Consider the following 56,209-nt stretch of genomic DNA (forward strand, 5'->3'; position numbering starts at 1 on the left):
CAGGGCGTCCCCCTGTACAAAACACCGTCCAGCCGACGCCAGCGGCGGAACATGGGCGGAGTGCTCGCCCGGATCGATCTCGCTATGCGGGAGTTCCAGCATCCGGCTTCCAACCACGAGCTGATGTGGGACATGAAGCATGCCCACCGCCTGCGTCCCCTGCTGGTGCATATCGAGGACCTGCAACGGCGCGCTCTGGTGGAGCGCTTTGTCGACCGGTTCGAGCAGTTCGTGCTGCCCGCCATTCCGAACCTGCGCACGCAGGTCATCCACAACGACCTGAACCCGCACAACGTGCTCGTGGCAGACAGCGATCATGACCATGTGACCGGCGTGATCGACTTCGGCGATGCGGTGCTGGCCCCTCTGGTGAACGATCCTGCGGTCGCTACGGCCTATCGGAATATGAACGTCGGGCATCCGCTTGAAACTGTCTCCGACTTCATTGCTGGATACCATACCGTGCTTCCGCTTGAGGACGCCGAGTTCGAGATCCTGTTCGACCTCGTGGCGACCCGCATGATTCTGACGGTGCTGATCACCAGCTGGCGCGCCGACATCCAGCCGGAGAACCGCGAATACATCCTGCGCAACGCGCCGTCAGCCTGGGCTGGGTTGGAGCGCTTTGCCGCCTTGGACCGCGCGGAAGCGCATGCCTATCTTCGCCAAAACAGCCGCCCGGAGTGACCGATGTCCATGATCAACGCCTATGATCCTTCCAGGGCGACCGATGTGGCCGCGCGCGAGCAGGAGATGATCGCCCGCCGCCAGCGCCTGCTCGGGCCAGCCTACCGGCTGTTCTATGCCAACCCGGTCCATGTGGTGCGCGGGGAGGGCGTGTGGCTCTATGACCCCGATGGGCAGGCTTACCTCGACGTCTACAACAACGTGGCGTCTGTCGGCCATTGCCACCCGCACGTCGTGGCCGCACTGTCCAAGCATGCGTCCACCCTCAATACTCATACTCGCTACCTGCACGACATGGTTCTCGATTATGCCGAGAAGCTTCTCGGGTATTTCCCGATCGAGAACCCACAGGTGATGTTCACTTGCACGGGCAGCGAGGCGAACGACTTGGCCTTGCGCGTGGCGAAAACGCACACAGGCGGCACCGGTATCATCATCACCGACTTCGCCTACCACGGCGTCACGAGCGTCATTGCAGAGATATCGCCCTCGCTTGGTGCTGGGATGCGGCTCGGCGATCACGTGCGTACCGTGCCAGCACCGGACTATTATCGGTCGAACGGGCAGGACGTGGGCGCAACCTTCGCGCAGCATGTTCGCACCGCTATCGAGGACATGAGGTCCCATGGCATTAGGCCCGCGGCGCTGATCGTCGACACGATCTTCTCAAGCGACGGCGTGTTCTCGGATCCGGCAGGCTTCCTGAAGCCTGCGGTCGAGGAAATTCGTAAGGCCGGCGGGATTTTCATCGCGGACGAGGTCCAGCCCGGTTTCGGCCGCACAGGTGAGGCCATGTGGGGGTTCCAGCGCCATGGGATCGCGCCCGATATCGTGACCCTCGGAAAGCCCATGGGCAACGGTCATCCTGTAGCCGGCATGGTAGCGAAGCCTGAGGTTTTGGACGAGTTCGGTAAGCGCGCGCGCTACTTCAACACATTCGGCGGCAACCCCGTTTCCTCGGCCGTCGGCATCGCTGTGCTGGAGGTCATCGAGCGGGAGGGCTTAGTGGAGAATGCCCGCAACGTGGGCAGCTATCTCCGAAAAGGCCTGCAGGATTTGGCGAACCGCTACTCCATCATCGGCGATGTGCGCGGGGCCGGTCTGTTCGTCGGCGTAGAGTTGGTGCGGGACCGTGCCACCAAGGAGCCCGCGCCGCGGGAGACGGCGGCCCTGGTGAACGGCCTGCGCGAGCGGCGAGTGCTCATCAGCGCGACGGGACGTGCGGCGAACGGCCTGAAGATCCGACCGCCGCTGGTCTTCTCGAAAGCGAACGCCGACCACTTCCTCTCCGCCATGGAAGAGACCCTGGCTGAGATCGTCTCTCGGTCCTAAACAGCCTGACAAACAGCAAGCGACCGGCGCTGCCGCCGGTCGTGAGATTAGATCGGCCCGTTCTTCAACAACTGTTCGCGGCTCAAGCGGAAGGCGGCCGCGCGGCGATGCCCTTCGAGACCTTCGCTCTCGCTCTGGCGGCAGGCTGGCGGCGCAACGGCCGCAACGCCGCGCTCGTCAAGCCACTGGTGCGTGCAGACCTTCACGTAGGAGCCGACCCACAAGCCACCCGTATAGCGGCCGGCACCCATAGTCGGCAGCGTGTGGTTGGTGCCACTGCACTTGTCCGAATAAACCACGCTGGAGAGCGGCCCGATGAAAAGCGAGCCGTAGTTACGCAGCTTCTTGGCAGTCGCATGCGGATCGCGCGTGTGCACCTGCAGATGCTCGGCTGCGATGAAGTCCGAATAAGCGATCATCGCCTCCTCGTCGGCGCAGACGGCGATCTCCCCGTAGTCGCGCCAAGCTGGGCCAGCGACGTTTGCAGTGGACAGGTTCTGCAACTGGCGCTCGACTTCCGCGAGAGTGGCCTCGGCCAATTCCCGGCTCGTGGTGATAAGGCCCACGCGGGTGCGGATGTCGTGCTCGGCCTGCGCCAGAAGGTCCACCGCGATCATCTCCGGATCGCCCGTCTCGTCCGACACCACGAATATTTCACTCGGGCCGGCAAGCTGGTCGATGCCAACAGGGCCGAACACTTGGCGCTTCGCCTCGTTGACGAAGGCATTGCCGGGGCCCACGATCTTGTCAACGGCCGGCACAGTCTGCGTGCCATACGCCATCGCGGCGATTGCCTGCGCGCCGCCAATCCGAAAGATTCGGTCGGCCCCCGAGAGATGGCAGCCGGCGATCATAGCCGGGTGGGCTGTCGGTGGAAGGCAGGCGATTACCTCTTCGCAGCCAGCAACCTTCGCGGGCACGATGGTCATGATCGGAGCAGACAGAAGGGGATAGCGCCCGCCAGGCACGTAGGCGCCGACGGTTTCGATCGGGATCACGCGGTGCCCCAGGTTGAGGCCGGGCAGGGCTTCGATCTCAAGGGGTAAAATGGTGTCGAGCTGAGCCTGTGCGAAGGCGCGGACACGCTCAATGGCGAACTCCGTATCCTGCCGGGTCTGCGGATCGAGGTTGCGCAAGGCCTCGGCGCACTCTTCGTCGGTGACTTCAAAGGCGGCCACATCGACTTTATCAAACGCGCTGCCGTATTCCCGTACAGCGACGTCCCCGCGCGTCCGCACGTTGTTAACGATATCACGAACGGTGGCTTCGATCTCGCGATTGTCCGTGTCCGCGTCGCGCTTTGGGGCTTTAAGATGTGTAACCTTTTCAGTAAGAGGCGACATCGGGCGTAACATTGTTTGTTCCTTTTAGCGAGGCTCAACTCTCAATGATGTGGTGGAGCTTCTCAATTGGCCTTGGCCCTCTTGTTCATTATTCTCACCATGCTTAACATGGCGAGAACTATGAGCAGCTCGGGACTGGGCCAAACCTCATCAGGTTCGGACGGGGAGGTCCTCAAGCCAGGAAGAGGTAGGCATGCCGAAGATTGGGACCCGGCTCAGGGAACTTCGCCGCCGGCGGAATCTCGGGGTCCGTGAAGTGGCCCTGAGGTCCGGCATCTCACATTCGTCGATATCGCTCATCGAGCGGGACTGTATGAGCCCCTCGATCGATACTCTTAGCGCCATTCTGGATGCTCTCGGCACCACGCTGACGGGTTTCTTCTCAGACCTGAACTCCACCGTGCCCCAATCGCCGTTCTATGAGGCGAACGAATGGGTCGAAATCGGCAAGGCGCAGACGATCTCATATCGCATGCTGGGCGTGAACCATCCCAATCGGCAGATCCTGATGCTGCACGAAACCTATGCGGTCGGGGCCGACACGGGAGAGCCTTTCTCTCACTCGGCGCAGGAAGCCGGCACAGTGCTACGCGGTGCTGTCGAGGTCACGGTGGGCGACGAGTGCCGTGTGCTCAAGACGGGAGATGGTTACTACTTCGACAGCCGGATGCCTCACCGCTTCCGCAACGTTGCCAACGAGCCGAGTACTGTTCTTAGCGCCGTTACTCCGCCGACCTACTGAACCAAAAGCTGACGGGTTCAGCCAGATTTTCGTCTAATATTTTCACCGCTACGGAACCAAGACGCTTCCACCTTCGACCGAGGATGTGCTTGCCTGCCGGAGGAACTAATAACCAGAGAGGGATCTAATCATGACACTCACCAAGAAACTGACACTCGTCGGCTGCCTCACAGCCCTCGTTACAGGCGTGGCCGTCACGTCGGCTCAGGCTCGCGATCTCACTATCGTGTCCTGGGGCGGCAACTACCAGGACGCGCAGAAGAAGATTTATTTCGAGCCTTTTGCCAAAAAGACCGGTAAGCCGGTTCTCGACGAGAGCTGGGATGGGGGCATCGGCGTGATCGCTGCCAAGATCAAAGCCGGCGTACCGAACTGGGACGTGGTTCAGGTCGAGTCCGAGGAGCTCGCGCTTGGTTGCGCAGACGGCTATTACGAAAAGCTCGATTGGAGCAAGCTCGGTGGCAAGGACGCCTACCTTCCGGCCGCTGTTAGCGATTGCGGCGTGGGCGCTATCGTATGGACGACCGCCCTTAGCTATGACGCGAACCGCCTGAAGGAAGCGCCGCAATCCTGGGCTGACTTCTGGGACACCAAGAAGTTCCCCGGCAAGCGCGGCTTCCGCCGTGGCCCGAAATACGCTCTTGAGTTTTCCCTGATGGCTGACGGCGTGTCTCCCGCCGATGTATATAAGGTGCTGAACACGCCGGAGGGCATTGATCGCGCGTTCAAGAAGCTCGATGAGTTGAAGCCGAACATTGTATGGTGGGAATCGGGCGCTCAGCCGCTGCAGCTCCTGGCCTCCGGCGAGGTAGTCATGACCACCGCCTACAACGGTCGCATCTCGGGCATCAACAAGACCGAAGGCAAAAACTTCAAGGTCGTGTGGCCGGGTAGCCTCTACGCCATCGACAGCTGGGTAATCATGAAGGGTAGCCCGAACAAGGACGCCGCGATGGATTTCATCGCCTTCGCGAACGTGCCTGAGAACCAAGTGAAGCTGCCAGAATACATCGCTTACGGCCTTCCGAACAAAGCGGCCGCAGCCGCCGTGCCGGCAAACCTGCAGAAGGACCTGCCGACCGCGCCTGAGAACCTGGCTGGCGCGGTGCCGCTCGACGCCGACTTTTGGGTCGACAACATCGAGGAGCTCAACAAGCGCTTCAATGCTTGGCTCGCAAAGTAACGGCGACGCAATCCGCACAAACAGGAGCGGGTGATATGCCAGTTTTAGAGGCTCGGTGCCGCGCCCGATACATCACACTGCTCCTGGCGCGGCCAGTCCGCCATTGAATTGAGGCGCGGGCGAAAGCCCGCGCCTCTTCTGCAGAGAAAAGGCTTTTGCCATTATAGCCGAGCTGGGGGCGCAGGATGCAGCACCCGCTAAGGCTTCATCTGCGACAATCACAATCCAGGGCATAGCAAAATGCGACCTTTCATTCGGTTCGAGTCGGTCTCGAAAGCCTTCGGCAGTCTCACCGTGGTGAATGCGCTCGATCTCGCCATCGAGAAGGGCGAGTTCGTTAGCCTTCTGGGCCCGTCTGGCTCCGGCAAAACCACGATCCTGATGATGCTGGCGGGATTCGAACGACCGACACAGGGCGCAATCTATCTCGACGGTAAGCGCATCGATCACCTGCCGCCTTATCGTCGGCAGATGGGCGTCGTATTTCAAAACTACGCCCTTTTTCCGCACATGAGCGTTGCCGAGAATGTTGCCTTCCCGCTTGAGATGCAGCGCGTGCCGCGCGCCGAGATCACCGAGCGGGTCGAGCGTGCGCTCGACATGGTGAAGCTCAAGCAGTTGAAGGACCGGCGGCCCTCGCAGCTCTCTGGCGGCCAGCAGCAGCGCATTGCGCTCACGCGCGCCCTCGTGTTCGAGCCGAGCGTGATCCTCATGGACGAGCCGCTCGGCGCGCTCGACAAGCAGCTGCGGGAGCACATGCAGCTCGAGATTCGTGAACTGCACAAGCGCCTTGGCCTCACCATCGTCTTCGTGACCCACGACCAATCTGAGGCACTCACGATGTCGGACCGTATTGCGGTGTTCAACGCTGGGCGGATCGAGCAGATCGACGTTCCTCAAGTAATCTACGACACGCCGCGCACACGTTTCGTGGCGGAATTCATTGGCGAGACCAACCTGATTGAGGCCAAGGTCGCGAGCGTCGACAATCAGGTCGCCCGTCTCTCCCTCGGCGCCGGCCTCAGCGCGCGTGCGCATGCTGGGAATGGTCTCTCGGCCGGGCAGACGGCATCCTTCTCACTGCGTCCCGAGCGGATCCGTCTCGGGGCATCACCAGAGGGGAGCAACGCACTCGATATGACCATTACCGACTGCATCTATCACGGCGATCACATGAGGGTTCAACTCACCCGTGACGAGTTCAGCTTGGTGGCGCGATGCGAGCGGCTGGCAGGCAACTGGACTGTCGGCGCTCCCGTCGTCGCCTCGTTCGATCCCAGCGATTGTACGGTGCTCACGCAATGAAAGCAGGTGTTCTTCGCGAGCGCTCTGGTGCCCTGCTGCTGGTCTTACCAGTCCTCGTCTTCATGGCGGTTTTCTTCCTGTGGCCCCTCTGGGCAATGGTCACCGCCGCTTTCGTCGATGACGCAGTCAGCAAGGTTCTGCCGCGAACGGCGGCCAGTATCGTTTCCTGGAATGGCCAGGGTGTGCCCTCGGAAGCAGCCCACAAGGCACTGGTGCAGGATCTCAGGGCCGCCACGGACGAGCAGGCTCTGGGCGAGGCGGTGCGCCGGCTTAATAGCGCAGCATCGGGCTTTCGCACTCTGCTCGGGCGGACGATCCCCGCGGTCAAAGCCGCGTCCGATCCTGCGCAGGTGGATCTTCTCGCGATTGATCCACGCTGGAAGGACACGCGCTTCTGGATGGCACTCAAGGAGGCGATGCCGCCCTATACAGATCGCAACATCCTCGCCGCAGTTGACATGAAGCGCGATGCCTCGGGCAGCATCGTGCTCGAGGCTGCGGACGCCTCGGCGCACCGCCTCATCATGCTGCGCACCCTTCTGGTCGCGGCCATGGTGACAATCGCCTGCGCTGTCATCGGGCTTCCCTACGCGATGCTCGCAGCCTCATTGACCGGGTGGAAGCGGTCTGTTCTCCTGCTTGCGGTTGTCCTGCCGCTCTGGACATCGCTCCTCGTGCGCACGGCCGCCTGGTTCATCCTTCTGCAGAACGAAGGCCTCATTAACCGTGCGCTGCAGGCTATCGGGCTCATCGATTCTCCACTGCCATTGATCTTCAATCGGCTCGGCGTGGTGATCGCCATGACCCACGTGCTTCTGCCCTTCATGGTGCTGCCGATCTACAGCGTAATCCTTGGTATCCCACGTAACCTCATGTCTGCTGCGCAGTCGATGGGGGCAGGGCCGGTTCGGGCGTTCTGGCGCGTGCTGTTGCCCCTGAGTCTACCAGGTCTTCTCTCCGGCTCGCTGCTCGTCTTCATGGTTGCCATAGGCTATTACATCACTCCGGCGCTGCTCGGCGGAGCGAATGATCAGATGATCAGTTCCGTGATTGCGTTCTACGCAACCGGCACCGCCAACTGGGGGCTAGCAGGCGCTCTCGGCCTGATGCTCCTCGGGGTAACCACTGTGCTCTACACCATCTACGGGCGCTTCTCGACGTCCCCACAAGTGCCAGGAGCTTGATGGTATGTTTCGGGCGATTCAAATCACTTTCGGAATAGCGATCGTCGTCTTCTTGTTGATGCCAATCTTCGCCATCCTGCCGCTGGCGTTCACGTCCAGCGTGTTTCTCAACTATCCCATCCCTGCCTACTCAATGCGCTGGATGCACGAGCTCACCACAGCCGATGTATGGCGAACTTCAATCGTCAACAGCCTGATCATCGGCAGCGGTGCGACAGTGTTTGCGACCGTGCTCGGCACGTTGGCGTCCCTCGGGATGCGCAGTGGGACCCTACCGATGGTTGGCCTGCTGCGAACCTTGTTCCTGCTACCAATGGTGGTGCCGGCCGTTGTCCTCGGTGTCGGCATGCAGATCTTCCTCGTTCGGCTTGGGCTTGCGAGTACCTATCTCGGCGTCATCATCGCACATGCTGTTTTGTGCATTCCCTTTGTGATCGTCAGCGTCTCGGCGGCCCTCCAGGGAATCGACCCCTCCATCGAGCGCGCGGCGAGCAGCCTTGGGGCCCCACCCGTCACGGTGTTCCGGCGCGTGACCCTCCCGTTGGCTATTCCGGGTGTGGTGTCGGGCGCGATCTTCGCCTTCGCAACTTCCCTCGACGAGGTTGTGCTGACCCTGTTCGTGGCGGGCCCGAACCAGAGGACGTTAGCGCGGCAGATGTTCTCGAGCATCCGCGAGAATATCAACCCGACAGTCGCCGCGGCAGCGCTTCTCCTCATCATCGGTACGCTCTGCCTCGGCGGACTCGCTACTCTGCTGCGATGGCGTCAGAAGCGAAGCGCTCTCGAAACAGCGCCATCAGCAATATGACTAAGCCCTCTTCATAGCTGAGGGACATGGCTAAAGCCTCGGTTCACATCCCGTCAACCGAGGTTCAGAAACCAAAGGATTAATGATCATGCGTGGCCTCCCTAATTCAATTCAAGCCCGTGATGTGGAATACGTGCTCCATCCCGTCACCAATGCCAGGAAGCACGAGGAGATCGGGCCTATCGTGATTGATCGCGGCGAGGGGATCTACGTCTACGACGATCAGGGAAATCGTTATCTTGAGGCTTTGGCCGGCCTATGGAGTGTGGCTGTCGGCTTCGGAGAGAAGCGCCTCGTTGAAGCTGCGGCGCGGCAGATGGCGAAGCTGCCCTATTATCATACCTTCTCCCACAAGACTAACGAGCCTTCGGTTCTGCTGGCGGAGCGTCTGGTGAGGATGACGCCGGATCGCCTCAAACGCGCCTTCTTCACGAACTCGGGATCGGAAGCGAACGACAGTGTCATCAAGATGGTGTGGTACTACAACAATGCACGGGGGCTGCACCAGAAGAAGAAGTTCATCTCCCGCACCAATGCGTATCATGGGATTACTCTTGCCTCAGGCAGTCTGACAGGTCTTCCTGCCAACCAACGAGATTTCGATCTTCCATTCGTCCCCGTGCGACACGTCACCTGCCCGCACCACTACCGTTTTGCTGAACCGGGCGAGAGCGAAGAAGCGTTTGCCGATCGTCTTGCCGCCGAGCTGGAAGCGGTCATTCTGGAGGAGGGCCCCGAGACGGTGGCTGCATTCATCGGTGAGCCGCTGATGGGCGCGGGTGGTGTCCTGCCGCCTCCCGCAACCTATTGGGACAAGATCCAAGCTGTTTGCCGCAAGTACGACGTTCTGATCGTTGCTGATGAAGTAATCAACGGCTTCGGTCGCCTCGGGACTATGTTCGCTTGTGACTATTACGGAATCGATCCCGACATTATGGTATTGTCGAAACAGATCACGTCATCCTATCAGCCTCTCGCGGCTGTGATGATCAGCCAGGAGCTCTATGACGGCATTGCTGACAACTCCCGTAAGATCGGCACGTTCGGTCATGGCTTCACTGCATCCGGTCATCCGGTTCCTGCGGCGGTTGCACTCGAGAATCTCGACATCATCGAAGAGAAGAACCTGGTCGAGAATGCGCGGCGCGTGGGCGAGGTGATGCAGGTCGAACTTCGCAAGCTGGCAGGTCACCCCCTTGTTGGTGAGGTGCGCGGCGTCGGGTTGATCGCAGCTGTTGAGCTGGTGGCGGACAAGGCGACAAAGGCAAAGTTCGATCCCGTCGGCAAGGTCGGTGCGCACGTCTTTTCACGCGCTCATGGGAATGGATTGATTATCCGAGCCATTGGTGATGTCATCGCGTTCTGCCCGCCGCTGATCATCAATGAAGAGCAGGTCCACGACATGGTGAAGCGCTTCAAGCTCACGCTCGATGAAACGGCTCAGGAGTTGCTGAATAGGGATGTAGCATCCATGTAACCGCAAGACATGCCGTCTGTTACGTACCGCCGATGAGGGCTTATGGGAGGAGAGTAGAACTCATCTCCTGTGAGCTCCCGCTGGCCGAAGGGATTCGGATGCTGCCGGTTTCATGCTCATGACCGGCAACATCGGCTTGTTTCTCCAGAGTGCGACGTCCGTTGATGGCAGATTTCGTTGAAAAAGTCGGTGCTCGGATCGGCTGCATCAGCAACGAGACCTTGTTTGCTGAGGTTAGAGCTGCCTGAGGTGAGCGCCTTCACCCCTCCTCAGGCTGGGAGCATCACCTGAGGTCCTGTTGGAGCGACTAATTTAGCAAGCTTTCTGAGTTTCTGGGCAGTGGCTGCCAGCAGGAACTCATTCTGAGCCCCGCATGGACCGCGCAGCCGCAGACGTCCCGTCTTCAGGATCCGCTTGAGATGAGCAAACAGCATCTCGATGCGCTTGCGGCCTTGGCGCGACCTCTCATCGGCCGGCGTGCCGGCCAATGCACGGGCGACCTCCCGGGCATGCTCGTAGATGCTGCGCGGGATCTTGCGCGCCGGCGTGTTGGGACAGCACTGTTCCTTCGGCGGACAGGGACCACAGTCAAAGGTGCTGCCCAGGTAAATGCGGGTGGTGCCCTCGTCACGATCCGGCCGCACTTTACGATGCTGGCGCGCAACCTGCTCTATACCGGCGTCACCCGTGGCAGACGACTCGTGGTGCTGTTTGGCCAGAAGAAAGCTATTGGGATCGCCGTCAGGGGCGGGCAGATGAAGAGGCGCTGGACGAAACTACGCGAGTGGCTCGCCGCAGCCTGAAAGGCCAAAACAAGCGCGTTCTGAATGGGACATTAATCACGTGTCCGAAGTTTATTGATTGCTGCGGCAAGGTCTCCCTGATAGCGCTGGCGCAGAACGGCAATCACGTTCTCCGCAGACCGCTTTCCGATCCTGCTGACAAAGAAGCGGCGGAGCCTGCCCTCCTGATGCCGGCAACGGCGTAAAGCAGTGCTGGCAAGGGCGTCTGACGGGACCCGAGATTGGAGCCGCTGCCGTACATAGGACGCGGCACAAGCTTGCCATCGGTCATTCAGGGGTCTTGCTTCGCTATAGATGGCTAGAGCATCAAACTCGTCTGCCTGGGCAGGAAGCTGAATAAAGATAGGAGCTATCAGGATACCCGCAACAATCCCGCCGAGCCAGCAAGGCGTTGATCGTCTGGTCGCCAAAGAACGACTTTGGCACGATGGTTCCTCCGGTCGTCCTGCTCCCACGATCATGATCACACCCTTTCATGTGAGATCGTCGGCAAGGGGTATTAAGGAACCGTTGCACTGCGTGGAGGTCTGAAGGAGTGTGGCCTCGACTGGGACAATCGGTTCTGCCTGACGATGCACCGGCAACATAGTAGCGATTGACGTGGCAGGCCTGTCATCAGGTCAGGAGCGAAGTAACCAAATCAATCCACCGGTGACTGCCTTGATTCTGCCTCATCTACAGGTAGCCTGAACGGATAAGCTGAGAGGCCGATTTTACCAGATGAAGAAGCTCACCCTTGTCGTTAACGAACGGGAGTTGAGTACCATCCGTGCCGCCCTTCTCCTCCTCCAGGAGCATGTTGATGCCCTTCCGGAGGACCTCGCTGAAATGCTCACCGCACATGGAAGGCCTATGACCGCGTCCGAGATCGAGCATCTCAGCCTTCATCTTGATGAGGCGGCAAGCCCGATCCGCGACTATGCCAGTCGGGAGTTGTCGGAAGTGACAAAGGTTGCTGCCGTTGAACGCCCTCGCGCAGCGGCGATCCGAGGCTCTATCTGAACAAATCAAACGCCATTCAATGCCGTGCCATTATCATGTTATAAGGCTGAGCACGATAGCGCGGCATCCAAGCATGAGCCGCTTCCAAGGACACCGTTGATCGATCTGACGGGGTCTCCTATGAAGAAGGCGCGTAAGTTCTACTAAAGCTCAAGCGGCGACCGCTGGTATTTGATCCGTGATTCTTCAGGGGTTTTGTTCATCCATCACGAAGCCGATGCGGCCTCGGGCGGGCATGTGGAACATGAGGACCTTGCGGCCCTCCTGAGCCGAGGCAATGGTCCAGAACAGCAGGAATTGCTGCGCCTGATCGGAACACTGGTCGAGGAACACCCCGCTCACGCGTGACGCTCTGACGGGTTTGATCAGCCTTTGGCGAGCGTCACCGCGACCGTGAGCCCTTCCGGTTCTTGGGACTGCTCACGCTTCCTGTGGTTGCGACATCATCCGTATTGGCTGCGAGCTTGCCACCAGACCTGACTGCATCCATGTTCCATGCAATGTTCTCACTGGGGAGCAGATGCTGGACAAGCTTGCGCGTTGCACGGGAAAGGTGCTTGCCTGCCTGGGCCAGAGGCTTGAAGTCAGTGAGCTTGTGAGATGCTCCGGGTTTACCTGTAAAGACGCGCAGCCCATCCGGAAACATCACCATATCGCCGGGACGCAAGGTGCTGTCAGCCAGAAGTGCCGGAACAGGATTGGCAATCTCTCCCATAGGTTTGGGCTCAATGGGCTTCTTGACCTCCAGTTGCTCCACGACAACAGGCCTCGGGCGCGGGCGGGCTTTTTGGCGGGGCTGCTCAAACCCAGGATCAGGCGGATAGCCGACCGATTGCGGCGGCGGCGCTGGTGGCGTGGGTTGGGAGAAGGCTCCGAACAGACCGAAGATGCCTTGAGCCTGGGCTGGCACAGCACTGATCGCAAACGGAAAAGCCAGAGCTATTGTCAGGAGACTGAAAGGCTTGATCAGTCTGATAAGCCTCATCCCGAGCTTCGGCATCCCCGCCTCCTATGATGCCGGGAGAAACGCGGCCAAGCTGTTCCCGTTCCTACTACTTTGTTGCAACCGAGAGATAAACATAAGTTAGCAAAACGTGGCTGTTCGTCAGGAACGCTACTCGGCCCTCCTCGTTGATGGCCTAACGCCAGAAAGAGAGTGAATGGGTAGGAACGCCGATGGGACATAGAGCATCCGGCGACTGGCCGGAAGGATACATGATCGTTGTTCCTCATTCCTGGAGAGACGATCATCTCTGGCTGGACATCCAGATTGAAACCCAGGAGCGGATCGGAACGGCCCTGCGCGAAATGTATGCCGACCTCGAACGGCTTTCCTTGTCGCCAAATCTGATACTTCTTGTCCGTCAGATTGAAGCGGGCCGTAGTGCTTCTGAAGCTCATGGTTGAAGACAGACTGCGGAACGAGATCATTGCAGCCATTCCGAAGCTGCGAGCCTTTGCGATATCCCTGACAGGTCACTCTGAACGCGCTGACGATCTGGTACAGGACACCATCGTGCGGGCGTGGGGCGCTATCGACCAATTTGAGCGAGGGACGAATCTCAACGCATGGCTCTTCACGATCCTGCGCAATCACTTTCATTCCGAGTACCGCAAACGCAAACGCGAGGTGGAGGATGCTGATGGGTCCTATGCCGCTCGACTCAGAACATACCCCGATCAGCATAGCCGTCTCGACTTCGAGGACTTCCGAGCAGCGTTAGCAACGCTCCCCCTGGAGCAGCGAGAGGCTCTGCTCCTGGTTGGGGCGCAAGGCATGTCCTATGAAGAAGCGGCTGAGGTGTGCCAAGTGGCAGTGGGGACCGTGAAAAGCCGTGTAAACCGTGCTCGGACGAGGCTGGCGTCCCTCTTAGACTTGTCAGGTGAGGCTGACTTGGGGCCTGATGATCTGACCAAGGCGGCTCTGGCGATGAGGTGAACGGCTTATTTCAATTCCATAGGAAATGGCCAAGTTTGGCTGTTCAGGTTAGGTTCAAGGCAGTTCGCCAAGGCTGAACCATGCCCATCCAAAATACCAGTAAGCCGCTTGTCCTGATTTTGGAGGACGAAGCCTTGATTGCGCTCAACCTCCAAGACGAGTTGCAGGACGCCGGATACAAGGTTGCTGGTCCATTCACGACTTGCGCGACGGCTCTCGAATGGCTTCAGACCACCACGCCAGATACTGCCATTCTGGACGCAGCCCTGAAGGATGGTCCCTGCCGCGAGATTGCCCTGGAGTTAAGCCGCCGTGAGGTCCCTTTCCTGATCTATTCAGGTCATCACGAGGACCGCCAGTTTCTGGCTGATTTTGATCATGTGACCTGGATTGAGAAGCCTGTCCCGCCCTCGGTGCTGGTCCAAGCCTGCCGACAGCTTTTGGTCGGCTGCGACTAAATTGTCTGGGGAGATCAGCCACTTCGCTCGAACTAACATAGATCAAGCACGTTCTCACGAGTGGTGTCACTGGTAATCTCCTCGTGTTGAACGACAAGTTGCTTCCCGCCTGGACTGAGACTGACCGGCTCGCAACTCTGCGCAGCTACGGGGTTCTCGACACGCCGCCAGAGCCTGTGTTCGACGATCTGGTGCAGCTTGCGGCCCGTACATGTCAGACGCCCGTTGCTCTGATCAGCCTCATCGATGAGCGCAGGCAGTGGTTCAAGGCCGAGATGGGGCTCGGGGTTCGTGAAACCTCGCTCGACCGCTCGATCTGCCTCAGTGCCATGTTACTGCCGGGGCTGACCATCGTTCCCGACCTGACTCAAGACCCTCGCTTTGCCCGTAACCCGCTGGTAACCGGGGAGCCGCATCTGCGCTTCTATGCCGGGGCGGTGCTGCGCACCCCTGACGGAGTGCCTTTGGGAGCGCTTTGCGTCCTTGATCATGTTCCGCGTCATCTGAACGAGGATCAAGCGGACACCCTGGCCCTGCTTGCGCGGCAGGTCATGTCGCAACTAGAACTGCGCCGTGTCATTGCCGAGCGGGACGAGAAGTTGGAGACGAGCCACCAGATTGAGGAGCGGCAGTCGCTGCTTGTGAGAGAACTTCATCATCGCGTGAAGAACACGCTGACCACCGTTCAGGCGCTCGTCGGAGCCACGGGTCGGTCCACCGGCAGTTTTGACGAGTTCTACCGCTCGTTCTCGGACCGGATCACCTCGCTGGCGAGAACCCACAATCTCCTGACCGAGGATTACTGGCAAACTGCGCCCCTGCGGGAGATTGCCCTCAATGAGCTAAAGCCGTTTGCCGACAGCCGCGTGCCACGCTTTCTGCTGCTTGGTCCATCGGTCGAGTTATCGGCCGATCTCGCAGTGCCAATTGGAATGGCACTTCACGAACTGACCGCGAATGCTGTCCGCTATGGGGCTCTCTCAAATCAGACGGGGCATGTTCGGGTTCAGTGGAACGTGGATGAGGTCGAGGGGACAAGGAGGCTCCACCTGGAGTGGATGGAATTCGGTGGTCCTCCCGTGAGTGCACCTCAGGACCGGGGGTTTGGCTCGACCCTGCTACAGCGGGTCGTACCCATGCAATGCAATGCCGAGGTGGAGATTTCGTACAATCGAGAGGGCCTTCGATACCGGATGGATGTGCCTCTGATCGAACAACGGCTGGTCCCGACTTACTGAGCAGCTTCGCTCTCGCGCTAGGATGAGGCGCAAGGTTCCCGTGGAAAATGCTCCTGACAACTTGATCCTATGTGCCAAGGTCGTAGATTGAGAACAATACGGGAACATAGATCAGCAAAGCACGAGTCGCACCTTACGGAGAGATGAGATGATTGGCGAAGTGAACTTTCACAGCAGGCCGCAATGGCACACGTGGGCCGAGTACAGCGTCATTGCTGCCTCAATCATTGCGGCCTTTGTTGTCTTGGTAAGTGCTTAGAGCCCAAGTGAGGTCCCAGCCCAATGGGTTGCTGGTCGGCGCAGGTTACTGCTTTGGCTTTGCACTCGATCTATTCGGGCCAGAGCAGCTTCGATCTTCGGAGGCAGGGGCTGTCGGATGATGTCAGCATAAAAGCTGCGGAGGTCCTCGCCAATGATGCGCAGAAGGTCTTCGTCGGATACCGGTGAAACTCTTCTGCCACCCGCGCCGCTGCTTCCCATCACCGCCTCCAAATCACCGCCTAAGTAGATGTACCGAGGCGTTGAGACGACGTTAAACATCTTTTTCAGGAGGCTGTGGATAACGGGCAGAATGGTACGTTTTCTCGCCGTCATCACTTGCTTGCCATCAGCAGAACCTGATTGACCATTCGTGGGTTGGGTCATTCCGGCTAACGCGACTCATACTCAAGCGAGACACTGGTCGCTATAGCGATGGTAAGTTCCTCACCGCCTACTCGTTGCGGTGAGGTGCGTATCCTCGACCTGTTCGGCCATAATCCGGCACGTCTGGTTTGCGGTTTTGTCTCCCACTATGAATCAGCCATGCAAGGGCGTATCCGGCAATTCCCGCCATAAGCAGCGCAAGCAACGGGTGTCCCGTCACCTGCTGGGTCACGGCTCGTTGGCCCTCGCGAATGTACCGCTCTGCCTCCGGATAGCGTTCTCGTGCTTGCCGCGCGTAATGCTCGCCTCGGCTGTACATGTCGTGGGCGGCACCAGACGCTTGATCGACCACGTCTTGCAAAGCTTCCCGCACATGATCCAGAACCTCCTCGGTTGATCCTTGCTCCGAGTGAACTCGCTGGTCATCCGCTGCTGAGGACGTAGCATCTTGATCAGGTGCAGGGCCTTTGGTGATGGTCACGGAGACCGGATCGCTCGTTGGGAAGGTCTCCTCAACTGCATGGTCGAGCCTTGCATCAAGGTTCTCTTGGGAGTTCTCAGCCAGTCTGTTGTCGGAGGGACGCTCCGTAGGCTTGTCCTCCTGCCGATCAGGAGTGGATCGACTGCTACCACCGTGTGCGTTGACCATACGGGTCCTCCAAGGCGCTCAGAGCAGGTTTGTCGTCAACCTGCACCATTCGTAACGCCAAGGCTGTTAGCCCCGTTCCTGGGTACCTAAACTTATGAGAAGAGCTTGGCGGACGGGTTAAGCTCTTCTACTTCAAATTCGCCAAGTGTCGTGAGCCTTAGGCATGAAAGAACCCTCGGCTTGTAGCTGCTTGGAAGAACTACTTGTTTATATTCCAAATATCAGTAGAGAGTTTCCAATCATTTCCGACTTTCTCCCAGACCACCACATACTTGCCGGTAATCTCCTGCGGCTGTGATGCTTTTGTCCGGAACGAGAAGGTGCCAATCTCAAGGGCTCTGTCGCTCCCAAGCGGCTTCACCTCAACAGTGGCCAGCTTGCCATTGCCAAGCTGCTCCGCAGCACCCTTCCAGAACGCCTCAATGGCAGTCCTGCCCTTCATCATCTCGGCCCCAGGCGGCAGGATGACGGCCTCCTCGGTGTACAGGGCGGCAACTCCTGCCGCATCGCCCGCATTGAAGGCTTGGGCAAACTTGTCGTTCAGGCTCTGAATGGTTGCCTTGTCCTGTGCCACGGCGGGGACTGAGAGGCATAGACAGGTGGCGGTAACAATGGCGTGGATACGCATGGCTTCCTCCCTCGATCAAGCATGAACTCCACACACCAGGGCTTTTATTGTACAACCGTTGCCAGGACAGGGCATTATCCTGCTGCGGCAAGCTGACATATACGAAAGAGTTATCCTCTCTGTCGGCTTTCAGACAGACGCAGGGTGCATTGTTCAGTATTCCCCGGCGCGTCTTCAGCAAACCTCCTGACTGCACGGGCTGACACCCGCCTGAGTTCTCATTTTGAGCTGGGTGAGAGCCGCTGCATGACTAAAGAATGCTGAATTAGGACTGTTTAGGGATGAACCGTTTCTTCAGAATGGGCATGGGCTGAGCTTAAGCACCTGAGCAAGGGTGCGGCTCAGCCCAATTCATTGGGGCCACAATGCAGAACCACCAGCAAGTCTCCTCTGCACTGGACCGCCTGATCATTGGTGCGGAGCAGCCGTTCGATCTTCGCGCCCTGTGGCAGAGCACGTCACGGACCCTGTCCAATCTCGACTTTGAGCACCAGCATGAGATGCAGCGGGTTGAGCGCGGCAGGACTGACCCTGCGCTGAAGAGACAGATCATCGACAATCTGAAGCGGCGGCACCGCGAGCGGCGTCAGCCCTACGTAACCCTGATTGCCGAACTCCAAAGCCACCTCGCGTCAGCGACGCCGCACGATCTTCAGGCAACGGGCTGACAGCACTTTCGCTTTCTCGGCTCATTTATAGGTCCGGACCGGAACCTTGAAGTGCCTGAAGCGGCGCTTTCTGTTGCCTGCTGTCTGGTATTGCTCGTTAGCGTTGAGGCAACGTTCAGAGGTTACGTCGCCTAAGTCGAGCTTGTTCACATAGATGTGATTGGAAGAACAGCATAGGACTTTTAGCTGAGAACGGTTTGTCGGGATTCGGACAGACAGACTTTCCGCTCCTTGTTTACTTTTGATTAACTCGGAAGGCTAAACAGGGGGCAGTGATGACTGCGCAGACGCTCACGCTTGTTCACAACAACCCGTCTGTCATTGTTCCGCCTTCTCGCAGTCTTTCGCCAGCCATTCCAACCGCTCTGATCTGCGACAACCCCCTTCTGCGCTCAGGACTTCTGCACATCCTGCGGGTTACGCTCTTTGCAGTTGCCGAGGCCGCATCTGTCACTGGTCCAAAGAGCCTTCAGTATTGTGCTCTCAACACGGCTCTGGTGATCATCGAAGCCAGCCAGAACACCGGTCGTGTGCTGGAGGTAATCAGGCAGGTAAGAGAGCAGTCTCCAGAGACCCGGATCGTTGCTCTGGCGGATCAGTTCGACCTCAGCTTCGTGCGGACGGCCCATAAGGCAGGCGTGAACGGCTTCTGCCTCACCGCCAGTGGCCCTGAGGTGCTAATCAACTCACTGGAACTGGTCATGCTCGGGGAGAGCATTCTGCCCGTCAAGGCGGTGCGATCCCTCATGGAGAGGGCTCTCCCAGCCGGCAATCAACCGGTTCAGGGTGATTGCGTGGCAGAGTCGAAGCTGTCTGAACTGACGGCCTGCAAGCTCTCGGCGCGGGAGGCGGAAATCCTGGGCTGCTTGACGAAAGGAGAGCCGAACAAGGTTATCGCCCGCAAGCTCGACATCACCGAGGCGACCATCAAAGTCCACGTCAAGGCTATCCTGCGCAAGATCGGAGCGTCCAATCGCACCCAGGCTGCGATGTGGGCTTCTCAGCGCCTGCCGAGAACAGGGGTGTCTGACCTGAATGTCTGAGACATCAGTGATGAAGATTGCCGTTGGGGATCAGGTGCGTGTCCACTTCCACCCACCTTACCCAACGCGGAGCTTCTGCGAGGGTACGGTCAGTCGGGTTGATGTCACCACTTGTGAAGGGCGCTTCTTCGTGGTCGATGTCATGCATGAGGTCATTCTCGACCGGGAGCACCCAATCAGGCGTGGTTTCCAGGATTTCGTCCGCTATGAATGTCCGACTGACTTTCCAGGCCGGATTGAGGTCCTCTCGACCGCAGAACAGAGCATGGCCAGCGAGCCGCTGCCGACGGCACCGGAAGCACAAAAAGTAATCGGCCAGGAGGCGGATGACCCTCTTTCGGCTGAACTCGATGTCCGCTCCGGACCCGAGATCGAGCAAATACCTGAAGCAGGGATAAGGTCGGAGGAAACTCCGGTCGATGTCGAGCCAGAGCCTGCCAATAAGCAGGGTGGTCTGCTCGCCACTTTATTTAGGCGGAAGAAATAGCCGCCTGACGCCCATCTAACTGACAGCCCTGACTTACCATCTCTTCGTTGCCTCTCAATCGCCGCGCCGTGACGATCTTCAGGCAGGGATGCAGGCTCAAGCTCAGAACAGGATCGGCACAACATTGCGCGAGATATATGCCGCGTTATCGAGCCAGTAGACTGCTCATAGCACCCAGGGCAGTCGCCCGATCAGGAGCGTAAGCTCCCGGAATCAAGCTGCCCGAGTGCGCTTGGTAATGTGTGCTCGGTACGCCGCGGCCGACTTAATGGTCACCGTCCCAGCTTCGGTCAGCTTCACGATCTCGGCCTTGGCTCGTCGTGCCGACTGTGCGGTGTAAGACGGCTTCAACGTGACCTGAACGCGGCTTGCGATGTGCCTCCGATAGGCACCGGCCTGTCGTGGATTCATGGTCTTCTTCGCGACAAGCTGAGCCAGTTGCTCGTAGGCTCGCTGGGCTTCTGCGGGTGTATAGCTCTGCTTCTTCTCAAACATAGGAATATCCTTTCTGTGATAGAGCGGCCCGTATGGATACAAGCATCCGCTATTTCCGGGAGGGCTCCTATTTAAGGTAGGGAGGCTATCGTTACAGCTTCAATGGGAGAGCCTGATGCCTATGAAGTATGTTATGCTCCGACTTGACGGCGGCGAGTTGCTACCGCTGCTCTTTCCCGAATTCATGCAGCACTCCCACATGGCTCAGTCTGCACCAGCCACAGTGGTGAGCGCGGGTCACGTCCATCTGGAGGAAGGGAAGATCATTGCTCGTGGGGCATCAAGCTCTCTGGATGTCCTCTCACGAGAGGAGGATAGCGGCATTATCCAAGCCTATCTTGATGGGCAGAACGTCGTTCAGCAGGAACTCTAATTCCCAGAGAGGGCGATTATGGGTGCTGCGACCCAATTTCTTTGACAGCGTTGAAGTGTTCTGGTGCAGTCATCCTTCGTCAGGAACAGGAAATTGCCCTTACAGAGCACCTCAAGCCTCCAAGACCTCTTCCTGAAGCACCTTCGGGATCACAGATTAGAAGTGACTATCTTTCTGGCGAATGGGATCAGGCTACAGGGTCAGATCAGATCGTTCGACAACTTCACAATCCGGCTTGACCGGGGCGGTGGGACGCAGGTCATTTATAAGCATGCAATTTCTGCGATTAACCCAGCAGAGCCAATCCAACTGATAGACCCAGCTTCAATCGCGTGAGAAAGCCCCATCCTAAACCCTGTTGAGGATGCGGATCAGGTCATCTCAAAGAACCGTTCGACCAATTTGTGTAAACTTCCTATCGTCTGCTGGAATTCGGTACAGCGCACGTATGATGTCAAACCGAGAGGAGCCCGCATGAAGAAGGCGCGTAAGCTCTACGAAAGCCCAAGCAGTGACCGTTTGTACCTGATTGCAGACCCTTCAGGGGCTGTGTTCATCCATCCTGAAGCCAATCTGGCTTCAGGAGGACAAGTGGTCCATGAGGATATCGCCACCTTCCTGAGTCGCGGCGCTGGTCCAGAACAGCAGGAATTGCTGCGCCTGATCGGAACGCTTGTCGAGGAGCACCCTGCCCACACGTGATCCCTCTGAAAATCAATCAGCTTAGACAGCCTAAAAAAGGAAAATCCGCCCCACGGATTGCCTACTCTCAGTTCTCGTCAACTTCCGGCAAGAACGCGGTATTCTCGATTCCGACTTCAACCTGAATGCGTGATTAAAACGGCTCTGCCAAAGTCCCTAAATTCTGATTTTTTGTCGATCTACCCCGGATATGTGGCTTCTCCCTGGCGCGAATGCTGCTATGCTCCCCTCTGTTCTGAGAAGAGGGAGGGTGTTCAATGCCGCGTACCTCTACCGCGCGACTGGCTTCTGCCGCGTCGATGCAATGCCCCTCGTATCCAGCCAACTTGCTGCCCCAGCTACAGAGCACCCTGGCGGCACTGGCGGATATCGAGCTTCGCTACCACAGTGATCAGGAGCAGCTTCAGGGATGGGGAGGCCCCGAGGCCATCAAGATGCGGTTCGCTGCCCAACTTGCAGAGCGCTATCAGAGAGAACGCGCTCCCTATGTTCAGAGGCTGGCCGAGTTACAGCTTCTGATGGATCGGATTGCGCTCCGTCATTAGCTCCGTGACCTTCCGCCTCTCATTGGGAAGAAACCCAAGGAGGAACACATGCGCGATGTTCTATCCATCTCACTCGCAGGGACTGCCCTGTTTGCCCCTTCATTCTCGTTGGTTCTGGCTCAGACAACCACCCCAGCAACGCCTCCTAGCGACGCAGCGGCAGCGCCTGTGGGCAGTCTTGCTGATTGGTGGTGGGTCCTTCTGCTGGCGGTCGTGATCGCTGCTGCGGTTTGGTATTTCACCCGCAGGCGGACGACCTTATAGGGGGCGTATCGATCATGACCAAAATGCCGCTTAGTCCCATTCAGAAGGTTGTCAACTCGGTCTGGAAAGCCGTGCGGATGTTGGAAGACCGTCCCGCACCGGCACTGTTGCATTAACTTCGGGAGACACAATCCGTAGCGCCATTGCTCTCATCAACAGCTACTACATCCTGTGGCTTGACAGCTTAATGCAACAGAGCCCCATGGCCGATGCAGCGCTCCGCGCTCGGCGGCCTCGCGTCCCCAGTGCGAGGCGCACACCCCGGTGCCGGCGCGTCTGCCTCGGGAGGCGCGGCCTCTGCCTCTGCCGCGGGGGTGCATCAGCACGCCGGAACGGTCGAGATCGGGCCGGATGACTACGCCGCTTTCGAGCAGTCCTTGCACGAGATCCAGATGGCTGACGGCCGCGAGGATGTCGCCGCCTTGTGGGGCCTGGCCACGCCCAAGATGGCGGGGTACTTCCCAGAGGAGCTGAACACGGCTTCTTGGCGAAAGCCGCAATTCAGACCCTCGACACCACCTGGATGATGATCCAATGGTTCTCGCCACCTAGCTGGGCTACCCACAAAAACATTGCCCCAAGTCCAGTGCAACTGCCGCCATTGGCGCCGGCGATTATGGGTCTAAGACCAAGGGTGAGTGATCCGGCGGGCTCCGACCTGCTTCCGGGATACGGAGCGCGACCGAGCGGCACGGCGTCAACTCCACCACGCGTCGGCCCGGCGGACAACGCGGAGCGCGTCGCGGGCTGCTTTGGTCGCGGCAGTGCGCTGCGGCGAGGATCGGCCGCAGTTCCTCGCGATGGAGAGATGATGGAGCAAAGCACCTGACAGTGCATTCGAGGCTGCAGCCATCCAGTACGCGGCCCGCAGTGAGTCTGTCAGCCTCCGGTCCATACCCAGTGCCGACAGGTAGGCTGCAAGCAACGTGTCATGGCGGCGCCGCCCCTCCGGTTCCCAGTAGCTGACCGACTGCAGCCAGGAGCTGACATCCTCTAGGGGGGATGAAACGCGCGCGCGGCCCCAATCGAGCAGGATCGGCGTATCCTGGCCACCTCGGCGGCTCAACATGACATTCCCCGGGTGGAGGTCGCCATGGATGGGGCGAGAGCCAAAGGGGCGTTCGGACAGCAGCTGCTTCCTGTGAGCAGGGAGGGCGCGGACCAGTCGGTCGAGAGCAGGCAGGTCCCGCGCAAGAACCGCCAGGTCGGGATCGCTGCGGCATTGTTCCAGGGTTGTCCGTGTCAGCTCTGCGACAGCCTGGAGCTCTGCTTCATAGTCCCATTCGGGAACAAGCGCCGTCGCCCCTGCCGCCGCCGTGTGAAAGTCCGCCAGGCGGGCCAGTAACTCCTCTCCTGCTTCGAGACTACGCCACGGCCAGGCGGTTGTCCGGCGCACCGCCTCGATCAGCAGGAGGATGTCGCCGGAACCGGTTCCCTCGACCGCCAGAAGCTGCGGAGCCAGGTCTCGGGCGTACGCGGCCACAATACGTTGATAGACGGCAGCCTCACGCGCCGGGCGGCCCGTCAGATGCTTCGCGACAAGGCGGAACATCTGCTGACGGCGCGAATGGTTGCGGTAGCGCACCGTCACCAGGGTGACACCAGAAGCCTCGATGCCGCCCCGCAGGGGCTTGCCCTCTATGTGAATGTCTTGTGCTGGCGCGTGTGTAACCTGCTGTAGTACCTGGCCGATTGCGTTTGTGAGTTCAATTCGCTTTTCCATCCGTCATGGATGGTACTGTCCGAATACCTATTCAACCCTGCTCCAGTTTGTTCGGCGATATCGGACGCTGGTACAGAGAGAGGGCTTAGCTGATCGACCCCTGCTTCCAGTGAGGTTTACGGATCGCGCGGATTGAAGAGTGCCGGGGAGCAGGACGTCATCGACCGCCAGCGGCACCGCAAGGAAGACGCCGGGCAAACCAAACAACAGACCGAACACCCCAATGGCGAACAGCACCACCACGGGCGGTATTGCTACCGCCCGCTTCTGGATAAACGGCGTGATGACGTTTTCCTCAATCTGCTGGATCGTCAATATCCATCCGACGGTCCACAGCAGGCTCGGGGATGTCACATTAACTGAGTATAGCCGTTGGGCTGCCCGTCAAGGTCAGCTTCTGCACAGCCCAAGTCGTTGATCTCCCTCGGTGCGAGTTTTTTCCTTGACGAGTACAGGGCAGTATTCGCCGTTAATGCGACGTCCCCCCTCAGGAGCGTGGATTTTCCGCAGCCCGACGGACCTACCAGGATGACGAACTCGCCATCTTGGATGTCGATTGAGACACCGTGGATGACTTGTTGCGAGCCGTAGGCTTTTCTGACATCCCTGATCTCAACAGAAGCCATGTGATGCCCGCTCCCTGTTGATCGTTTGATCGGCTGTGTTGCCAGACAGAATGCAAGAGAGCCCATGTGGTTGGGCAGCAGGCGTAATATGCGCCGCGACGGAAGATCGGCGTCGAACCATTCACTTCCTCCGTATTCCTGCTATTTTCGGCTGCGCATCTGACGTGCGCTTACATCTTATAGCCTGGGATATTTTAGGAGTATTAGGGCAAGATCAAGCGCCTAGTTCAAGCAGGGTCGCTGACGCCATGTTCTGCTTTCCGCAATGGAGCGAGCGCCTCGTGCAACATAGGATCGCCGACGAGTTCAGGTTAAACTCAGACCTTCGCGCGCCGGATACTGAATACTTTCTTAGTTATCTGAGAGCTTAGACTTCCAAGCGGAAAAGAGCTTCGATGAAGTCATCCACATCGAGGACGAATTGGGCGGTCGGTTCGAAGCTTGAGCCGGTGCAGGGGAGAGAGATATGAGCGGCAGCAGGCGGTTCAAAGGACGTAAGGCAATCGTCACCGGTGGAGCGTCGGGCATCGGCCTTGGCGTAAGCGCCAGGCTAGCCCTCGAAGGGGCTCAGGTCGCCGTTTGGGACATGAGCGAGGACGCCCTTGCCTTAGCTGGGGACAGTATCGGAGCAGGTGTCACAACGATACGGGTCGATATCACCGACCCGCAAGCTGTCGAGAGGGCGCGCGATGAAACTCTCGCGGCTCTCGGCGGCATCGACATCCTCGTTGCGAGCGCCGGTATTACGGGGCCGAACACCACGGTCGCGGAATATCCCGTCGACGCCTGGCGTCAGGTGATCGAAGTGAACCTGAACGGACTATTCTATTGCAACCGCGCAGTGGTGCCTTCGATGCTTGCAGGCGGCTACGGCCGCATCGTCAATGTGGCCTCCGTCGCCGGTAAGGAGGGTAATCCGAATGCCTCAGCTTATAGCGCTTCTAAGGCTGCCGTGATCGGCCTGACAAAATCCCTTGGCAAGGAGTTGGCGAAGAACAACATCACTGTGAACTGCGTCACGCCGGCTGCCGTCCGCACGCCGATCTTCGACCAGATGACTCAGGCGCATATTGACTACATGCTCTCAAAGATCCCCATTGGACGCTTCGGAACAGTGGAAGAGGTGACGGCCCTGATCTGCTGGCTTGTAAGCGAGGAGTGTTCCTTCACGACCGGCGGCGTCTTCGATATCTCGGGTGGACGCGCAACCTATTGAGCGGAGGGAGAAATTTGCAGAGAGGCGCCGTCAGCTTAACCAGGGGGTGACTGGATTGAGGCATGTGTGAGGGATAAAGAACACCCGTCATCCTCGCTATGCCCGCCACCGCTTTCCGGCTGAGGTGATCATTGCCGTCTGGTTGTACTTCCGGTTTCCACTCAGCCTGTGCATGGTCGAGGAGATGCTCGCCGCCCGAGGAATCCTAGTCAGCTAGGAGACGGTGCGGCAGTGGGCGCTGAAGTTCGGTTAGAACTTTGCTAACCGGATCCGCAGATGTCTGCCCGCACCCGGACAAATCGCACCTCGATGAGGTGGTGATCAGCATCGCGGGCCGGAAGCACTGGCTCTAGCGCGCCGTGGATCAGCACGGGGCCGTGCTCGACATCTCGGTCCAGAGCCGGCGCAATGCCACAGCCGCCAAGCGTCTGCTGCGCAAGCTTCTCAAGAAGCAGGGCATGGCTCCTCGCGTAATGATCACGGACAAGCTCGCGAGCTACGGCGCGGCTAAGCGAGAAGTCATGCCCGGCGTCGAGCATCGGCAGCATAAGGTCTTAAACAATCGAGCGGAAAACAACCATTAGCCGACCCGACGACGCGAGCGCATCATGAAGTGCTTCAAGTCAGCCAGCCGGTCAGGCCCAACGCTTTCTCTCGGTTCACGATCAAGTAGCAAATCTCTTTGCCGCTCTACCCACTCCAATGCCGCTGATCATCGCCGTGCCCGTGCTCGGGCGTTCCAGGCCTGGCCTGAGATAACCGGCGTCGGGACTGTCGCCTGATCCAGCCTCAAGCCAGGGTCCGCGTATCCTTCTCTGACAACTGACAGTGCCGTCCAGGCTGAGAATTCTGCCTGAGAGCATTACCCGGCTTTGCCGAACCGCTGCTCCAGAGAGGCGATGTAGGTGTCACGTGACGGGCTGAGGTGCTCCCGGCAAAGCTGAACCAACTTCTCCCGATCAGATGCTTTAAGGGCTTCGATCATGGCCCAATGGTCGTCTCTTGCCCGGGCGAGATGCACGGGACTTGCCGCCGTGTAGGATCGTGCGCCATGGACCTTCTGGGCAAGGCTCTGGATGATCTCGACCAGATGCGGGTTGCCACAGGCACCAAAGAGCGCGTTGTGGAAGGCCATATTCGCCCGAAAGGCGGCCCGAGAGTCTCCCCGCTCAACAGCAGCGGCGTGCTGCCCCTGGATTTTCGTTAATGCGCTGATCGTCTCTGGCCGAGGTGGTAATGGAATCTGTTGTGCCGCCAAGGTCTCCAAAGCTTCTCGTACCGAATAGATCTGCCCAACCTCGGTCGGGCTCAGCATGCGCACAGCCGCGCCCTTATTCTGCACGCGCTCGACCAGCCCCATACGCTCAAGTTCGGCAATCGCCTCTCGCACCACGTGCCGTTTGACCTCAAACCGGGAGGCGATGTCCTCCTCGATTAGCCTTTCCCGCGGCTGCAACCACCCAAGGACAATCTCCTCCTCAAGGGCACTCGCCACCTGCTTCACGCGGGCTGCTGATGCCTGACGCTCCACACTGTCCATCTCGACCCCGTCAGCTTCGACGTTATTGTTGACAATCCTGATAACACGTCAATGATCGCTCGTCATGAGTAATGATCCCAAATCACCTCCGTCGGGCCTGCGCCGCAATCTCACCAGCTACGGCGATCCAGGCTTCTCCCTGTTCCTGCGCAAGGCCTTCATCAAAGCCGCCGGCTTCTCCGATGACGCTCTGGACCGGCCGATTGTCGGCATCACCAACACGTTCAGCGACTTCAATCCCTGCCACGGCAATGTGCCCCGCTTGATTGAGGCGGTGAAGCGCGGCGTCATGCTGGCGGGTGGGCTCCCGATGGAGTTCCCCACGATCTCCATCCACGAGTCCTTCGCCAGTCCAACCAGCATGTTCCTACGCAACCTCATGGCCATGGACACAGAGGAGATGATCCGCGCCCAGCCCATGGATGCGGTGGTGCTGATTGGCGGATGCGACAAGACCGTGCCGGCCCAGTTGATGGCCGCTGCTAGCGCCGATGTGCCGGCGATCCAGCTGATCACAGGACCGATGCTCGTCGGCTATCATAAGGGCGAGATGCTCGGCGCCTGCACCGACTGCCGCCGTCTCTGGGGGCACCACCGGGCTGGGGCCATGGACCAGGATGAAGTGGAGGTCGTCAGCGGCCGTTTGGCTCCGACCCAGGGCACCTGCATGGTGATGGGCACGGCCAGCACCATGGGCTGCCTTGTCGAGGCGCTGGGAATTGCCCTGCCGGGGACCGGCTCGATTCCAGCCACCCATGCAGACCGGATCCGGGCGGCTGAGGCCAGTGGTCGTCAAGCAGTCTCGCTGGCGAAGAGCGGAATTCGCCCGAGTGAGGTGCTGACTGAGGCGGCCTTCCGCAATGCTATGGTCGTGCTGCAGGCGATCGGCGGCTCGACCAACGGGTTGGTCCATCTGGCAGCCATTGCCCGTCGCCGTGGGATCAAGATCGATTTGGAGGAGTTCGACCAGATCGGTCGCAAGGTGCCCGTTCTGGTCGATCTAAAGCCCTCGGGCGCCCAGTACATGGAGCACTTCCATTGGGCTGGCGGTGTTCCCCGCCTGATGCAGGAACTGCGCGATCATCTCGCCTTGGACGCTGTCACGATCACAGGCGAGACCATCGGAGCCATCGCTGATGCGGCCGAGGACGTGCCCGGACAGACGACGATCCGAAGCCAGGACAATCCCCTGAAAGTCACAGGCGCCATGGCAATCCTGCGTGGGAACCTGGCTCCCTTGGGAGCGGTGATCAAGCACTCGGCGGCATCGCCGGAGCTTCTTCAGCATACCGGCCGGGCGGTAGTGTTCGAGTCGGTCGAGGATCTGGTGACCCGGATCGATCATCCGGATCTCGATGTGACAGCGGACGATATTCTGGTTCTACGCAATGCCGGGCCAAAAGGAGCTCCCGGCATGCCGGAGGCCGGTTACCTGCCGATCCCGAGGAAGCTTGCACAGGCGGGGGTGAAGGACATGGTGCGCATGTCCGATGCACGCATGAGCGGCACCGCCTTTGGAACGATCGTTCTTCACATTGCTCCGGAATCCGCTACCGGCGGACCTCTCGGCCTCGTGCGGAATGGCGACCAGATTCGGTTGGACGTGCCCGAGCGCCGTCTCGAGCTCCTGGTCGACGAGGATGAGCTGGAGCGCCGCGCCAAAGAATGGCAGCCACCCGCCCACCTTACCGAGGAACATCGCGGATACCGTGGTCTTTACCTCAAAAGCGTTTTGCAGGCCGACGAGGGCTGCGATTTCGACTTCAGCTGATGGGCGGCAAGACCCAGGCGAACTCAAAAACAAATCTCATGGAGGAAACACTATGCTTCGCAGAATGCTTCTTATCAGCGCCGCAGCTCTCGTCGGAGCGGGTATGTCGGCCGGAACCAGCGCCTTCGCCCAGGAGAACTACCCAACCCGTCCCATCACGCTGGTCGTGCCCTACGCACCCGGCGGGGCGACGGACATCATCGGCCGCGTCGTTGCTGAGGAAATGTCGAACACCATCGGGCAGCGTGTGATCGTCGAGAACCGACCGGGCGCTGCCGGAAGCCTGGGAGCCGCGGCCGTCTCACGTGCGGATCCCGACGGCTACACCCTGCTGATGGGAGCGCTCACCAGCCACTCCATCAACATGAGCCTGCAGGCCAAGCCCGGCTTCGACCTCAAGAAGAGCTTCGCCCCCATCACCTTGGCCGGTAATGTCGGGCTCGCGCTGGTCGTCAACCCCGCTGTCGAGGCCAAGTCCGTCCAGGAGTTGATTGCCCTGGCAAAGGCGCAGCCCGGAAAGATCACCTATGCGTCAGCGGGTGCCGGTTCGCCCCAGCACCTTGCCGGCGAGATGTTCAATTCCATGGCCGGCACCAAGCTCGTGCATGCCCCATACCGCGGCAGCGGGCCGGCGATGACGGACATGATCGGCGGGCATGTGCAGGTGATGTTCGACACGATCCCGTCCATCCTGCCCCATGTGCAGGGAGACAAACTGCGGGCCCTGGGGGTCACCACCCAGGAGCCGTCCGAGTTCATGCCAAGTGTACCTACAGTGGCATCTCAGGGCTTGAGCGGGTTCGAGGTCGGTTCTTGGTTTGGTCTACTTGCACCGGCCGGAACCCCGGAGCCGATCCTGCAGAAGCTCAATCAGGAGATCGTCAAGGCTCTCAAGGCACCCAAGGTCGTTGAGGCCATGCGCGTTCAGGGCATCACGCCGAAGCCCGGAACGCCCGAAGATGCGTCTCGGCTGATCGACAGTGAGATGCAGAAATGGTCTGAGCTCATCAAGAGCACCGGTGTTAAGGCGGCCGAGTAGAAAGGTCAGTAGCCCACCGGCTGAACAGGCCGGCGGGCGTTCGCTCAGCTTCATCAGGAGATCTCAGGGTGACAACGATCAAACGGGTGGCTGTGATCGGCTGCGGAACTGTTGGCGCGAGTTGGGCTGCTCTCTTTCTGGGCCATGGTCTTGACGTGGCAGCCTACGATCCGAGCCCAGCTGCCCAGGAGCAGCTGCATTCGTTTGTGGATCATGCCCTCGATCAACTCTCGGAACTCGGCACTCGAGAGAAAGGCGAGCTTCGGTTCTCAGGTGATCTGACTGACGTGCTGGGTGCCGCTGACTTCGTCCAGGAGAACGTTCCGGAGGACGAAGCCTTGAAGCGGCGGATGCTCGCTGACATCGATGCGCTCGCGCGGGAGGGCGTGATCGTGGCCAGCAGCACGTCGGCCCTTCTGCGGAGCAGTATCGTTGCGGAGTGCAAGACACCGCACCGGTTCATCGTCGCGCATCCCTTCAATCCACCACACCTTGTTCCGCTCGTGGAACTCGTCGGCGAGGATGAAAGCATTGTTCAGCAGGCGGCCGAGTTCTATCGGACCCTGGGTCGCCGGCCCGTTATCCTGAGACGGGAGATGCCGGGACACATCGCGAACCGGCTCTCGTCCGCCCTTTACCGGGAAGCGGTCTACCTGGTGGAGCAGGGCGTGGCGAGTGTGGCTGACATTGACGCAGCCCTGTGCAATGGGCCGGGCTTGCGCTGGGCCGTCATGGGCCCGCACATGACCTATCATCTCGGCGGCGGCCCGGGCGGCATCGAGCACTACCTCTCCCACTTGGGCCCAAGCCAGGTCAGACGATGGGCCTCCCTCGGAAATCCGCCGCTGAGCCCCGAGGTGCAGAAACAGATCGTGGAAGGCGTGGCTAAAGAGGCTGGCGACCGTTCGATACAGGAACTGGAAGAACGGCGGGACCGGGCCCTTCTCGAGATCCTGAAGTCCCGGACCGAAGTTGCAGGAAAGCCATGATGGACCCGCTGATCATCACGGTTGCTCCCAATGGGGCACGTCGTGGCAAAGCTGATCATCCGGCTATCCCGCTCACCCCAGCCGAGATCGGGGTCGAGGCGGCCCGCTGCCAAGAGGCAGGGGCTTCGATGATCCACCTGCACGTCCGAGATGCCGACGGGCGGCATTCCCTTGACCCAGACTTGTATCGGGCCGCCATTGCGGCCGTCCGGAAGGAAGCAGGCTCCGATCTGATTGTCCAGGTGACGACTGAGGCGGTTGGCCTCTACACGCCGGATCAGCAGATCGCCGCCATGCAGGCGCTTCAGCCGGAGGCCTTCTCCGTCGCTGTTCGCGAGCTCATTCCCGATATGGCGTCCGAGACTGCGGCCGCCCAGTTCTTGAAGGAGCAGGCTGAGCGTGGGGTGTTCGTCCAGCACATTCTCTATGACGAGAACGACGTGCGGCGGTTTGCTGACCTTCTGGATCGGGGGGTTATTCCTCGCATCAGGGCAAGCGGGTTGTTCGTCCTCGGGCGCTACACGCAGGGGCAGCAATCATCGCCGAACGATATTCTGCCTTTCCTCAACGCGTGGGCTCTCGACCTGCCGTGGTCCCTCTGTGCGTTCGGCTGCCGTGAGGCGGCTTGCGCAATCACAGCGGCCTGCTTGGGCGGCCATGTTCGTGTTGGGTTTGAAAACAACCTCCACCTGCCGGATGGGACCTTGGCGCCCGACAATGCTGCTCTGGTCCGCGGGGTTGCGGATGTGGCCAGATCATTGAGGCTCACGGTCGCAACATCCGAGGAGGCTAGGCACGTGTTCGCCCATGAAGGATAGTTTCCGGCGTGGAACAGAGGGCAGTCAACTTAATGACTTGAGACAGGTCTACCATCTAGGAGTAACAGATCAGGCCCTCGCAACGTCAGTCACCTCAGTCCAACCCTGAAAGGCCCGAGCACGCGCCCGGCGACGATCAGCAGCGTTGGTGTTTGCAGGACGGTGGAAGAGGTTTGCAACCTGATCGTGAGCCGAGAGGAAGTGCTGCGCCTGCCTGGCCGACTTGAGGCACTTCATGATGCGCTCGCGTCGGCGGGTTGGCTGATGAGAGTTCTCAGCGCGATTGTTCAAGCCTTTGTGCTGCCGGTGCTCCGCTCCAGGCATCTCGACCCTCTTGGCAGCTGCGTAGCTCGCCAGTTTGTCCGTGATCAGCACGCGTGGAGCGATACCTTGCTTCTTGAGCAGCTTGCGCAGCAGACGCTTGGCCGCCTTCGCAATACGGCGGCTCTGAACCAGGATATCGAGCACGACCCCATGCTGGTCGACCGCACGCCAGAGCCAATGTTTCTTGCCCGCGATGCTGATCACGACCTCGTCTAGGTGCCATTTGTCTCCAGCTGCCGGACGATGGCGGCGGGAAACGAGGGGCACGGATCGGTTCCATGCCTCATGAATAGCCTAATCCGCGTCACTCTTCGGTTAGGCCGACGATGTCTTCTCAACTCCGAGGCTATCGATCAACGCCCCGAAGTATCTGTTCGGGCTGTTACGCAACGTGCCCTGCACACCATGCTGTCCGACTCAGATAGACAATCGGTAGACATTAACTCGCACAACATACGCGGCATGGAGCGAAGCGCTTCTTCCGTGTGAGCCAGAGGAAATCGCCAGGCTCGGGCAGATGAAGATGTGCAACATCTTCATCTTGTCAGGCGTCACTCTCCCTTACGCGACACAGGTCTCGGGGGACCTGCCGCTGATGGACGAACGTGACGACGGTAAAGCCAGCACAGTCCAAGCTGCCGAAGTCTGTGTGGCTTGCGAGAGCCAATTAAAGCGGAGTTTGAAAGATGGCTGCCAAAGATTATTGCAGCAGCGTCATAAGCCCGTCATTGAGCCGCTTTGGGTGAGCCCTGTGGCCGCTTGGCTCTCACCCAATCTCATCCGTCGCAGCGGCACTCGGTTCGGGCTTCAGTGGCTCTGGCGTGCCACCTGCGGGATGTCGTGTCTGGCAATACCGATGTCCGACAACTCACGATCAGACAGGGCATTTAACTGGCGTGCGGTTTCACGAGCACGCAACCAGCGACGAAGACCTGAAAGAACAACTGATAAAAACATAACGCAACCTCGATGATGTGCCGGCGCACGCGCACAGGCGCCGCGCACTGGCTGTGAGAAAAAAGGCCACCTTTGAGGGTGGCCGAGTTTTGGGAGGAAACCCGCCACAGAAAGGCCGCGGCGGAGGAGAGGTCATCTACAGCGCACCCGGCTCATGACAAACCCAGTTAAGCCCAGCCCTGTCATGCAGACTAAGCATGGAACAGATGTGGAGCGTTTACTCCTCGTTTACGGCTGCCGAGCAATTCATACCGGGACCTTGCTGACGATCCACGCCGCCGCCACCGGGCTGAAGCCTATTTCGATCAGCTCCTCCTCAAGGTCCTCAATGGGATCAGGCTCCAATGTAATCGGGTTGTCTTCTGCTTCCGGCTCCCGCCTGCCCTCGTCCTGCTCCGCATCCTCGAGAGGCGCTACCGTAACGCGCACGACCGGATCTTCGTCGCCATCATCCTCACTGTCATAGACCTTGAGCGTGACCCAGCGCTCCTCGACCTCGTCCTCATAAACCGTTTTCCACTCGCCCATGCTCCCCTCCTGGATCATGAACCGGGTAAGGCCCGGCAATGATGCTGTCGCACTATAGCGCTTTAACGCCATCACATTGTCGTGCTTCAGGGCCCTAGTGCCATTGTGTGCCAAAAGGGCACACCCATGCCCCAATGCGGAGGCAAATCCCGCAACCCCTTGACTGTCTCCGTAGACTTCAGTCCCGTTCAGACAAATCCCGACGGGGCTTTTTCCTGCCCAGTGGCCGCACGACTTCGACCAGATCGCGTGGTGTTCCTATGCGAGGGTGCCTAACGCGACGCGGAGCTGTCGAGGGGAATGCTCTGGACGGTATTGTCACGTTAACCAGCATCGGACGCAATGAGACAAGTTCGGCCGCATGACGGCTTCAAGCAGCGACATTCGCCGCGACTTTTCACTCCGCCATGGCGTTGAGACGGTGAAGGTGGGCCGCACTGGCAGAGCGGCGGGAGCGGGGTAGAATGAAAAGGTTGTGGCCCGCAGAAAACAGGTTGACAACCTCTGCAGCCCTTCGGGATATCGAAAGCCCTGCCTCGCCCGTTCTCGCCGGTGAAACGGCAGATGCGAATTCTCTGCCCGATTGTTGAGCCCCTTGTGCGGGAGGTGTTCGACTTCTGGCATGATCTGACGCTGGGCGGCAGCGTAGGAGCCGAGCTTATCGGTGATCATCCACCGGGGTGGGCAGCCCTGCTTCTTCAAGAGGTGCCTCAGCAGGCGCTTGGCTGCCGTGGTGTTGCGGCGGGTCTGGATGATCTCATCGAGCACATAGCCGTCCTGATCAACCGCCTGCCACAACCAGTGTATCTGGCCAGAGATCGTGACCACGACCTCATCCAAATGCCAGATGTCGCGGCGGCTTGGCGGCTTGCGCCTGAGACGGCGAGCGTACGCGGGTCCGAACTTCAGCGCCCAGCGACGGACCGTCTCATAGGAGACGACGATGCCACGCTCGAGCAGCATCTCCTCGATTAGCCGCAGGCTCAGCGGAAATCGGAAGTACAACCACACCGCATGGGCGATGATCTCAGGCGGAAAGCGATGGCTTTTGTAGCTGACGGTCTTGCTCATGCCGGATCATCTACACCGCTCAATCTCATGTCTGAGCTAACGTGACAACACCACCTTCACTCCAGCCAGTAAGAAGCGCGACCCGGGCACCCAGCAGCCCATCCAGCGGAGTTTTCAACAGCATCGACCCAAGGCGGACATTCGCGGTGTCCACTTAGGTGATGTCTGGATGGCGCCCCTGTCCCTTTTGGCAAGCAGAAACGGCATCACTCGAATTTGAATAATTGATCTCCGGAACCAACAGATCTTCGACGTGTTCACGAACGGTTTCAATATCGTTCCGCGCGCAGGTGTAGGAGACATGACGTTGTTGAAAGCTCAATCGGCCCTGGTGACAGGTGGCTCGTCAGGCATCGGCGCCGCAGTGGCGCAAGCGCTTGCGGCCGCCGGCGCCAAAGTCGCGATTAACTATCACTCTGGCCGTGAGGCGGCTGAGGCCATTGCGGCGGACATCAGAGCATCCGGCGGCGAGGCCTTCGCCATTGAAGCTGATGTCTCTGATGAGGGTGCTGTCGAGCAGATGATCGCCGCCACCGTCGAGCGATTCGGCCGGCTGGAAATTCTCGTGGCGAACTCTGGCCTCCAGAAGGATGCGCCCTTCCGAGACCTCGCACTTGAGGATTGGCAGCGTGTGATCGACGTCAACTTGACCGGGCAGTTCCTCTCCTGCCGCGGTGCTGTGCGGCAGTTCCTGGCCCAGGACGAACGGCACGATCTATCGAAGGCTCGCGGCAAGATCATCTGCATGTCCTCGGTCCATGAGGTGATCCCCTGGGCAGGGCACGTGAACTATGCCGCTTCTAAGGGTGGCATCATGTTGATGATGAAGAGCCTGGCTCAGGAGGTCGCCCCTGAGCGAATTCGGGTAAACTCCATCGCTCCAGGAGCAATCCGGACCCCGATCAACAAGGATGCCTGGGGGACGGAGGAGGCGCTTCGAAAGCTGCTCACGCTGATACCCTATGGCCGCATCGGCGAACCGGAAGATGTCGCACGGGCAGCCGTGTGGCTGGCCTCAGATGAGAGCGACTATGTCACAGGCACAACGCTCTTCGTCGATGGCGGCATGACCCTGTATCCGGGCTTTGCCGGTAACGGGTAGCCGCCTGTGACATCCCCGAGTGTTCCTCAGCCCATCGAGAACTACGGCGTCATCGGCGACCTGCGCTCGCTTGCGCTTGTCGGCTTGAACGGGTCGATCGACTTCCTCTGCTGGCCTCGGTTTGACAGTCCAACTTTGTTCGCGGCTCTGCTCGATCAGGAGCAGGGCGGCCACTTCCAGCTTCATCCCCTCCTTAACGGAGCCCACCATAAGCAGCTCTACCTTCCGGACACGAACATTCTTCTCACCCGTTTCCTAGAGCCAGGTGGCGTCGCTGAGGTGTCCGACTTCATGTGGATCAAGTTTGACGGCACACCAGGCAAGCGGCTCGTCCGGCGCGCCAAGACGGTGCAGGGCGAACTGACCTACCGTATGAGCTTTGCGCCAAGGTTCGACTATGCAAGAGCCGGGCACCGGGTTGAGGAGACGTCGCACGGACTAATCTTCGTGCCTGACACTCGGGACCAGCCCACTATTAGGCTGCGCTCACAGGATGCGACGCTCACCGTTGAGAACGGAAACGGAATGGCCGAATTTCGGCTGGAGGGTGGGCAGACAGCAAGCTTCATCCTCGAGGAGGCCGAAGAAGGGCAGTCCTCTCCCGCAGAGGCATCGGACTTCGTGTCCGCTGCTTTTAAGGAGACTGCTAACTACTGGACCAGGTGGATCGGGCGCTCGACCTATCGCGGTCGCTGGCAGGAGATGGTCCATCGCTCCGCTCTTGTCCTGAAGCTCATGACAAGCCATGAGTTCGGATCTGTCATCGCGGCTCCCACTTTTGGGCTGCCGGAGACCCTCGGCGGCACCCGCAACTGGGATTATCGCTATACCTGGATCCGGGACGCATCCTTCACCGTCTACGCCTTCATCCGTCTGGGCTTCATGGATGAAGCACGGGCTTACATGAAGTGGATCCACGAGCGAGCCTGCGAATCCGCTACCAGTGGTCCGCTCCAGCTCATGTACGGGATCGACGGGCGCCACGAGCTTCCTGAGACCGAACTGCCTCATTTGGCAGGATACGCCGGCTCACGGCCGGTGCGGATCGGCAATGCAGCCTATGACCAACTGCAGCTTGATATCTACGGCGAGCTGATGGACTCGGTCTATCTCGCCAACAAGTATGGCGTGGCGATCTCCTATGAGGGCTGGCGCAACGTGCAACGCACGGTCGATTGGCTCAGCGACAACTGGCGTCAACCTGACGAGGGTATCTGGGAGTTCCGCGGCGGGCGTCAGGAATTTCTGCACTCGCGGGTTATGTGCTGGGTGGCTGTGGACCGGGCGATCCGCCTTGCCATGAAGCGCTCTCTTCCGGCGCCCATCGAGCGCTGGGCGAGGATGAGGGACGAGATCTACACCAGCGTCCACGAGGAGTTTTGGGATGACCGGCAGCGTTGCTTCGTGCAGTACCGCGGGGCCACATCGGTCGATGCAGCGGCTCTCATCATGCCTCTCGTCCGGTTCATCTCGCCGAGGGACCCACGATGGTTGTCGACGCTTGAAGCGATTACCCGCAAGCTGGCGCGTGACAGCCTTGTGTTCCGCTATAATGCCAAGGAGAGCACTTTCGATGGGCTGGAAGGGACGGAAGGCTCGTTCACGATGTGCTCATTCTGGTACATTGAGGCTATTGCTCGCTCAGGAGATTTGGCCCAGGCGCGCTTCCTTTTCGAGAAGATGCTCAGCTATGCCAACCACCTTGGTCTTTACGCGGAGGAGCTCGGATCGCGCGGAGAGCATCTGGGGAACTACCCTCAGGGCTTCACTCACTTGTCGCTTATCAGTGCAGCATACTATCTCGATCGCGAGCTGTCGCGCACAAGCCCCGGTGCTTGGGAAGGTTGAGGAGGCTGACTGATCGAAGCGGTCGACTGAGCAGACTTAATGATGATCCCTGTGGCGATGCCAGGCCCGTTCCTTGTTCCGATGGATCACTAATACACTGCCGATGCGACCGGTGACATTGCTGGGGCAGTATACCGGATAATGTGATAGCGACCATAAAGCCAGCTGGGTGGCTCCTCAGTGGGAACAGGATCGTTCCAGCGCAGTCAGCGACTGGCGACCGGGATCAATCCCTTACAAGTATTGGCTTCTCAATCGACTACTCCCGAAATCTCATGCCTCTTGTTGAGGTTTGATCAAGACAGGGTCTTCTATCAGAAATGGTCGAGTTCCATCGACCGGCTCAAGCCGCGAAGGTGTCGAGCCCGTGGATCGCCTGAATTTGCTCGCAGCCCGCCGAATTCCTACGGGATAGATCGTCAACTCGCCTGAAGGAGCAATGCAAAGGCGCAGAAAGTTCTTGTAATGCGGGCTCCTGAGAGCGCTTGAGGCATCGTCCCTATGGTGACGAAACAAGTTCAGCGACAGGGTGAGGTAAAGAGCCAACACCAGCGGCCCTACGATGTATCCTGCCACGGCTGTCGCGAGCGCTGCCAGTGGAGGTTGCCACGCGAGCCACACCGGCCCGAACTCCACCAACCAGGCTCTCAGCATTGCTACCATTGTTCCTCCCAGCAGCACGGCGGCGGCAAGGTGAGAGAAAGCGTGGATCAGCCCGGCTGTCCAACGGTACCACAGCTTGGAGGTGTCGGTGAAGAACACCACGCCCGTTGCCACGGCGACAACCCAAAATAGCGAGAACGGCTCCCAGGACAGCCGCTGAACCACTTGGGACAAAAGATGGGCCGCTGAACTCATTTGGGTGTCAGGCGTGATAAGCGCAGATGCTGTGACGGCATAAGCTGGGGCTGTCGCGAAGCCGAACGACCAATTGCGGACTGGAAAGAGGAACAGGTTCGTCCAGGCAAGCCACCACGAGAACTGGCGGGACGGAAACTTCTTACGACAGGAGAATCGGGTTTTCCCTTCCTCGTCTTCCAGTACGCTATCGTCGTGACCATGCGTCAGGTGAAGAAAGGCGCCACCGCCGCCCGCAACGATCTTCTGCACGCCATTGTCATTCTCGTGGCGGGAGTAATGGTGATAATCCCCCGCTGTCATTCTCGTGGCGGGAGTAATGGTGATAATCCCCCGCCAGGAAGAGTTTGACTCTGTCGCCAAAGAGAGCCTCAAGCTCACGAATGGAGCGGTAGGCATACTCGTCCGGATAGATCTTCTCGTTGATCCAGTTGGGCTCAGCATGGCAGAGGATGATACTCTCCTCCGGGCCAATCTGCTTCTCAAGTTGTTCGAAGAAGGCATGCTGGGGGCCATCAATGTCATTGCCGAGCTGAAGATCCGTTCCAATCAACCACCAGCCTTGTGGGAGCTTGAGTGCAAAGTAGCTCCGCTGCTGCGGGGCCTCCCAGACGGCAAAGCTGCCGCGGGAGCAGAAGAGGCGGGTGAATGAGACTAGACTGTCATACCAGTCATGGTTTCCCGGCACGGCAAACACATGGGGGCTTAATCGCAGCGACTCGGTGGCGTCTCCCTTGGGAAAGGCATGCTCAAAAGGCAGGATCAAGCGCGTCTCGTAAGCCTCAAGGCTGGCAGCCGGGTAGACCTCATCGCCTCCGAAGATCAGTATACTCCCGCGCTCCGTCTGAACTCCCTTGGTGCCATCGCCCTGCGTCTCGCTGGTGGAGAGTGCGAGTTTGTCCTGGGCGGCATGGTACGCGACCGTGTAAGTTGCGTCCCAACCGTCGCCGGTGTCACTGATGTAGTCTATCCAGAACGGCTCCGGCTGGTTACTGTAGTCGTAGGGGCCGAAAGGGGTGGCGCCTTGTGCTCCACTTCGGCTGCCGTCATCGCGGGTAATGCCCTCGACAAGACGCGGGTCGGCATGCCGGCCAAACACAGTTGCAATCGCCACCTGCTGGCTGGTCCGGAGAAGCTGGAGCGGAGCATACCAACAGACACTCGGTTTCGCTTTCTTGGGGCGCACGGGATTAGGCACAACTCTGGAGCTCTTGGGATCCTGGATACTATGGTTCAGCTGTCGGATTGTTCCCGGATAGGAGCCAGCGCCGAATCTGTTTCTCTTCAAAAGTGACCGCCAGGGCCGCCAAGTAGAAGCCCTATCAGTTTCCTTGATCGCAGGGCTGTGACTTCTGCCTCGGAGCGGAGTGAGAGCGCTTGAGAGATGCTGCAGCGGAACTCGACTGAATAAGACGACGCTCTGACTTTTAATTGGAGGGTCCTGGGTTCGAGTCCAGCGCGTTCACCAAACTATATCAAGCACTTAGGTGCCGATTAGGTTTAGCCTTGCTTCCCAGAAAACCGGATTGGAAAGCGTATGGGAAGCAATCTCAACTGAGTGAGCTTTTTCCTCCGCGATCCCATCGGCTCACCCGCAGGCCGAAAGCCACTGCCAGGATCAATGAACGTCAGGAATAGCCAGCGAGCAGACCTTGTCACGGCCAAGCTGAATGGCCGAGTTTGACCCTGAGCTGACGTAGAGCCATCTTACGGCAGCTCTACTTGCGGAATGCTCAGGTAAAGAAGGGTCGCTGCGAGCACCGGCCCTTCGATACAGGTGTTTAGTCCGCCGCATTCGCCGCGGGGGCGAAGGTGCGAGCGTCGATGACCTTGCCGCTGTCCTGGCCCTCCACGCTCTGCACGTAGGCCTGGGCCACTTGGTCGGCCGGCATGCCGCCAGCAGGATCCATGCCCATGGCGGTCAGCGTCTCGCTGACCCAGGGCGGGCTCACCACGTTAACGCGAATGTTGCGCGGCCTCTCCAAGGCGGCAGCGCCGGCAAATCCCTCAAGGGCGGAGTTCACCAAGCTGACGGCGGCACTCCCGGGCATAGGCTCACGGGCGAGAACGCCGCTCGTAAGAGTAAACGAGCCTCCCTCGTTGATATGATGCAACCCGATGCGCACCAGGTTGACTTGACCCATCAGCTTGTTGGTGAGGCTGAGTTGGAAATCCTCGTCAGTCAGATCCTGAAGCGGCTTGAAGGCGGCTTGGCCAGCCGCGCTGACAAGCGCGTCAAATGGGCCAATGGCCTGAAACAGGCGCTCGATCGACTCTTTTGAGGCAAGATCCACCTGATGTTCGCCTCTCGAGTGCGAGACGGGGATGGTCTCGTGGCGAGCTGACAGAGCCTCGACAACAGCCCGGCCGATGGTGCCAGTCGCCCCAACAACAACGATTCTCATGCTCTCCTCCTGCCTTGGTTCAACTCTGCCCAGCGGCTGATATAGGGATGCCGAGAAAGTGGAACAGGAGCCATCGGCAGGCTCAACATAGACCGGGGCTGTGGATCTCCGACACAGTTAGGGTCAGGGTGCATAGGGTAGGATGGCAGCTAACGTCACTCGCCCAGCGTAGACGAAACTGAGGACAAAGGTCGGCTAGTGGCACCAGGCCGAAGTAGGCCGAACGTCTCGACCTAAGGGGTAAGCAGATTTCTACACTGCCGCGTTCATGGGCCGTCCGTGACCCACAACAGACCTTCGGCTGTCTTAAGTCGTCACGACGAGCAGTCCCGACTTCTAAGATTTCATTCCCGTAGGAGAGAATGGGGTAAAGGGTTATCATCGCATGAACCCAAGGGGTTCAGCTGTGTACCAATCTGGGGACGGCGCTACTGTCTTCGACATTCAGATTGACGCTGCCGAGGCAGCGAGCGATCGTGCTGACACCGAGCCCTCGATCCTTTTTCCCGAGAAAGACATCCTGTTCTCCGCTGACTTCCGGAGATCCGGAGCCGATCTCCTGCTCGTAAGGCATGAGACAACCGCAATCATCTTGGACTATTTCCGGGACGGGCGACGCCTGAGCATCACAACGCCCGAAGGTGCGAGCCTCACAGGTGCTACCGTCGAGGCGCTAGCAGGCCCTGACTCCTCGGGCCAATATGCGCAGGCGAGCAATGCTACGCCAACCCGGACGCCGATCGGTCGTGTCGAGAAAGTGTCGGGGTCGGCGACCGTCCTGCGGAATGGCGTTCCAGTCGAGTTGCACTTCGGCGATATGGTCGCCAAAGGCGACGTCGTACAGACAGGAACGGATTCGTCGCTGACGATCAAATTCAACGACGGCACAGTCTTCAGCCTGTCTTCCAGCGCCCGCATGGTGTTGAACGACATGGTGTACACCGCAGATTCGAATGCGAACTCGGCGCTGTTCACCCTGGTCCAGGGCGTCATCGGCTTCGTCGCGGGACGGGTTGCCAAGTCCGGCGATCTCAAGGTGGATACCCCGGTCGCCACCATGGCGATCAGGGGTACGGCCGTCCAGACCGAGATCGCAGCATTCAGCGGAACCACGAAGTTCTCGCTTCTGACGGAGCCGGATGGAACCGTGGGTTCGTTCGCTCTCCTGGACAAGAACAACCCGTCCCGTGTGATCACGTCGCTGTCGGATGCCCGCATTGCCGCGCTCTTAACGCCGGTCCCCGGCTCTGACCCGCGCATTACACAGATCACGAAGACGGCTGACGACATCCGCGGCGAGAACGATTTCGCACGAGACATCTTCCAGTTCTATTCTACTGAGAACCGTCAGCCCAGGGGCAGCAGTGGTTTCGACGACAAGCCGATCGTTCCCGTGACCCTGCCTCAGCCAGTCGATCTGCCCGACTTGTTGCCCTTCGACGTCACACCTGTTGTCCGAGAGCGTGCCGCTCCTCGCGAAGTTGTTCTTCCATCCCTTACAATCGATCCAATACTGATCCGTGGCTCGGCCGTCGAGGACGGACCGCTTGCACAGCTTAGCGGCCTAATGGAGGCGGCCACGCTGGCTGGCGATACTCTGCCGCTCGTGATCGTTCCGGCGTCATTGCCTCCCGGTGTGAGATATCTCGACAGCGCGCGGACTTTCTCTCTGGATCCATCGCATCCATCCTATCAGCAACTGGGTGACAGGGAGACTGAGACCGTCACGGTCGATTACAGCGTGCTGATCGATGGCAACATCCGAGTTCCGGCATCGATATCGTGGATTGTTGCTGGCCGAAACGATACTCCCGTTGCAGCAGGCGACCGCATCGACGACGTGGGCGAAGCTGGAGTTAGGGTCTTGGCGGTGCGCGCTAACGACCGCGACGCCGACGGCGATTCACTAAATGTGATCCGCTGGACAAGCCCGCTCGAAGGTGTCGTCTTCCGCAACTCGTCAGGGGAGCTGGTGTTCGACCCTCGCGACGATTTCCGCGCCCTCAGCAATGGTGAAACGGCAACAGTGACCTTCGACTATGCAGTCACCGACGGCAACGGAGGAACCGATACTGCAAACGTCACGCTGCAAGTCCGCGGCACCGGAACGTTCGCGTCTCCTCACCAAACAGCCTCGACCAGCAGCATCCTCGACTATAATGATCAGCCTGTCTCGCTCTCCATTAGTGCGCCATCTGCCACCACGACTGCAATTGCCAATTTTCGCCTTACCATCAATCTTGGGTCGTTCTTGCAGCCGCAGATGAATATTCTCTACCTGATTGACATCTCGGGCAGCACATCGGAACGATTTGAAGGGACACCGGTCGGAGATCTTAACGGCGACGGACGTGCCAATACCATCCTGGATGCAGAAATTGCCGGCCTCATCGCTCTGACTGAGCGCGTGAAAGGAATCGGATTCTCTCCCGCCGACCTCACCATCACGATCATCCCATTCAACGGCAGCGCCGACCCGGCTGGTCCTACGAGTGGAGGCTTCGTGAATGCCGAAACGTTCAGCCTCGGACAAGAGGGGGAGGAGTCGATCGCGAATTACTTGAGAGGGCTCACTTCCAATGGATTAACGAACTTCGCCAATGCCTTGCGAGCGGCCAATGACCGTCTGCAGATCTTAGACCAGGGGGATGAGGGAAACTTCCTGTACTTCCTTTCTGACGGCAGGGGGCAAGGCGCGATCGATGCAGAACTTGCGACGCTGAACAACGTTTACGGCACGAAAATCACGGCTCTCGGTGTCGGCGAGGGTGCGAGTCTCTCCCAAATGAATGAAATCGACAATACGGGCGGAGCATCGCTGCTGACCTTACCAGACCAGATCGACGTTTCCGTCCTCGGATTACCAGTTCCAAGTGGGGCGGTCGCCGATATCGACCTCTTTGTGAACGGTACGGTGGTCGCTGAGATCGGTCCGGAGGATTTCGTCTCTACGCCCGCCGGGCTTGCGCTAGATACGTCGATTGGAGGGTTGAGGCGGCTCGTGGGAGACGGGAATACGGTGTCGGCTGTTGTCACATTCGCGAGCGGGGAGGTTCTGACGACGGAGTTGGCTATTGCAGGCGCTTTGCCCCGTTCCACAGACCTGATCCTGTGAGGGGTCATGCATCGACCAATGATCCTGTCCGATCCCTTTCCTGATGGTCTGGCCCGATGGGAGACGCGTCCACATAGCGGCTGCCAAGGCGAGAAGATCATTGTGGCATATGCCTACGCCCCAGCGGAGCGACGGCTGTGACCGTTCTCCCGAAAAAGATACGCCGCTTCGGGATTGGACGGATTGTTGGCCTCCTGCTTCTGGTCGGACTGCTCGCCTTGCGGATCTGGGATCCTGGACCCATCGAAGCTCTTCGCCAGAGGTCGTTTGATATATACCAGCTGATGCATCCGCGTGCCGCGCGCCAGGACCTTGTCACCATCGTGGATATTGACGAGACGAGCCTGCGGGCTCTGGGACAATGGCCCTGGCCACGTACGGTCATGGGCGAGATGCTCTCGAAGATCGTCGAGCGAGGCGGCACGGTCATTGGCTTCGATGTCCTTTTTCCTGAACCGGACCGAAGCTCACCAGAGGTGGCGGCTGAGACATTTCAGGGGCTTGACAACGCAACCCGGGAGAAGCTCCGGCGCCTGCCCGGTAATGACGCTGTCTTCGCCGAAGCCATTCGAACGTCGAAGGTGGTTCTCGGGCAGTCGGGATATCGCGTCTCGGGCACGGCGCCAATTGCTCGGTCGGCCATCCAGACGGGCATCGCGATCCTCGGTCCGGACCCGCGCCCTTTCCTGGTCGACTTTCCCCATCTCCTGCGCAACCTCCCAATTCTTGACGAGGCTGCTCAGGGCCAGGGAATTTTTTCAATCATTCCTGAACAGGACGGCATTGTCCGCCGTGTCCCAGTCGTGGCAGTCGCGGATGGCACCGTCGTTCCGTCACTTTCCCTTGAGATGCTGCGGGTCGCTACCGGATCGGGCGCCATTCTGATCAAGACGGATGCCAGCGGTGTCCGGAGCGTCGGTGTTGATGATCGTGAAATCCCCACGGACGGCAAAGGCCGGGTCTGGATTCATTTTTCTTCGCTCAACCCGGGCAGATATGTTTCCGCTATCGATCTCCTGCAGGGCAGGGTGCCCGCTGACCGGGTCGCGGGTAAGATGGTGTTGATCGGGACCTCCGCCGCCGGCCTTCTGGATCTCAAGGTCACTCCAGTCCACCCGGCATTGCCAGGGGTGGAGTTGCATGCCCAACTCTTAGAGGGTGCCCTCACGGGATCGACCCTGAGCCGGCCGACTTACACGGCCTTTATCGAGATCCTGCTCGCTACGCTTCTGAGCCTGTCCCTGGTCGCACTGGTACCCAGGGTGAATGCCGGAACCCTTTTTGTGCTCGGAGGCACCACTGCCGCTGTGACCCTGGGCGTGTCTTGGTACTGCTTCTCTTTCCTTAATCTGCTGATCGACTACACCTTCCCGCTGATCTCAAGCCTTGTGGTTTACGCGGCTCTGGTCTTCACGAACTACGTGACCGTGTCCGCGGACCGCTACCGAATCAGATCGGCGTTCAGCCAGTATCTCTCACCCGACTTAGTTGAGCAGCTGGCACAATCACCCGAGAAACTGACCCTTGGCGGAGAGCTGCGTGTGCTGACCGTGCTCTTCTCGGACGTTCGCGGCTTCACGGCAATTTCCGAGTTATACAAGGACGATCCACAGGGACTGACGACCCTGATCAATCGGCTTTTCACCCCGCTGACCAAGGACATCATGGAGCGCCGCGGGACGATCGACAAATACATGGGCGACGCCATCATGGCGTTCTGGAACGCCCCGCTCGCCGATCCACGTCATGAGATGAATGCGTGTGAGGCCGCGTTCGCGATGCTGGACAGTCTCAAAGTGCTGAACGAACAACGCCAGCGTGAAGCCGATCAGCCGGTTTCACCACTCAGGATCGGAATTGGCCTCAATACCGGCCTCTGTGCCGTCGGCAACTTTGGGTCCGATCTGCACTTCAACTACTCGGCCCTGGGGGACACGGTCAATCTGGCGTCCCGCCTCGAGGGAATGACAAAGCACTACGGTGTTCCCATCATCATCGGTGAGCGGACCGCGCAGGCAGTTCTGACCCAGTTCGCCGTTCTCGAAATCGACCATTTGCAGGTCAGAGGAAAGCGGGAGCCGGAGAGGATCTTCACTGTCCTAGGGCGCGCCGATGTGGCTACGAGCCGTGACTTCTCGGAGTTGAACGAACGGAACGGCATCATGCTGACCGCCTATCGTTGCCGGGAGTGGTCGCAGGCGCTTGAGATGATTCTTTTCTGTCGGGAGTTAGGCAAGAAATTCGGTCTCGATGATTACTACGAGCTTTACATTGAACGCATCCGCCACCTCATCGAGACTCCGGTCTCATCGAGCTAACGTAGCTGCGGCTTCTTGCAATGATCGAACCAACACTGGTCGTCTGCCGGCGGAATAAATGCTATCCTAGCCCGTGAATAAGTCGCAGTAGGTGAATGGTGGATGGATAAGCTTATCAACCTGGCCTAAGCTTTCCGCCCTAACTGCAGGAGCACTAAGGTCGGCTCCTGGCACTCCTGAGACCTGAGCGCTTGGTCCGCTTCGAATCGGAGCACCAGACGTTCCTGCCAGTGAGCGTAGTTCAGTGCCTGACCCGAAGGAGACCTGCAATTTACCCGATGAAGCGATACCCGGGCCACAGCGGAACCAATCCAAGGTTTTCCTAACGGCACATCCGTGGTTGGTTCCATGCTGCGAGCCGAGTTCATTGAGGGGGGCGGTGACCGGAATGCCGACGGTGCTGTCACGTTAACTCGGGCATGACCGCGAGGCGGGTAGACTGGCTGACATGAGCAAGTCTGTCAGCTACAAGCGCCATCGCTTCCCACCAGAGATCATCGCCCATGCGGTCTGGTTGTACTTCCGGTTCCCGCTGAGCCTGCGGCTGGTTGAGGAGATGTTGCTCGAGCGCGGCATCCTCGTCTCTTACGAGACCGTCCGCCGATGGGCGCTGAAGTTCGGGCCGGCTTACGCTCGCCGCCTCAGGCGCAAGCCGCCAAGCCGTCGTGACATCGGTCATCTCGACGAAGTCGTGGTCACGATCTCGGGTCAGAAGCATTGGCTCTGGCGGGCGGTTGATCAGGATGGCTATGTGCTCGACGAAATCCTCCAGAGCCGACGCGACACTAAAGCGGCGAAACGCTTGCTGACCCGCCTCTTGAAGAAACAGGGCTGCCCACCCCGGCGCATGATCACCGACAAGCTCGGCTCCTACGCAGCCGCCCAACGCCAAGTCATGCCGGCAGTCGAACACCGCTCGCACAAAGGGCTGAATAACCGAGCGGAGAATTCGCATCTGCCGTTCCGTCGGCGAGAGCGGGTGATGCAAGGCTTTCGATCGCCCAGGTACCTGCAGCGGTTCGTCTGCGTGTTCTCTGCCGTCCGCAATCTTTTCGCTCCAACCCGCTCCCGCCGCTCTGCCGCTGCCACCCACCTGCACCGCCTCAACGCGATGGCGGGATGGGAAGCTGCAGCCAACATTTCTGCTTGAGCCTCTCCGACAATCAAATCGGCCTACATGCGCCTGTCGGCAGTTAACCTGACACCACCGTTGACGACCAGCGATGTTGATGATGGCTCGCAGATTGAGCCCATGCTCGACCAGATCACAGGCCCACTTGCCTCTTTCATCGGCGATGGAGCCTACGACCAAGCTGGCATCTACGGCACCATTGGCGAGCGCCATCCTGATGCTGACGTGATCGTTCCTCCACCATCAACGGCCGTGCTGACTGAGACGGCGGAGAGAACTCCTACCCAGCGCGATCGGCATCTCCAAAGCATCGCGGAGCATGGACGCATGGGTTGGCAGAAGAGGTCCGGGTATACGCGACGAGCCCTGGTGGAGGCTGCCATCAGCCGGCTCAAACGGGTGATCGGTAACGCCTTGCGTTCACGGACGGATCAACGCCGTAGAACTGAGACGGCCATCGCCGTCAAAGTCTTGAACCGCATGCTCAAGCTTGGACGCCCGAAGTCCGTCCGCATCGCCTAAACCACAGGCAGGGGGGTGGGCTCAGTGCGTTCACCAATCGATCTGTGCAACACAGCCCTGATCAACGCTAGTCGCAGAGCGGGTGCCGATGACATACTCCGACGCTCCATCGCTAGAGCCTTCTAGAATCTGCCTCAAATATCTAAGAGCTGTGGCGGCTCGGTTAATAGTCATTAACCGTTGAGGGGTTTCATCCTCGAGTCATCGTAGCAGATCGCGAATCGATCATCAGGGCGAATACTACGGCACTGCGAATCAAGTGCGTAACTTCGAGTCGCCCGGGACCTAGCCTTTACTTGCGAATTGATTGGGCATTTTGCGCTAATTGATTCTGCCTGAAGGAGTTTTCCAACGGAGAATCCATTTATTGTGAATGGATTCTTGCGCTCCGACTCCACAGCCAACTCAGAAGCGGGCAACACTCGAAACGCTATCGGGTGAATAGGGTAGCTTTCCATGGCTGACTTATCCAGGAGCCTTCGGGTCAAACGTCTACGGAACCTCCGCAGGGAGCGGGGGGACAGCGAGATGAATGTCTGGATTTCCAAGCCAGCGGGGGATGCGATCGATGAGGCTGTCGAGAGAGGCCACTGCAAATCGCGTCAGGAAGCTATCGCCTGCGCTCTCGAAGCAGCCTTTGTCCGTAAGGAGCTGAAGACCGTGACGTAAACTAGGCAAAGCAAAAGGCCCACGAAGCTGGAAACTTCGAGGGCCTTTGGAGACCACCGCGAGGGGTGTGCAAAGATTGTGTGACAACGTCTTTATGCCATCCCGACAAGCTGAATGTCAAGAGCATCGGTTTCGGTGAACACTCCCGCTTTGCCCTCAACATGGAGGGTACGATGCAACTGGCATCGTCAGGAGGCCGGCGGCTGAGACATGTCGCTCTGGCCGCAAGGAAGCTTGCGCTCGAAGATGGGCGCACAGTCACACGAAAAGAACTCTCGGCGGCTGCGCGGGAAGCCGGCAAGGCGCTCGACCTGAGGCCGGCCCAACGGGCGGTTCTCTCCGAGCTCGTGGCCTGCTGGGGCGAGCAGGAGTGGGAGCGGCTGCTGGTCTGGCCGTCCAATGACTATCTCATGAGCCGCACCGGCTTAACCGAGCGGGCCATCCGGCGCATCCTGCGCCAGTTCATCGACCTGCAGCTGATCGCGCCGAAGGACTCGCCCAACGGCAAGCGTTATGCCGTCAAGGACTTGGCCGGGCAGGTGGTCGATGCGTTCGGGTTCGATCTAACCCCAGTCTATGCCCGCCGGGGCGACTGGGCGGTGGTGCTCATGGAGCAGAAGCAGCTCCGGGAAGTCCAAAAACGGGCTTTCGATGAGGTCACGATCTGCAGACGCGCGGCCGAGGAGGCCCTGAGTGCCTTGTCCGAGCATTTCCCGGATGTGGATCGCTCCGAGTTCGAGACCCGGTTGAAAGCCCTCCAGACCCGCACGCCGGCAAGGTCGAGGATCACGCTTCCAGCCGATGTACTGTATGCCTGGCAGCTGTTGAGAACTGATGTTGAAGAGTTCTTCTATGAAGCGGGCAAAGCCGGACTCGGAGTCCTCCACATTAATGACAACAAAGGATCCCCTAGTGAGTCTTGTAACAAGGGCTTTCCGAAGAAAGCTGAGGCGGTTCGTCATAGCGAACAAATGCCGGAGCACCTATCACCGGAATTGATCCTTGAGGCTTGCCCCACCGTCAGCAATTACGGCCAACCGGTGCGGGATCTAGCGGACATCGTTGCCGCTGGTCGCTACCTCCGCGCGTCCCTTGGCGCCAACGAAAGCGCCTGGGCAGAGGCCGTGGAGGGCCTTGGCACAGTCAGAGCTGCTATTGCGGTGATCTACGTCCTGCAGCTCTACGAGGACGACGCAGCCAGAAACGGCGGCGACAGCCGCATCAAGAACCCGGGCGGCTACTTCCGTGCCCTCACGCGCATGGTGAAATCCGGGAAAATCGATCTTGCCGTAGAACTCCTGGCCATGAGGAGGCGACGAATGTCATGAGGAGGGACCATGCGCAGTGAGATAGCGACTGGCCAGCGTGCCTGGGGTCAGAGAGCGGCAGTAGCAGGGTGCATCACGGATGTGAATCGTTCATGCTCTATCGATTCAGGACTTTGATTGGACCTCGTCCAGGTGCCAGCGCGACACTGGCGCATGGCTCAAGAGACGATCCAATATCTGGTCCTGCACAGGTGCGATCCAAGCTGCAACATGGCACGCTACTATGTCCTGTCGATTGAGCCGAGCCTGTTTGGGGATGCGACCCTGATCCGCGAGTGGGGCCGGATTGGCCGACCTAGGCAACGAAGAGTCGAGCTCTACGAAAACCAGGCATGCGCCGTGGAAGCGCTCGAGACTTGGCTCCAGCAAAAGCGCCGACGGGCCAATCTGCTGCGAAGCGGGTAGGGAAGCAGGATAGAGAAGCTTGGATTATGCTCAGCGTAGGATCTTGAGCAACTCGTCGACAGCTTCAGCTTCCTTGAGACTGCCTCTTTCGTACTGGCGCAGCACATCCCTGATTTGAGCGCGCTTTGAACGTGAGCTGCCAGTTTGCTCGTCATGAGCAGTTACTTGCCGCTGGATTGCGGCTGGCTGTTCGGGCTTGCGGAAGTAAGTCTGTACTTTCTGCAGCAGTCTCATGTTCGGCATTCTTGATAGTAACTCTGACCGGCCGATATGGGAGCTCTTGAGGCCGGTTCGTCGCCTCCTATCCTTAGCAACCGGCAGGGTTGGGGAAGACAGACTTTGGTAGAAAGCTTCGGAGCAACAAAGCCGCACTTCGATCACTGGACAGGTGTGAACAGAGCCTGGACAGTGCTCTGCGGCTGACAAGGTCGGGCGGGCGCTGAGAGGATGACACCAATGGACGAGAGTTTCTCGCCGACCATCTTCCTTTATGGCATGGCCCTCGTTCTCGCTGTGGGAAAGGCGTTCACGCTGACGATTTGGCGGAACCTTCCGAAACCCAGACTCGGGCTCAGGCAAGAGATGTTGCAGGCCTGGAAGAACCGCAGGCTTCAGAAGCAGGCCGCAACGAACGTAGCTCAACCTCCTCGCAAAGAGCCGACGGCGGACGACTCCTCGAGGAGCGCTGAGGGGGCTAAGAGGGAGCCACACGCCACAATGCCCGCTCCCATAGACCGACGGCTTATTTCCGAGCCGCCATGAGGTCATGGGTAAGGACAGTGAGCTTACCGATCAGCGATGCCATATCGCTCGGATCGCATGACCACTGGGTACCGATAGCCGCCCCATCGGAGGATACGGACACGACGGCAAGCGAGCGCAGCTTGCCCTCGCGGGCGAGCCGCAGATGCTCCTGTAGGAGGTCGATCATCGAAGCTGTATTCTCGTCGACGGGCGGTGTGTTGACGGGACGGAGCTTGGCCACCGATCTACGCTCGCTACCTTGCTTTTCGCTCATGGTGCACCCCTCAATAATTCCCAGGCTCTTGCAGACCTCTCATCGAGAATGCGCACTAGACATAAACCAAGTGTCAACACTAGGCCGAGATTTTAGAAACATCGGGCGTGTCGTATTTCGACAACAGTGCTGAGTAAGCTTAGCCAATACGATAGGCAGCTGCGCTGATCAGGATTCTCTACGGTCGTGGTAATCAGTCAACAACTGCGCGGATGTAGATACAGATGGATGACGGCTTACGTGAGGGATGGGCAGATACCAACACTTGGCTCAACATTGTGAGGGATAAGGATTCGCTTGAACTCGGCCTCCAGGCCGACCGTATGTCAGAGGCCGAAGTGGCCCTGCGCCTGGCCGACTTCATCCTGTCGCTTCCTCATTCGGGAGCGATGGCAAGTGTTGCGATTGATGGAACCAGCATCAAGGTCGGCGATGCGACTGTGTTCGGCATCGGCTGTTTCATGGCTGGGATCGGCTAGGAGCAGATCAGGGAGACGCAGGTCGGCCGGAGCGCGCGAACTGGCGCTTACCGACGCAACGACAAGACCATCCGGGTGCACTCGCGACCAGGTGAGGGCGACGTAGTCGCCACAATCGATGGCCGCCGCGTCGTCGCCCAATGCAAGAAGGGTCCACTGGTCCGAAAGCCTGGAGGTCCGGAATATGCATTGCTCACCGCCGCACTCGGGCAGGCGCTGTTGTTTAATGTCTCTGCCGATGACATCGTGGTCACAGCGGTTCCGGACACACCTGTCTTCCGCAATCTCGCGGAGACTTGGCGAAGCCGTCCACTCGTCAGGCGAGCCGGCATCCGCATCGCCCTCGTGGCCCGTGACGGCGCGGTCTCCGGGCTGGATTTGTGACCGGCACAAGATGCGGTGGCGCACGTTGGAGTGAGCTCTCCCTCGCCCTGACCAGATCTCGGAAGGCTCGTTGTGAATTGCTCGCCTACGACGCCAGTGCATCACGCCGAATTCTGACGGGTTGCGCCGGGACGTAGACGAGCCTCCGGTGCCAGTCGCACCAACTCGATCCCTCCGGCGTCGGGGCTCCGCAGCAGATGGCACGACGGGGATCGTCGGAGACGATGTAGCGACACTGCCGCATTCCAATCTTGAGCAGGTTCGTCCGTTGTCTGAGGTCTGGCTCTTGCATAACGGACATCTTTGCACGTTCAGTTGGATTAACGGAAGTCGCGTGCTGGCCTCACTCAGGATCGGCGGCTATGTGGTAGCCCACTCGCCCGATCAGCTGGACATCGGCCTGATGTAGGCCGATGTCCGGGTCGGCCAGAGCTGCTGTCTCATTTACAATGTCCACTGCGGAGAGCCAGACGAGATGCGCATCGCGGTGCAGAGATCGCCGACTGTGTTGCTCATCACCTTCAACGGCGATCTCGCTCATTCCCTGAGAGACGCCGGAGAGCGCCTGCCCTCCTCGTGGGGCAGAAGATTTCTTGCAGCATGCCTGACGGTTGGCAGGGGGTGCTGCCTGGAAAAGCCGGGGGAGGGGTCATCATCCCGGAAAGACAATCCCGAGGAGTGACGATTCTGAGTGTTTGGGTGGGTGAGGCAGGGAACAAGATAAATCCCAAAAAGGACAGCTTTAGGTGAGGCGCCACAGACGGGCGCGGCACGGCACAATCCGACCTCATCATCCTGAGCCCAGGGCGTTCATTCCCAACAAGCCCGGGCTCTTCCTCCATCACACCTCAGACGAAATGAACTCTATGACCCCTGGTGAGAATACCCTTGAAGCCCGCATGCACTCGTTCCGGGCCAAAGCCAAGGACAGCATCTTCGGGCAGGATGCCGCCATCGATGCGCTCGCGGCCGAACTGTCCCGCCGCCTCGAGACCCGCTCCGACCACCGCCCGCTGGCGGTCCTGCTGCTCGCCGGGCCGGATCGGTCCGGAACCAAGGCCGACCTTGTGGAGGTGCTGGCTGACGCGCTGGATGTCCCGATCCACCAGTATGACCTCTCCCCGCCCTGGGGCGAGGAAGACGCGCTCATCTTCGGGCTCAATCCCGGCGTGCCCGCCTGGCTGTCGCTGCAGCAGAGCCTGACCGACCACCCTCGCGCCATCGTGGCTCTCAAGGCCGTCGAGCAGGCGCATCCGACCGTCCTCAGCCGCCTCCAGGCCGCCTGGACCAGCGATCGTCTGGTGGAGCCATCCGGCACGGAGGTGGCGACAACCGGGGCCATCTTCGTCCTGACCACCGAGCTGGGGCAGGGGGCGGTGGGCCAGCTGGCCCGCCAGGAGACCGATCCGGACCGGCTGCATGTGGCGGCCGTGAAGCTGCTCGCCGATGCGGGCTTTCCGATCCCTGTGTTGCGCAGCATCGATGCGGTGATCGGCCTGAAGAGCCACACGACGGGCGAGCTGATACGGGAATACTGCCGGGATCTCGCAGAACAGGCCCGCTCGCAGGGCCTGGAGCTGGCGGACGGCGGCATTGATGCGCGCATCGTCACCGATGTGTTGGAGCCGGCGATCGGGGCTTATGCGAAGGGGGAGAAGCGGTTGAGAGATCGCCTCGATGCGGATCTTGTCCGCGCCAAGGCTGAGGGTGCCGAGACCGTCCGGCTGGTGCTTGGCGATGACGGCATCTTGGTCGTGCCGGTGGACCGGTCGGTTCAGAAGGAGCCACAATCGTCACCGGGCTCGGCCGGTCAGGAGGGCTCGGGCGATGAGTAGGGTAGACCTCGACGTGGCGGCCCGGCTCGAGGCTCATACCCTCCTCGACCGGCTCGTTGAGGACGGCGAGACCTTCGCGCGTGACGACGCCGTTCGGCTGATCGGGCTGATCCCGGTGGCGCCGCGCCGACGCTTTTCGTTCACCGGCGTGTTCAAGAGCCGGGGCCCGGGCTTGCGCGGGCAGGCCGCCGGGATCGGCGATGTCGAGCTGGACGGGGAGAGCAGGGAGAAGCAGGTGTCGTGGAATGCTCCGTCGGCTCACCGGATCGGCGGCTATGGGGTGACCCACACGCCTGGTCAGATCGGGATCGAGCTGATGTGGGCTGAGACGCGCGAGGAGCAGTCGGGCCAGAGCTGTCTGCTTCTGTACGATCCGGCCACCGGAGAGCCGCAGGCAATGCAGATCGCGGTGCAGAGGACCCTGACGCTGCTGTTCCTCCGCCTGGCCTATGTCTCCTATGTGCCCTGGAAGAAGCCGAGCACCGCGCGGGCAGGGCAGGGCTGATCGGCCAATCACCGGCAGGCTGTTTACGGATCTGCCAGGATCGCCAAGCCCTGCCGCTTGGTGTCGCCATCGCGTTCCTCCATGGGCCCGGCTGCATGTGGAACGACGCCCACCGCCTTCTCCGGAAACACCCGGAGGCGGTGGTGAAGGCCGCAGCCGAACCCACTCACACGAAGAGGCGGCTCGTCTCGCGACGGCCGCCTTTCTTGATGGCTGCTCCCTCAAATCTTAGGGAGGGAAGGGCCTGAAACGAAGACGCTCAGGGAAGTTCTTCGGCTCTCCGGCCCAGGACCGGACATCCGGAACCACGCTGGGATCCTGCTCGGCCCACAGAGCGAGATCGATCCGCGAGAAGCCCTTCGGCCATTCCATCGCGTCCACGATCTCCCGCCAGACGAGATGCTCGCTGTCGGTCAGGTTGCCCAGGGCGATGTAGTCCCGATGGGCCATCCACATGAAGGCGAGATCCTGGTCCATTTCGCCCTTGGCAGCAGAAGCGCTGTACTGCTCAGCGTTGATCACCCGCAGATGGACTGTATGCCAGACCATGATCCGATCCCGCTCACGCTGGATAAGGGGATCCAGACGATGCTTAACTGCATTGTACACCCCGGGAATATCTCTGCGGATACGAAGAGCATCGTTGAAGCGCCTAGTCCGAGCCTCATCATTTGGCTCGTCACTATATCGAGTAGCGAATAGCCAGCGCCTCAAGTCCTCTTTTGACATCGACTCACTCGGCTCAGTCGTGGCGAAACCGAAGTGAGGGAACAGGGCCAGAACCGCCGGATCGGTCTTTTCCTTATCCATGGCATCGGAGAAGTCGTAGTTCATAGAAAACTTCGTCTTCTTGCGCGGCAATCCCTCCGGCGGGATTTCCTCGCCCGGCTCGTTCAAGGCATCCCAAAGCGCCTTCTCGTGAGCCGCCTGCTCGGCCAACTCGGCTTCATACTCAGGATCGTTCTCGACTATGGTGACCTGCACCCTACGCTGCTCAACCGGCCTGATCTCGAGCGCCTTCTCCGGCGTCTCGATCTGAATGGTATCCACGCCGTGGCCGCCTGACATCGTCGATTCCAGCAGAGCGGCTGCAACCTGCGGCGCAGCCTTGGGAGCCGGTGTCGGAACCCGTGCCAGCGCCGCCGTCACGGGAGAAACCGTGCCGGATGTCATGCGCGAAGAAGGCCGACGGGTGGAACCCGACGTCCTCGGCTTCGCAGAACCGCTTTCCGCGCTCGAAACCCGGTGGGCAGAAAGCGGACGGACCTTCGCACGGGATTTCCGCGGAGGGCGCGGATCACCCGGCTGATATTTACGGGGCCGGCCAGGACCGCGCTTGGCCGGCACTTCAGAGGACGTGGTAACAAGGCCTTTGCTCGCCAGATCCGCCTCACGGCTGCGATCATACCGCCCGTTTGGCGTCAGGTAGTCGATCTTCTGGATCTCCAGCTCGGCGTTGCGCAACGCTGCCAGAGCCCCTGCCATCTCCTCCTGGTAGCTGCGCTCAATGTCGGCAATGCTGGCCTTGATGTTCTTGATCACCGTCGTTTCAAACCGGCGCCGGCGGTCCATGGGACGCTCAGAGCCCCACTCGTAAGTCACAAGGCAAGCCATCAAACCCCCACCCGATTCATGCTCTCGACGAGCAGTGGCACTGTGCTCAGCGCCTGAACTTGTTTCTTGC

General features: G+C 59.6%; 57 protein-coding genes and 6 pseudogenes (1 of these 63 only partly in view). 40 read left to right on the forward strand and 23 right to left on the reverse strand.

The genetic code is table 11. From position 1 onward, the window contains the following. A protein-coding gene (locus MA07_RS10340) for a phosphotransferase (RefSeq protein ID WP_036350473.1) crosses the window boundary here: on the forward strand, positions 1–687 show its 3' portion. 372 nt of this gene lie to the left of the window's left edge; the window shows 687 of its 1,059 coding nt (coding positions 373–1,059); its start codon lies beyond the left edge, outside the window; it ends in the stop codon at positions 685–687. A 3-nt stretch (positions 688–690) separates the two neighbouring features. Next, positions 691–2,019, forward strand: a complete 1,329-nt coding sequence (locus tag MA07_RS10345) for an aspartate aminotransferase family protein (RefSeq protein WP_052003042.1) — start codon at positions 691–693, stop codon at positions 2,017–2,019. A 47-nt stretch (positions 2,020–2,066) separates the two neighbouring features. Here MA07_RS10345 and hisD read toward each other — a convergent pair whose 3' ends face one another. Further along, positions 2,067–3,374 (reverse strand): histidinol dehydrogenase, encoded by a 1,308-nt coding sequence (gene hisD, locus MA07_RS10350; protein ID WP_036350181.1) that lies wholly within the window; start codon positions 3,372–3,374, stop codon positions 2,067–2,069. A gap of 181 nt (positions 3,375–3,555) precedes the next feature. Between hisD and MA07_RS10355 the strand changes: the two genes are divergently transcribed. The 6 genes from MA07_RS10355 (at position 3,556) to MA07_RS10380 (ending at position 10,061) form a co-directional block, all read left to right on the forward strand. Then, entirely contained in the window at positions 3,556–4,104 is a 549-nt protein-coding gene (locus MA07_RS10355) for a cupin domain-containing protein (RefSeq protein ID WP_036350183.1), read from the forward strand. A 130-nt stretch (positions 4,105–4,234) separates the two neighbouring features. Beyond that, on the forward strand, positions 4,235–5,287 hold the full coding sequence (locus tag MA07_RS10360) for an ABC transporter substrate-binding protein (protein WP_036350185.1): 1,053 nt from the start codon (positions 4,235–4,237) through the stop codon (positions 5,285–5,287). Positions 5,288–5,527: 240 nt separating this feature from the next. Next, positions 5,528–6,592 carry an ABC transporter ATP-binding protein gene (locus tag MA07_RS10365; protein WP_036350187.1) on the forward strand — a complete coding sequence of 355 codons (1,065 nt, stop codon included), beginning with the start codon at positions 5,528–5,530 and terminating at the stop codon, positions 6,590–6,592. Beyond that, positions 6,589–7,776 carry an ABC transporter permease gene (locus tag MA07_RS10370; RefSeq protein ID WP_036350189.1) on the forward strand — a complete coding sequence of 396 codons (1,188 nt, stop codon included), beginning with the start codon at positions 6,589–6,591 and terminating at the stop codon, positions 7,774–7,776. Before MA07_RS10365 ends, MA07_RS10370 begins: the two co-directional genes overlap by 4 nt. A 4-nt stretch (positions 7,777–7,780) precedes the next feature. Continuing rightward, complete coding sequence (locus MA07_RS10375) at positions 7,781–8,584, forward strand: ABC transporter permease (RefSeq protein ID WP_036350191.1); 804 nt, start codon at positions 7,781–7,783, stop codon at positions 8,582–8,584. 88 nt (positions 8,585–8,672) lie between these two features. Then, positions 8,673–10,061: an aspartate aminotransferase family protein gene (locus MA07_RS10380; RefSeq protein ID WP_036350477.1), complete on the forward strand. Its 1,389-nt coding sequence runs from the start codon at positions 8,673–8,675 to the stop codon at positions 10,059–10,061. A 269-nt stretch (positions 10,062–10,330) separates the two neighbouring features. Here the strand turns inward: MA07_RS10380 and MA07_RS28865 are convergent. Then, positions 10,331–10,630: pseudogene (locus MA07_RS28865) on the reverse strand (transposase); the annotation flags it as partial. Positions 10,631–10,702: 72 nt separating this feature from the next. On the opposite strand from MA07_RS28865, the pseudogene MA07_RS30465 reads away from it, so the two are divergent. Beyond that, a pseudogene (locus MA07_RS30465) lies at positions 10,703–10,864 on the forward strand (recombinase RecD); the annotation flags it as partial. 720 nt (positions 10,865–11,584) lie between these two features. After that, positions 11,585–11,866, forward strand: a complete 282-nt coding sequence (locus tag MA07_RS10390) for a hypothetical protein (protein WP_036350195.1) — start codon at positions 11,585–11,587, stop codon at positions 11,864–11,866. A 186-nt stretch (positions 11,867–12,052) separates the two neighbouring features. Here MA07_RS10390 and MA07_RS30120 read toward each other — a convergent pair whose 3' ends face one another. Further along, entirely contained in the window at positions 12,053–12,208 is a 156-nt protein-coding gene (locus MA07_RS30120; RefSeq protein ID WP_160195420.1) for a hypothetical protein, read from the reverse strand. Positions 12,209–12,248: 40 nt separating this feature from the next. Beyond that, positions 12,249–12,866 (reverse strand): hypothetical protein, encoded by a 618-nt coding sequence (locus tag MA07_RS10395; RefSeq protein ID WP_036350197.1) that lies wholly within the window; start codon positions 12,864–12,866, stop codon positions 12,249–12,251. A 215-nt stretch (positions 12,867–13,081) separates the two neighbouring features. Here MA07_RS10395 and MA07_RS28875 point away from each other — a divergent pair, with 215 nt between their 5' ends. The 4 genes from MA07_RS28875 (at position 13,082) to MA07_RS10410 (ending at position 15,501) form a co-directional block, all read left to right on the forward strand. Beyond that, entirely contained in the window at positions 13,082–13,273 is a 192-nt protein-coding gene (locus MA07_RS28875) for a hypothetical protein (protein ID WP_244445220.1), read from the forward strand. Then, positions 13,266–13,805, forward strand: coding sequence for a sigma-70 family RNA polymerase sigma factor (locus tag MA07_RS10400; protein WP_200879355.1), 540 nt, complete (start codon positions 13,266–13,268; stop codon positions 13,803–13,805). The genes MA07_RS28875 and MA07_RS10400 overlap by 8 nt, the downstream gene beginning before the upstream one ends. 80 nt (positions 13,806–13,885) lie before the next feature. Further along, entirely contained in the window at positions 13,886–14,263 is a 378-nt protein-coding gene (locus MA07_RS10405; RefSeq protein ID WP_052003043.1) for a response regulator, read from the forward strand. 83 nt (positions 14,264–14,346) lie between these two features. Further along, positions 14,347–15,501, forward strand: coding sequence for an HWE histidine kinase domain-containing protein (locus MA07_RS10410; protein WP_036350199.1), 1,155 nt, complete (start codon positions 14,347–14,349; stop codon positions 15,499–15,501). A 255-nt stretch (positions 15,502–15,756) separates the two neighbouring features. On the opposite strand, the gene MA07_RS29600 is transcribed toward MA07_RS10410, so the two are convergent. The 3 genes from MA07_RS29600 to MA07_RS10420 form a co-directional block, all read right to left on the reverse strand. Next, positions 15,757–16,146 (reverse strand): hypothetical protein, encoded by a 390-nt coding sequence (locus tag MA07_RS29600; RefSeq protein ID WP_152568818.1) that lies wholly within the window; start codon positions 16,144–16,146, stop codon positions 15,757–15,759. Positions 16,147–16,213: 67 nt separating this feature from the next. Continuing rightward, on the reverse strand, positions 16,214–16,795 hold the full coding sequence (locus tag MA07_RS30470) for a hypothetical protein (RefSeq protein ID WP_200879351.1): 582 nt from the start codon (positions 16,793–16,795) through the stop codon (positions 16,214–16,216). 199 nt (positions 16,796–16,994) lie between these two features. Beyond that, entirely contained in the window at positions 16,995–17,423 is a 429-nt protein-coding gene (locus tag MA07_RS10420) for an SgcJ/EcaC family oxidoreductase (protein WP_036350203.1), read from the reverse strand. Positions 17,424–17,788: 365 nt separating this feature from the next. Here MA07_RS10420 and MA07_RS10425 point away from each other — a divergent pair, with 365 nt between their 5' ends. The 3 genes from MA07_RS10425 (at position 17,789) to MA07_RS10435 (ending at position 19,621) form a co-directional block, all read left to right on the forward strand. After that, positions 17,789–18,091: a hypothetical protein gene (locus tag MA07_RS10425; protein ID WP_036350205.1), complete on the forward strand. Its 303-nt coding sequence runs from the start codon at positions 17,789–17,791 to the stop codon at positions 18,089–18,091. Positions 18,092–18,366: 275 nt separating this feature from the next. Beyond that, positions 18,367–19,134: a response regulator transcription factor gene (locus MA07_RS27730; protein WP_052003044.1), complete on the forward strand. Its 768-nt coding sequence runs from the start codon at positions 18,367–18,369 to the stop codon at positions 19,132–19,134. Positions 19,135–19,144: 10 nt separating this feature from the next. Continuing rightward, positions 19,145–19,621 carry a hypothetical protein gene (locus MA07_RS10435; RefSeq protein WP_036350207.1) on the forward strand — a complete coding sequence of 159 codons (477 nt, stop codon included), beginning with the start codon at positions 19,145–19,147 and terminating at the stop codon, positions 19,619–19,621. Positions 19,622–19,834: 213 nt separating this feature from the next. Here the strand turns inward: MA07_RS10435 and MA07_RS10440 are convergent, their stop codons facing one another. Next, positions 19,835–20,116, reverse strand: coding sequence for a hypothetical protein (locus MA07_RS10440; protein WP_036350218.1), 282 nt, complete (start codon positions 20,114–20,116; stop codon positions 19,835–19,837). A gap of 115 nt (positions 20,117–20,231) precedes the next feature. Here MA07_RS10440 and MA07_RS10445 point away from each other — a divergent pair, with 115 nt between their 5' ends. From MA07_RS10445 to MA07_RS10455, 4 genes are all read left to right on the forward strand, one after another. Next, positions 20,232–20,489: a hypothetical protein gene (locus MA07_RS10445; protein WP_036350229.1), complete on the forward strand. Its 258-nt coding sequence runs from the start codon at positions 20,232–20,234 to the stop codon at positions 20,487–20,489. A gap of 93 nt (positions 20,490–20,582) precedes the next feature. Beyond that, positions 20,583–20,825, forward strand: coding sequence for an RNA chaperone Hfq (gene hfq, locus MA07_RS10450; RefSeq protein WP_036350484.1), 243 nt, complete (start codon positions 20,583–20,585; stop codon positions 20,823–20,825). Between the two features lie 138 nt (positions 20,826–20,963). Further along, the gene (locus MA07_RS28885) at positions 20,964–21,191 is read left to right on the forward strand and encodes a hypothetical protein (RefSeq protein WP_081928902.1); all 228 of its coding nucleotides are present in this window, start codon (positions 20,964–20,966) and stop codon (positions 21,189–21,191) included. Between the two features lie 257 nt (positions 21,192–21,448). Beyond that, positions 21,449–21,736 (forward strand): hypothetical protein, encoded by a 288-nt coding sequence (locus tag MA07_RS10455; RefSeq protein ID WP_036350241.1) that lies wholly within the window; start codon positions 21,449–21,451, stop codon positions 21,734–21,736. Positions 21,737–22,697: 961 nt separating this feature from the next. Here the strand turns inward: MA07_RS10455 and MA07_RS10465 are convergent. From MA07_RS10465 to MA07_RS28890, 3 genes and pseudogenes are all read right to left on the reverse strand, one after another. Beyond that, positions 22,698–23,723: an aminoglycoside phosphotransferase family protein gene (locus MA07_RS10465; RefSeq protein WP_052003045.1), complete on the reverse strand. Its 1,026-nt coding sequence runs from the start codon at positions 23,721–23,723 to the stop codon at positions 22,698–22,700. A gap of 27 nt (positions 23,724–23,750) precedes the next feature. Next, entirely contained in the window at positions 23,751–24,077 is a 327-nt protein-coding gene (locus tag MA07_RS10470) for an AI-2E family transporter (RefSeq protein ID WP_036350250.1), read from the reverse strand. A 131-nt stretch (positions 24,078–24,208) separates the two neighbouring features. Beyond that, positions 24,209–24,349 (reverse strand): annotated as a pseudogene (locus tag MA07_RS28890) (ATP-binding cassette domain-containing protein); the annotation flags it as partial. 466 nt (positions 24,350–24,815) lie between these two features. Here MA07_RS28890 and MA07_RS10480 point away from each other — a divergent pair. Together MA07_RS10480 and MA07_RS28895 are read left to right on the forward strand one after the other, a co-directional pair. Next, positions 24,816–25,565 (forward strand): SDR family NAD(P)-dependent oxidoreductase, encoded by a 750-nt coding sequence (locus tag MA07_RS10480; RefSeq protein ID WP_036350255.1) that lies wholly within the window; start codon positions 24,816–24,818, stop codon positions 25,563–25,565. 73 nt (positions 25,566–25,638) lie between these two features. Next, positions 25,639–26,347, forward strand: a pseudogene (locus tag MA07_RS28895) (IS6 family transposase). 80 nt (positions 26,348–26,427) lie between these two features. On the opposite strand, the gene MA07_RS10490 reads toward MA07_RS28895, so the two are convergent. Next, entirely contained in the window at positions 26,428–27,069 is a 642-nt protein-coding gene (locus tag MA07_RS10490; protein ID WP_244445221.1) for a GntR family transcriptional regulator, read from the reverse strand. Positions 27,070–27,169: 100 nt separating this feature from the next. On the opposite strand from MA07_RS10490, the gene MA07_RS10495 reads away from it, so the two are divergent. The 4 genes from MA07_RS10495 to MA07_RS10510 all read left to right on the forward strand — a co-directional run bounded on the left by MA07_RS10495 (position 27,170) and on the right by MA07_RS10510 (position 31,722). After that, positions 27,170–28,876 carry an IlvD/Edd family dehydratase gene (locus MA07_RS10495; RefSeq protein ID WP_036350260.1) on the forward strand — a complete coding sequence of 569 codons (1,707 nt, stop codon included), beginning with the start codon at positions 27,170–27,172 and terminating at the stop codon, positions 28,874–28,876. 52 nt (positions 28,877–28,928) lie between these two features. Beyond that, complete coding sequence (locus MA07_RS10500; RefSeq protein ID WP_036350262.1) at positions 28,929–29,915, forward strand: tripartite tricarboxylate transporter substrate binding protein; 987 nt, start codon at positions 28,929–28,931, stop codon at positions 29,913–29,915. Between the two features lie 68 nt (positions 29,916–29,983). Continuing rightward, positions 29,984–30,904: a 3-hydroxyacyl-CoA dehydrogenase NAD-binding domain-containing protein gene (locus MA07_RS10505; RefSeq protein ID WP_036350264.1), complete on the forward strand. Its 921-nt coding sequence runs from the start codon at positions 29,984–29,986 to the stop codon at positions 30,902–30,904. Continuing rightward, complete coding sequence (locus MA07_RS10510) at positions 30,901–31,722, forward strand: 3-keto-5-aminohexanoate cleavage protein (protein ID WP_036350266.1); 822 nt, start codon at positions 30,901–30,903, stop codon at positions 31,720–31,722. Before MA07_RS10505 ends, MA07_RS10510 begins: the two co-directional genes overlap by 4 nt. A 69-nt stretch (positions 31,723–31,791) precedes the next feature. On the opposite strand, the pseudogene MA07_RS10515 reads toward MA07_RS10510, so the two are convergent. From MA07_RS10515 to MA07_RS10525, 4 genes and pseudogenes are all read right to left on the reverse strand, one after another. Then, positions 31,792–32,295: pseudogene (locus MA07_RS10515) on the reverse strand (IS6 family transposase); the annotation flags it as partial. A 558-nt stretch (positions 32,296–32,853) separates the two neighbouring features. Next, positions 32,854–33,003: a DUF1127 domain-containing protein gene (locus MA07_RS28900; protein WP_081928904.1), complete on the reverse strand. Its 150-nt coding sequence runs from the start codon at positions 33,001–33,003 to the stop codon at positions 32,854–32,856. 246 nt (positions 33,004–33,249) lie between these two features. Continuing rightward, positions 33,250–33,531, reverse strand: coding sequence for a hypothetical protein (locus MA07_RS10520; protein WP_152568819.1), 282 nt, complete (start codon positions 33,529–33,531; stop codon positions 33,250–33,252). A gap of 397 nt (positions 33,532–33,928) precedes the next feature. Further along, positions 33,929–34,602, reverse strand: a pseudogene (locus MA07_RS10525) (IS6 family transposase). A 301-nt stretch (positions 34,603–34,903) separates the two neighbouring features. On the opposite strand from MA07_RS10525, the gene MA07_RS10530 reads away from it, so the two are divergent. Then, complete coding sequence (locus MA07_RS10530) at positions 34,904–35,704, forward strand: glucose 1-dehydrogenase (RefSeq protein WP_036350273.1); 801 nt, start codon at positions 34,904–34,906, stop codon at positions 35,702–35,704. A 6-nt stretch (positions 35,705–35,710) separates the two neighbouring features. Further along, a complete protein-coding gene (locus tag MA07_RS10535; protein WP_036350275.1) occupies positions 35,711–37,552 on the forward strand; it encodes a glycoside hydrolase family 15 protein in 1,842 nt (613 codons plus the stop codon). Between the two features lie 273 nt (positions 37,553–37,825). Here the strand turns inward: MA07_RS10535 and MA07_RS27735 are convergent, their stop codons facing one another. The 3 genes from MA07_RS27735 to MA07_RS10545 form a co-directional block, all read right to left on the reverse strand. Beyond that, positions 37,826–38,662: a hypothetical protein gene (locus tag MA07_RS27735; protein ID WP_052003047.1), complete on the reverse strand. Its 837-nt coding sequence runs from the start codon at positions 38,660–38,662 to the stop codon at positions 37,826–37,828. Between the two features lie 7 nt (positions 38,663–38,669). Further along, positions 38,670–39,524 (reverse strand): metallophosphoesterase, encoded by an 855-nt coding sequence (locus MA07_RS27740; protein WP_160195422.1) that lies wholly within the window; start codon positions 39,522–39,524, stop codon positions 38,670–38,672. 667 nt (positions 39,525–40,191) lie between these two features. Further along, the gene (locus MA07_RS10545) at positions 40,192–40,815 is read right to left on the reverse strand and encodes a short chain dehydrogenase (RefSeq protein WP_036350277.1); all 624 of its coding nucleotides are present in this window, start codon (positions 40,813–40,815) and stop codon (positions 40,192–40,194) included. A gap of 406 nt (positions 40,816–41,221) precedes the next feature. On the opposite strand from MA07_RS10545, the gene MA07_RS27745 reads away from it, so the two are divergent. The 6 genes from MA07_RS27745 to MA07_RS10580 all read left to right on the forward strand — a co-directional run bounded on the left by MA07_RS27745 (position 41,222) and on the right by MA07_RS10580 (position 50,304). Further along, entirely contained in the window at positions 41,222–43,930 is a 2,709-nt protein-coding gene (locus tag MA07_RS27745) for a cadherin-like domain-containing protein (RefSeq protein ID WP_160195423.1), read from the forward strand. 137 nt (positions 43,931–44,067) lie between these two features. Further along, positions 44,068–46,248, forward strand: coding sequence for an adenylate/guanylate cyclase domain-containing protein (locus MA07_RS10555; RefSeq protein ID WP_052003050.1), 2,181 nt, complete (start codon positions 44,068–44,070; stop codon positions 46,246–46,248). 448 nt (positions 46,249–46,696) lie between these two features. Then, the gene (locus MA07_RS10560; RefSeq protein ID WP_036350281.1) at positions 46,697–47,398 is read left to right on the forward strand and encodes an IS6 family transposase; all 702 of its coding nucleotides are present in this window, start codon (positions 46,697–46,699) and stop codon (positions 47,396–47,398) included. Positions 47,399–47,425: 27 nt separating this feature from the next. Further along, entirely contained in the window at positions 47,426–47,902 is a 477-nt protein-coding gene (locus MA07_RS10565; RefSeq protein WP_036350283.1) for a transposase, read from the forward strand. Between the two features lie 842 nt (positions 47,903–48,744). Further along, positions 48,745–49,899, forward strand: a complete 1,155-nt coding sequence (gene repC / locus MA07_RS10575) for a plasmid replication protein RepC (protein ID WP_036350491.1) — start codon at positions 48,745–48,747, stop codon at positions 49,897–49,899. 153 nt (positions 49,900–50,052) lie between these two features. Further along, positions 50,053–50,304, forward strand: a complete 252-nt coding sequence (locus MA07_RS10580; RefSeq protein ID WP_036350493.1) for a WGR domain-containing protein — start codon at positions 50,053–50,055, stop codon at positions 50,302–50,304. 30 nt (positions 50,305–50,334) lie between these two features. Here the strand turns inward: MA07_RS10580 and MA07_RS10585 are convergent, their stop codons facing one another. Next, positions 50,335–50,538: a hypothetical protein gene (locus tag MA07_RS10585; protein WP_036350288.1), complete on the reverse strand. Its 204-nt coding sequence runs from the start codon at positions 50,536–50,538 to the stop codon at positions 50,335–50,337. 222 nt (positions 50,539–50,760) lie between these two features. On the opposite strand from MA07_RS10585, the gene MA07_RS10590 reads away from it, so the two are divergent. Continuing rightward, positions 50,761–51,066, forward strand: a complete 306-nt coding sequence (locus MA07_RS10590) for a hypothetical protein (RefSeq protein ID WP_036350290.1) — start codon at positions 50,761–50,763, stop codon at positions 51,064–51,066. On the opposite strand, the gene MA07_RS10595 is transcribed toward MA07_RS10590, so the two are convergent. Next, entirely contained in the window at positions 51,047–51,322 is a 276-nt protein-coding gene (locus MA07_RS10595) for a hypothetical protein (RefSeq protein WP_036350292.1), read from the reverse strand. The two genes, MA07_RS10590 and MA07_RS10595, sit on opposite strands and share 20 nt — an antisense overlap. Positions 51,323–51,546: 224 nt before the next feature. Here MA07_RS10595 and MA07_RS30830 point away from each other — a divergent pair, with 224 nt between their 5' ends. Both MA07_RS30830 and MA07_RS30835 read left to right on the forward strand, forming a co-directional pair. After that, on the forward strand, positions 51,547–51,801 hold the full coding sequence (locus MA07_RS30830; protein WP_036350294.1) for a hypothetical protein: 255 nt from the start codon (positions 51,547–51,549) through the stop codon (positions 51,799–51,801). 75 nt (positions 51,802–51,876) lie between these two features. Next, entirely contained in the window at positions 51,877–52,185 is a 309-nt protein-coding gene (locus MA07_RS30835; protein WP_244445224.1) for a hypothetical protein, read from the forward strand. 343 nt (positions 52,186–52,528) lie between these two features. Here the strand turns inward: MA07_RS30835 and MA07_RS10610 are convergent, their stop codons facing one another. Further along, positions 52,529–52,726, reverse strand: coding sequence for a hypothetical protein (locus MA07_RS10610; protein ID WP_036350297.1), 198 nt, complete (start codon positions 52,724–52,726; stop codon positions 52,529–52,531). A 325-nt stretch (positions 52,727–53,051) separates the two neighbouring features. Here MA07_RS10610 and MA07_RS10615 point away from each other — a divergent pair, with 325 nt between their 5' ends. Then, positions 53,052–54,020, forward strand: coding sequence for a hypothetical protein (locus tag MA07_RS10615; RefSeq protein ID WP_152568820.1), 969 nt, complete (start codon positions 53,052–53,054; stop codon positions 54,018–54,020). Continuing rightward, positions 54,013–54,525 carry a hypothetical protein gene (locus MA07_RS27750; protein WP_200879352.1) on the forward strand — a complete coding sequence of 171 codons (513 nt, stop codon included), beginning with the start codon at positions 54,013–54,015 and terminating at the stop codon, positions 54,523–54,525. Before MA07_RS10615 ends, MA07_RS27750 begins: the two co-directional genes overlap by 8 nt. 228 nt (positions 54,526–54,753) lie before the next feature. Here the strand turns inward: MA07_RS27750 and MA07_RS10625 are convergent, their stop codons facing one another. Beyond that, the gene (locus MA07_RS10625; RefSeq protein ID WP_036350302.1) at positions 54,754–56,097 is read right to left on the reverse strand and encodes a hypothetical protein; all 1,344 of its coding nucleotides are present in this window, start codon (positions 56,095–56,097) and stop codon (positions 54,754–54,756) included. Positions 56,098–56,209: the final 112 nt, after the last annotated feature.

Origin of the sequence: Microvirga sp. BSC39, from assembly GCF_000739015.1 — a bacterium.
GTDB lineage: Bacteria > Pseudomonadota > Alphaproteobacteria > Rhizobiales > Beijerinckiaceae > Microvirga.

Bases quoted from the DNA above. Each gene is read 5' to 3' on its own strand.
- MA07_RS10345 (WP_052003042.1), top strand. From the start codon at position 691: ATGTCCATGATCAACGCCTATGATCCTTCCAGGGCGACCGATGTGGCC.
- hisD (WP_036350181.1), bottom strand. From the start codon at position 3,374: ATGTTACGCCCGATGTCGCCTCTTACTGAAAAGGTTACACATCTTAAA.
- MA07_RS10355 (WP_036350183.1), top strand. From the start codon at position 3,556: ATGCCGAAGATTGGGACCCGGCTCAGGGAACTTCGCCGCCGGCGGAAT.
- MA07_RS10360 (WP_036350185.1), top strand. From the start codon at position 4,235: ATGACACTCACCAAGAAACTGACACTCGTCGGCTGCCTCACAGCCCTC.
- MA07_RS10365 (WP_036350187.1), top strand. From the start codon at position 5,528: ATGCGACCTTTCATTCGGTTCGAGTCGGTCTCGAAAGCCTTCGGCAGT.
- MA07_RS10370 (WP_036350189.1), top strand. From the start codon at position 6,589: ATGAAAGCAGGTGTTCTTCGCGAGCGCTCTGGTGCCCTGCTGCTGGTC.
- MA07_RS10375 (WP_036350191.1), top strand. From the start codon at position 7,781: ATGTTTCGGGCGATTCAAATCACTTTCGGAATAGCGATCGTCGTCTTC.
- MA07_RS10380 (WP_036350477.1), top strand. From the start codon at position 8,673: ATGCGTGGCCTCCCTAATTCAATTCAAGCCCGTGATGTGGAATACGTG.
- MA07_RS10390 (WP_036350195.1), top strand. From the start codon at position 11,585: ATGAAGAAGCTCACCCTTGTCGTTAACGAACGGGAGTTGAGTACCATC.
- MA07_RS10395 (WP_036350197.1), bottom strand. From the start codon at position 12,866: ATGCCGAAGCTCGGGATGAGGCTTATCAGACTGATCAAGCCTTTCAGT.
- MA07_RS28875 (WP_244445220.1), top strand. From the start codon at position 13,082: ATGATCGTTGTTCCTCATTCCTGGAGAGACGATCATCTCTGGCTGGAC.
- MA07_RS10400 (WP_200879355.1), top strand. From the start codon at position 13,266: ATGGTTGAAGACAGACTGCGGAACGAGATCATTGCAGCCATTCCGAAG.
- MA07_RS10405 (WP_052003043.1), top strand. From the start codon at position 13,886: ATGCCCATCCAAAATACCAGTAAGCCGCTTGTCCTGATTTTGGAGGAC.
- MA07_RS29600 (WP_152568818.1), bottom strand. From the start codon at position 16,146: ATGACCCAACCCACGAATGGTCAATCAGGTTCTGCTGATGGCAAGCAA.
- MA07_RS30470 (WP_200879351.1), bottom strand. From the start codon at position 16,795: ATGGTCAACGCACACGGTGGTAGCAGTCGATCCACTCCTGATCGGCAG.
- MA07_RS10420 (WP_036350203.1), bottom strand. From the start codon at position 17,423: ATGCGTATCCACGCCATTGTTACCGCCACCTGTCTATGCCTCTCAGTC.
- MA07_RS10425 (WP_036350205.1), top strand. From the start codon at position 17,789: ATGCAGAACCACCAGCAAGTCTCCTCTGCACTGGACCGCCTGATCATT.
- MA07_RS27730 (WP_052003044.1), top strand. From the start codon at position 18,367: ATGACTGCGCAGACGCTCACGCTTGTTCACAACAACCCGTCTGTCATT.
- MA07_RS10435 (WP_036350207.1), top strand. From the start codon at position 19,145: ATGAAGATTGCCGTTGGGGATCAGGTGCGTGTCCACTTCCACCCACCT.
- MA07_RS10440 (WP_036350218.1), bottom strand. From the start codon at position 20,116: ATGTTTGAGAAGAAGCAGAGCTATACACCCGCAGAAGCCCAGCGAGCC.
- MA07_RS10445 (WP_036350229.1), top strand. From the start codon at position 20,232: ATGCCTATGAAGTATGTTATGCTCCGACTTGACGGCGGCGAGTTGCTA.
- MA07_RS28885 (WP_081928902.1), top strand. From the start codon at position 20,964: ATGAAGAAGGCGCGTAAGCTCTACGAAAGCCCAAGCAGTGACCGTTTG.
- MA07_RS10455 (WP_036350241.1), top strand. From the start codon at position 21,449: ATGCCGCGTACCTCTACCGCGCGACTGGCTTCTGCCGCGTCGATGCAA.
- MA07_RS10465 (WP_052003045.1), bottom strand. From the start codon at position 23,723: ATGGAAAAGCGAATTGAACTCACAAACGCAATCGGCCAGGTACTACAG.
- MA07_RS10480 (WP_036350255.1), top strand. From the start codon at position 24,816: ATGAGCGGCAGCAGGCGGTTCAAAGGACGTAAGGCAATCGTCACCGGT.
- MA07_RS10495 (WP_036350260.1), top strand. From the start codon at position 27,170: ATGAGTAATGATCCCAAATCACCTCCGTCGGGCCTGCGCCGCAATCTC.
- MA07_RS10500 (WP_036350262.1), top strand. From the start codon at position 28,929: ATGCTTCGCAGAATGCTTCTTATCAGCGCCGCAGCTCTCGTCGGAGCG.
- MA07_RS10510 (WP_036350266.1), top strand. From the start codon at position 30,901: ATGATGGACCCGCTGATCATCACGGTTGCTCCCAATGGGGCACGTCGT.
- MA07_RS28900 (WP_081928904.1), bottom strand. From the start codon at position 33,003: ATGTTTTTATCAGTTGTTCTTTCAGGTCTTCGTCGCTGGTTGCGTGCT.
- MA07_RS10520 (WP_152568819.1), bottom strand. From the start codon at position 33,531: ATGGGCGAGTGGAAAACGGTTTATGAGGACGAGGTCGAGGAGCGCTGG.
- MA07_RS10530 (WP_036350273.1), top strand. From the start codon at position 34,904: ATGACGTTGTTGAAAGCTCAATCGGCCCTGGTGACAGGTGGCTCGTCA.
- MA07_RS10545 (WP_036350277.1), bottom strand. From the start codon at position 40,815: ATGAGAATCGTTGTTGTTGGGGCGACTGGCACCATCGGCCGGGCTGTT.
- MA07_RS10560 (WP_036350281.1), top strand. From the start codon at position 46,697: ATGAGCAAGTCTGTCAGCTACAAGCGCCATCGCTTCCCACCAGAGATC.
- MA07_RS10565 (WP_036350283.1), top strand. From the start codon at position 47,426: ATGCGCCTGTCGGCAGTTAACCTGACACCACCGTTGACGACCAGCGAT.
- repC (WP_036350491.1), top strand. From the start codon at position 48,745: ATGCAACTGGCATCGTCAGGAGGCCGGCGGCTGAGACATGTCGCTCTG.
- MA07_RS10580 (WP_036350493.1), top strand. From the start codon at position 50,053: ATGGCTCAAGAGACGATCCAATATCTGGTCCTGCACAGGTGCGATCCA.
- MA07_RS10585 (WP_036350288.1), bottom strand. From the start codon at position 50,538: ATGAGACTGCTGCAGAAAGTACAGACTTACTTCCGCAAGCCCGAACAG.
- MA07_RS10590 (WP_036350290.1), top strand. From the start codon at position 50,761: ATGGACGAGAGTTTCTCGCCGACCATCTTCCTTTATGGCATGGCCCTC.
- MA07_RS10595 (WP_036350292.1), bottom strand. From the start codon at position 51,322: ATGAGCGAAAAGCAAGGTAGCGAGCGTAGATCGGTGGCCAAGCTCCGT.
- MA07_RS30830 (WP_036350294.1), top strand. From the start codon at position 51,547: ATGGATGACGGCTTACGTGAGGGATGGGCAGATACCAACACTTGGCTC.
- MA07_RS10610 (WP_036350297.1), bottom strand. From the start codon at position 52,726: ATGAGCGAGATCGCCGTTGAAGGTGATGAGCAACACAGTCGGCGATCT.
- MA07_RS10615 (WP_152568820.1), top strand. From the start codon at position 53,052: ATGACCCCTGGTGAGAATACCCTTGAAGCCCGCATGCACTCGTTCCGG.
- MA07_RS27750 (WP_200879352.1), top strand. From the start codon at position 54,013: ATGAGTAGGGTAGACCTCGACGTGGCGGCCCGGCTCGAGGCTCATACC.
- MA07_RS10625 (WP_036350302.1), bottom strand. From the start codon at position 56,097: ATGGACCGCCGGCGCCGGTTTGAAACGACGGTGATCAAGAACATCAAG.